Origin of the sequence: Vibrio sp. 2092, from assembly GCF_033339635.1 — a bacterium.
GTDB classification, from domain to species: Bacteria; Pseudomonadota; Gammaproteobacteria; order Enterobacterales; family Vibrionaceae; genus Vibrio; species Vibrio alginolyticus.
Genome location: NZ_JAWOUY010000017.1, coordinates 1 through 57,671, shown reverse-complemented (window position 1 = coordinate 57,671; position 57,671 = coordinate 1). Strand labels below are relative to the sequence as shown.

At 45.6% G+C, this 57,671-nt stretch carries 43 protein-coding genes, 1 other RNA gene and 1 other annotated feature (1 of these 45 running past the window's edge); of the genes, 15 read left to right on the top strand and 29 right to left on the bottom strand.

The window, feature by feature from the left end:
- Window positions 1–1,112, bottom strand: the start of a protein-coding gene (gene thrA / locus R7P80_RS22535; protein ID WP_225491976.1) for a bifunctional aspartate kinase/homoserine dehydrogenase I. It extends 1,348 nt beyond the left edge of the window; the window shows 1,112 of its 2,460 coding nt (coding positions 1–1,112); its start codon is at window positions 1,110–1,112; the stop codon falls past the left edge of the window.
- 53 nt (window positions 1,113–1,165) lie between these two features.
- Window positions 1,166–1,285 (bottom strand) — a sequence feature (Thr leader region).
- Window positions 1,221–1,298 (bottom strand): thr operon leader peptide, encoded by a 78-nt coding sequence (thrL, locus tag R7P80_RS22530; RefSeq protein WP_074192076.1) that lies wholly within the window; start codon window positions 1,296–1,298, stop codon window positions 1,221–1,223. It overlaps the preceding feature by 65 nt.
- A gap of 423 nt (window positions 1,299–1,721) precedes the next feature.
- Between thrL and R7P80_RS22525 the strand changes: the two genes are divergently transcribed.
- Window positions 1,722–2,192 carry a hypothetical protein gene (locus R7P80_RS22525; RefSeq protein ID WP_005381821.1) on the top strand — a complete coding sequence of 157 codons (471 nt, stop codon included), beginning with the start codon at window positions 1,722–1,724 and terminating at the stop codon, window positions 2,190–2,192.
- Here R7P80_RS22525 and R7P80_RS22520 read toward each other — a convergent pair.
- Complete coding sequence (locus tag R7P80_RS22520; RefSeq protein ID WP_005381822.1) at window positions 2,189–2,671, bottom strand: putative 4-hydroxy-4-methyl-2-oxoglutarate aldolase; 483 nt, start codon at window positions 2,669–2,671, stop codon at window positions 2,189–2,191. The genes R7P80_RS22525 and R7P80_RS22520 overlap by 4 nt on opposite strands.
- A 64-nt stretch (window positions 2,672–2,735) precedes the next feature.
- The gene (locus tag R7P80_RS22515) at window positions 2,736–3,143 is read right to left on the bottom strand and encodes a DUF3293 domain-containing protein (RefSeq protein WP_005381823.1); all 408 of its coding nucleotides are present in this window, start codon (window positions 3,141–3,143) and stop codon (window positions 2,736–2,738) included.
- A gap of 361 nt (window positions 3,144–3,504) precedes the next feature.
- On the opposite strand from R7P80_RS22515, the gene arcA reads away from it, so the two are divergent.
- Window positions 3,505–4,221 carry a two-component system response regulator ArcA gene (gene arcA, locus R7P80_RS22510; RefSeq protein ID WP_005381824.1) on the top strand — a complete coding sequence of 239 codons (717 nt, stop codon included), beginning with the start codon at window positions 3,505–3,507 and terminating at the stop codon, window positions 4,219–4,221.
- Between the two features lie 85 nt (window positions 4,222–4,306).
- On the opposite strand, the gene R7P80_RS22505 is transcribed toward arcA, so the two are convergent.
- The 4 genes from R7P80_RS22505 to R7P80_RS22490 form a co-directional block, all read right to left on the bottom strand.
- Window positions 4,307–4,756 carry a hypothetical protein gene (locus R7P80_RS22505; protein ID WP_054574283.1) on the bottom strand — a complete coding sequence of 150 codons (450 nt, stop codon included), beginning with the start codon at window positions 4,754–4,756 and terminating at the stop codon, window positions 4,307–4,309.
- A 1-nt stretch (window position 4,757) separates the two neighbouring features.
- Complete coding sequence (gene arcB / locus R7P80_RS22500) at window positions 4,758–7,112, bottom strand: aerobic respiration two-component sensor histidine kinase ArcB (RefSeq protein WP_005381826.1); 2,355 nt, start codon at window positions 7,110–7,112, stop codon at window positions 4,758–4,760.
- A gap of 237 nt (window positions 7,113–7,349) precedes the next feature.
- Entirely contained in the window at window positions 7,350–9,095 is a 1,746-nt protein-coding gene (locus R7P80_RS22495) for a GGDEF domain-containing protein (RefSeq protein ID WP_222716800.1), read from the bottom strand.
- A gap of 35 nt (window positions 9,096–9,130) precedes the next feature.
- A complete protein-coding gene (locus R7P80_RS22490) occupies window positions 9,131–10,090 on the bottom strand; it encodes a TIGR01212 family radical SAM protein (protein ID WP_017633631.1) in 960 nt (319 codons plus the stop codon).
- Between the two features lie 551 nt (window positions 10,091–10,641).
- Here R7P80_RS22490 and gltB (R7P80_RS22485) point away from each other — a divergent pair.
- The 10 genes from gltB (R7P80_RS22485) (at window position 10,642) to R7P80_RS22440 (ending at window position 27,744) form a co-directional block, all read left to right on the top strand.
- On the top strand, window positions 10,642–15,192 hold the full coding sequence (gene gltB, locus R7P80_RS22485; protein ID WP_158159561.1) for a glutamate synthase large subunit: 4,551 nt from the start codon (window positions 10,642–10,644) through the stop codon (window positions 15,190–15,192).
- Window positions 15,192–16,661, top strand: coding sequence for a glutamate synthase subunit beta (locus R7P80_RS22480; RefSeq protein ID WP_225491977.1), 1,470 nt, complete (start codon window positions 15,192–15,194; stop codon window positions 16,659–16,661). Before gltB (R7P80_RS22485) ends, R7P80_RS22480 begins: the two co-directional genes overlap by 1 nt.
- A gap of 448 nt (window positions 16,662–17,109) precedes the next feature.
- Window positions 17,110–21,573 (top strand): glutamate synthase large subunit, encoded by a 4,464-nt coding sequence (gene gltB / locus R7P80_RS22475; protein WP_225491978.1) that lies wholly within the window; start codon window positions 17,110–17,112, stop codon window positions 21,571–21,573.
- A 20-nt stretch (window positions 21,574–21,593) separates the two neighbouring features.
- Window positions 21,594–23,006, top strand: a complete 1,413-nt coding sequence (locus tag R7P80_RS22470; protein ID WP_225491979.1) for an FAD-dependent oxidoreductase — start codon at window positions 21,594–21,596, stop codon at window positions 23,004–23,006.
- 91 nt (window positions 23,007–23,097) lie between these two features.
- Window positions 23,098–23,526 (top strand): DUF1499 domain-containing protein, encoded by a 429-nt coding sequence (locus tag R7P80_RS22465; protein WP_225491980.1) that lies wholly within the window; start codon window positions 23,098–23,100, stop codon window positions 23,524–23,526.
- Window positions 23,527–23,589: 63 nt separating this feature from the next.
- Window positions 23,590–24,285 carry a 5'-methylthioadenosine/S-adenosylhomocysteine nucleosidase gene (gene mtnN, locus R7P80_RS22460; protein ID WP_005381837.1) on the top strand — a complete coding sequence of 232 codons (696 nt, stop codon included), beginning with the start codon at window positions 23,590–23,592 and terminating at the stop codon, window positions 24,283–24,285.
- Window positions 24,286–24,296: 11 nt separating this feature from the next.
- Window positions 24,297–25,250 (top strand): cobalamin biosynthesis family protein, encoded by a 954-nt coding sequence (locus tag R7P80_RS22455; protein WP_005381839.1) that lies wholly within the window; start codon window positions 24,297–24,299, stop codon window positions 25,248–25,250.
- Window positions 25,250–26,071 carry a vitamin B12 ABC transporter substrate-binding protein BtuF gene (btuF, locus tag R7P80_RS22450; RefSeq protein ID WP_005381841.1) on the top strand — a complete coding sequence of 274 codons (822 nt, stop codon included), beginning with the start codon at window positions 25,250–25,252 and terminating at the stop codon, window positions 26,069–26,071. Before R7P80_RS22455 ends, btuF begins: the two co-directional genes overlap by 1 nt.
- A 69-nt stretch (window positions 26,072–26,140) precedes the next feature.
- Window positions 26,141–26,761: a TRIC cation channel family protein gene (locus tag R7P80_RS22445; RefSeq protein ID WP_225491981.1), complete on the top strand. Its 621-nt coding sequence runs from the start codon at window positions 26,141–26,143 to the stop codon at window positions 26,759–26,761.
- Between the two features lie 128 nt (window positions 26,762–26,889).
- The gene (locus tag R7P80_RS22440) at window positions 26,890–27,744 is read left to right on the top strand and encodes a LysR family transcriptional regulator (protein WP_054576666.1); all 855 of its coding nucleotides are present in this window, start codon (window positions 26,890–26,892) and stop codon (window positions 27,742–27,744) included.
- On the opposite strand, the gene R7P80_RS22435 is transcribed toward R7P80_RS22440, so the two are convergent.
- Window positions 27,686–28,465, bottom strand: coding sequence for a TSUP family transporter (locus R7P80_RS22435; protein ID WP_005381847.1), 780 nt, complete (start codon window positions 28,463–28,465; stop codon window positions 27,686–27,688). The two genes, R7P80_RS22440 and R7P80_RS22435, sit on opposite strands and share 59 nt — an antisense overlap.
- A 249-nt stretch (window positions 28,466–28,714) precedes the next feature.
- Here R7P80_RS22435 and R7P80_RS22430 point away from each other — a divergent pair, with 249 nt between their 5' ends.
- Window positions 28,715–29,629 (top strand): hypothetical protein, encoded by a 915-nt coding sequence (locus R7P80_RS22430; RefSeq protein ID WP_005381852.1) that lies wholly within the window; start codon window positions 28,715–28,717, stop codon window positions 29,627–29,629.
- Window positions 29,619–30,038, top strand: coding sequence for a hypothetical protein (locus tag R7P80_RS22425; RefSeq protein WP_225491982.1), 420 nt, complete (start codon window positions 29,619–29,621; stop codon window positions 30,036–30,038). Before R7P80_RS22430 ends, R7P80_RS22425 begins: the two co-directional genes overlap by 11 nt.
- Window positions 30,039–30,113: 75 nt before the next feature.
- On the opposite strand, the gene carB is transcribed toward R7P80_RS22425, so the two are convergent.
- The 5 genes from carB to secA all read right to left on the bottom strand — a co-directional run bounded on the left by carB (window position 30,114) and on the right by secA (window position 39,188).
- Window positions 30,114–33,347 (bottom strand): carbamoyl-phosphate synthase large subunit, encoded by a 3,234-nt coding sequence (carB, locus tag R7P80_RS22420; protein ID WP_005381854.1) that lies wholly within the window; start codon window positions 33,345–33,347, stop codon window positions 30,114–30,116.
- 16 nt (window positions 33,348–33,363) lie between these two features.
- On the bottom strand, window positions 33,364–34,503 hold the full coding sequence (carA, locus tag R7P80_RS22415; RefSeq protein ID WP_225491983.1) for a glutamine-hydrolyzing carbamoyl-phosphate synthase small subunit: 1,140 nt from the start codon (window positions 34,501–34,503) through the stop codon (window positions 33,364–33,366).
- A gap of 481 nt (window positions 34,504–34,984) precedes the next feature.
- On the bottom strand, window positions 34,985–35,794 hold the full coding sequence (gene dapB / locus R7P80_RS22410) for a 4-hydroxy-tetrahydrodipicolinate reductase (protein WP_005381860.1): 810 nt from the start codon (window positions 35,792–35,794) through the stop codon (window positions 34,985–34,987).
- 110 nt (window positions 35,795–35,904) lie between these two features.
- A complete protein-coding gene (mutT, locus tag R7P80_RS22405) occupies window positions 35,905–36,303 on the bottom strand; it encodes an 8-oxo-dGTP diphosphatase MutT (RefSeq protein WP_005387387.1) in 399 nt (132 codons plus the stop codon).
- Window positions 36,304–36,458: 155 nt separating this feature from the next.
- Window positions 36,459–39,188, bottom strand: coding sequence for a preprotein translocase subunit SecA (gene secA, locus R7P80_RS22400; protein WP_225491984.1), 2,730 nt, complete (start codon window positions 39,186–39,188; stop codon window positions 36,459–36,461).
- A 407-nt stretch (window positions 39,189–39,595) separates the two neighbouring features.
- Between secA and R7P80_RS22395 the strand changes: the two genes are divergently transcribed.
- Window positions 39,596–40,054, top strand: a complete 459-nt coding sequence (locus R7P80_RS22395; protein ID WP_005381869.1) for a DUF721 domain-containing protein — start codon at window positions 39,596–39,598, stop codon at window positions 40,052–40,054.
- A gap of 113 nt (window positions 40,055–40,167) precedes the next feature.
- Here R7P80_RS22395 and lpxC read toward each other — a convergent pair whose 3' ends face one another.
- The 15 genes from lpxC to rnpB form a co-directional block, all read right to left on the bottom strand.
- Window positions 40,168–41,085 carry a UDP-3-O-acyl-N-acetylglucosamine deacetylase gene (gene lpxC / locus R7P80_RS22390; RefSeq protein WP_047102006.1) on the bottom strand — a complete coding sequence of 306 codons (918 nt, stop codon included), beginning with the start codon at window positions 41,083–41,085 and terminating at the stop codon, window positions 40,168–40,170.
- 101 nt (window positions 41,086–41,186) lie between these two features.
- A complete protein-coding gene (gene ftsZ, locus R7P80_RS22385) occupies window positions 41,187–42,425 on the bottom strand; it encodes a cell division protein FtsZ (RefSeq protein WP_005387391.1) in 1,239 nt (412 codons plus the stop codon).
- 30 nt (window positions 42,426–42,455) lie between these two features.
- Complete coding sequence (gene ftsA / locus R7P80_RS22380; protein ID WP_005372946.1) at window positions 42,456–43,718, bottom strand: cell division protein FtsA; 1,263 nt, start codon at window positions 43,716–43,718, stop codon at window positions 42,456–42,458.
- Window positions 43,711–44,493: a cell division protein FtsQ/DivIB gene (locus tag R7P80_RS22375; protein WP_005387393.1), complete on the bottom strand. Its 783-nt coding sequence runs from the start codon at window positions 44,491–44,493 to the stop codon at window positions 43,711–43,713. The genes ftsA and R7P80_RS22375 overlap by 8 nt, the downstream gene beginning before the upstream one ends.
- A gap of 192 nt (window positions 44,494–44,685) precedes the next feature.
- Window positions 44,686–46,143 carry a UDP-N-acetylmuramate--L-alanine ligase gene (gene murC / locus R7P80_RS22370; protein WP_005387395.1) on the bottom strand — a complete coding sequence of 486 codons (1,458 nt, stop codon included), beginning with the start codon at window positions 46,141–46,143 and terminating at the stop codon, window positions 44,686–44,688.
- Window positions 46,144–46,166: 23 nt separating this feature from the next.
- Window positions 46,167–47,234 (bottom strand): undecaprenyldiphospho-muramoylpentapeptide beta-N-acetylglucosaminyltransferase, encoded by a 1,068-nt coding sequence (murG, locus tag R7P80_RS22365; RefSeq protein WP_225491985.1) that lies wholly within the window; start codon window positions 47,232–47,234, stop codon window positions 46,167–46,169.
- A complete protein-coding gene (gene ftsW, locus R7P80_RS22360; protein WP_005372933.1) occupies window positions 47,221–48,417 on the bottom strand; it encodes a cell division protein FtsW in 1,197 nt (398 codons plus the stop codon). Before ftsW ends, murG begins: the two co-directional genes overlap by 14 nt.
- An 18-nt stretch (window positions 48,418–48,435) precedes the next feature.
- Window positions 48,436–49,749, bottom strand: a complete 1,314-nt coding sequence (gene murD, locus R7P80_RS22355; RefSeq protein ID WP_225491986.1) for a UDP-N-acetylmuramoyl-L-alanine--D-glutamate ligase — start codon at window positions 49,747–49,749, stop codon at window positions 48,436–48,438.
- A 39-nt stretch (window positions 49,750–49,788) separates the two neighbouring features.
- Window positions 49,789–50,871 carry a phospho-N-acetylmuramoyl-pentapeptide-transferase gene (gene mraY, locus R7P80_RS22350; RefSeq protein ID WP_005372931.1) on the bottom strand — a complete coding sequence of 361 codons (1,083 nt, stop codon included), beginning with the start codon at window positions 50,869–50,871 and terminating at the stop codon, window positions 49,789–49,791.
- Window positions 50,871–52,235: a UDP-N-acetylmuramoyl-tripeptide--D-alanyl-D-alanine ligase gene (locus R7P80_RS22345; protein ID WP_054574276.1), complete on the bottom strand. Its 1,365-nt coding sequence runs from the start codon at window positions 52,233–52,235 to the stop codon at window positions 50,871–50,873. The genes mraY and R7P80_RS22345 overlap by 1 nt, the downstream gene beginning before the upstream one ends.
- Entirely contained in the window at window positions 52,232–53,713 is a 1,482-nt protein-coding gene (gene murE, locus R7P80_RS22340; RefSeq protein ID WP_213917034.1) for a UDP-N-acetylmuramoyl-L-alanyl-D-glutamate--2,6-diaminopimelate ligase, read from the bottom strand. Before murE ends, R7P80_RS22345 begins: the two co-directional genes overlap by 4 nt.
- A gap of 62 nt (window positions 53,714–53,775) precedes the next feature.
- Window positions 53,776–55,569, bottom strand: a complete 1,794-nt coding sequence (locus R7P80_RS22335; protein ID WP_086046525.1) for a penicillin-binding transpeptidase domain-containing protein — start codon at window positions 55,567–55,569, stop codon at window positions 53,776–53,778.
- Window positions 55,566–55,883: a cell division protein FtsL gene (ftsL, locus tag R7P80_RS22330; protein ID WP_005387405.1), complete on the bottom strand. Its 318-nt coding sequence runs from the start codon at window positions 55,881–55,883 to the stop codon at window positions 55,566–55,568. The genes R7P80_RS22335 and ftsL overlap by 4 nt, the downstream gene beginning before the upstream one ends.
- A gap of 5 nt (window positions 55,884–55,888) precedes the next feature.
- The gene (gene rsmH / locus R7P80_RS22325; protein ID WP_005372918.1) at window positions 55,889–56,839 is read right to left on the bottom strand and encodes a 16S rRNA (cytosine(1402)-N(4))-methyltransferase RsmH; all 951 of its coding nucleotides are present in this window, start codon (window positions 56,837–56,839) and stop codon (window positions 55,889–55,891) included.
- 175 nt (window positions 56,840–57,014) lie between these two features.
- Window positions 57,015–57,443: RNase P RNA component class A (gene rnpB / locus R7P80_RS22320), an RNA gene on the bottom strand.
- Window positions 57,444–57,671: the final 228 nt, after the last annotated feature.

Genomic DNA, 57,671 nt, shown 5'->3' with positions numbered 1-57,671 from the left:
TGCGCTTTTGCTTTATCTTCTGCCTCAATACAGAAGCTAATGCTGTACTCAGAAGAAGACTGAGTAATAAGAACAATAGACACACCAGCGGAAGACATTGCGCCGAACACGCGGCTTGCCATGCCAACCATACCCTTCATACCTGGGCCGGAGACGTTAACCATAGTTAGGTCGTTTAGCTTCGTGATACCTTTGATCGCCAGATTGTCTTCACCAGTGTCTTGCCCAATCAGAGTTCCTGCACCTTGTGGGTTAAAGCTGTTTTTGATCAGACATGGGATGTGGAACTGCGCGATAGGAGCAATGGTCTTCGGATGCAAAACGGAAGCACCGAAGTAAGAAAGCTCCATTGCTTCTTGGTAGCTAAGAGATTTAAGTAAGCGAGCATCTTCCACTAAACGAGGGTCGCAGTTGTATACACCGTCTACGTCAGTCCAGATCTCACAACAATCTGCGCGCAGACACGCCGCAAGAACCGCCGCCGAATAATCAGAGCCATTGCGACCAAGTGTTACCAATTCACCTTTCTCGTTACCTGCGGTAAAGCCAGGCATGATGTTCACATGACCTTGAGGAAGAGGATTCTGGCGGAAGTTCTGAGTCGAAACTTCAACATCGACCATGGCTTCAAGGTGATCACCTTTTGCGTATAGGTATTCAACTGGGTCGATAAGATGCGCAGGTTGGCCTTTCGCTTCAAGCACTGCCTTCATCAATTGAATCGAAACGCGTTCGCCTTTGCTAATAATACGTGCATTAACATTGTTTGGGCACATGCCAAGAAGATTGATGCCATGAACGAATTGGCGTAATTGAGAGAGAGAAGTTTTCACTTGGTTATCGAAAGCTGAACCATCGATATTGGGTAGTACTGCTTGGACTTGAGTGAAGAGCGTTTTAAACGACTCCTCCAACTCTTTGATTTGTAGTTCTGCTTCACCATTGCGCAATGCGCCTTCAATGACCGCAACCAATTTGTTTGTTGTTTTACCAGGAGCGGAAAGAACAACCGCCACTTCTTCTTGTTGAGCGTTATTGGCAATAATGTCTGCCGCTCTCAAAAAGCGATCTGCATCAGCTAGTGATGATCCGCCAAACTTCAATACTCGCATCCCTTCCTCCGGTATATCTTCTTAAATTTGTCTAAATTCTGGATAAAAAAGCATAAAAAAAGGCCTGTATCTTGTTGGATACAGGCCTTTTTTGTGAATTTCTTTCGCTCAGCAGCCTGCCCCAACATGTGTCGTGTCGGTAATAATAATGGTCGTGGTCATTACTACTAGGCTGTTAGATGGCATAAATAAATATTCAACGTTAATTGTGTTTGCTTAACTCTACGTTTACCGAGTTTCTGATACATAGTCAACAAAAAATTGTTTGTTTTTCCATCTTTCAGAGAATTCTGCTAAGCAATGTCATTGATATTTATAGTTAATTACACATTATTGATCATTTAAAAATCTACAGTTAGTTTTTGTAAAGGACTTAACCATCATCACCAGTTCGGTTTTTTATCTAATAACTAGTCTGATCTTTGCCATAAAACGTACGATCAAATAATTCGAGAGGGTTGTGACACATAACAACAACTTAACTGTGACTTATGTTCATAGGATCGAATTATTTAGAAAATAGGTGAGCTAGCTTTCATATTCTATGCTTTAATAGTGAGAAGCTTTGGGCGCATACTAATAAAAAAGTTGACACAAGGAGTGGTGAACATGAAAAGAGGGCTTTTTCTGTTGCTGTTTTTTGTGCCTGGTGTTTGTCTAGCAAACGAGCTTCCGCCGCTTCCAGGTAAAACATCCCCTTCTCCTCATAAACTATTCATTTCCAGCGACAGTTATCAGTCTGACAGTTTTGATGTTTGGAATATCGATACGGGTTACGCTTACGAACTTTTTGATTCGGTAGACGTTTATGTCGGTGCGCGAGTCAATAACTCTCCTACCAAAAATCAAAGTGGTTTTTTGAGTGGGATCAGCTATCACTTTAATGATCGTGTCACGCTGAAAAGTACAGTTCGCTCTTACAAGAACGAAACAGCGGAAGGTATTCGCCAAGACGACAGTAGCCTCGCGGCTGAAGTATCAAGTCGCGTAAAAATTACCGATAAACTGGATCTTCACGCGACTCTTGATTACCAAGATTGGCAACAAGGCTTTGAGGTTGGTTTAGGCTTTCGTTTTTAGAAGTCCAGCTTTTGCTTAGAAATCAACACACCGTTCCAGTCCGCGTAAACGTAGTGCTTAGGTTGAACGATTTGGTTTTGCATCGTTAAGGTTACGTTTACCTCTCCTATCCCGCGTTTCTCTGTTTTAAACGGGTTAGTTCCAAGAGCTTGAACGCCAATGTCCATTTGAGATATTTGTGCTACGTCGCGTATTGCACCATAGACAATGATACCTTCCCACCCATTTTCTATTCCGAGTATCGCTAATTGATCGCCGAGTAATGCTCTCTGACACGATCCATGTCCGTCAACAATCAATACTTTACCCGTTCCATCTTCGCCCAGTACTTCACGCACTTTCGAGTTATCGTGATAGCAGCGCACCGTAACGATTTCACCGTAAAAAGCGCTACGTTGACCAAAGTTCTGCAATGGTAAAGTAAGCAAGCTCACTTGGTCTTCAAATTGGTCACAAATATCGGGTGTAATGTCTCTCATATTTCCTCCGTGAATTTTCTCACCCAAGCGGTGCTTCAGTGAGCAGTATCCTTTTCTATACCTTCTATACGAGCCGAGGTTTAATGGAGCCTAACGTATGAAAAACTTTCGGCTGCGAGCACGCAATAAGATAAAGTTGGTCATTAATGACGTAATAAATCGCGTTTTGTTGAAAGTCACTCGCCAATTCAACGGCTACCTCTGGCGACAACTCGACGGCAAAGCTTTCCTCATACCATGTAAAAGCGCTATCACCTACCGTGACAGGCGCGTAATTAACGTGCTGTAGCTGTTTTTCTAACGCGTGATTGTTTATGCTGTTCTCTTCTTTGGACCTCAAGTTACTGTATGGGTTCCAAGCGGTTATCACAGCATAGTTTGAAACACGCCACTCGGCTTCGAATCTGAAAAAAGATTCTGAATAAGCATTCCATAACGATGCGTCTATGTTCTTATTACTTTTTTCTATCATAAGTCTTAAACGATTAATAACAGTTACATTTCATCAATTGATATAAATCAACAAACTGAATGGAATTAACATTTGAGCATTGTTAGCATGCTGTTAACAATATAAAATCCGCTCAATATCTTAGGGTGTTTACGTTTCAGGCCCCACTGAAAGCAGGAAATGAAAGGTAAACAAGCCCTTTAGAATAAACGTCGCCATTGGATACTGGTGAGTTGGCAAAATTCCATGGAGGGCGGATAACTGAAAGAAGTGTTTTTTTGATCAACTTGATTTATTATCAAAATCACATTACCTGTATGTTATATTTTTGCCTAGAATTTATTCTATTAGCACAATTTTGTCACAAATTTAGGTACCGCCAATGCAAACCCCGCAGATTCTTATCGTTGAAGATGAGCAAGTAACTCGTAACACTCTTAAGAGTATTTTTGAAGCAGAGGGATACGCTGTTTTTGAAGCCAGTGACGGTGAAGAGATGCACCAAGTGTTGTCTGATAACTCAGTCAACTTGGTTATTATGGACATTAATCTTCCAGGCAAGAATGGCCTTCTACTAGCGCGTGAATTACGCGAGCAAGCGAACATTGCTTTAATGTTCCTGACAGGCCGTGACAATGAAGTAGACAAGATCCTAGGTCTTGAGATTGGTGCAGATGACTACATCACTAAACCATTCAATCCACGTGAGCTAACTATTCGTGCACGTAACCTACTTAGTCGCTCAATGAGCTCTAACGCGGTGCAAGAAGAGAAGCGCTCGGTAGAAAAGTATGAATTCAACGGTTGGGTACTAGACATCAACAGCCGCTCTCTAGTAAGCCCTGCTGGTGATAGCTACAAGCTACCTCGCTCTGAGTTCCGCGCACTACTGCACTTCTGTGAGAACCCGGGTAAGATTCAAACTCGTGCAGATCTTCTTAAGAAGATGACTGGTCGTGAACTTAAGCCACACGACCGTACTGTAGACGTAACGATTCGTCGTATCCGTAAGCACTTTGAGTCTGTTTCAGGCACGCCAGAAATCATCGCCACTATCCACGGCGAAGGTTACCGCTTCTGTGGCGATCTAGAAGACTAGATTTAACCGCTAATATCCGAAGGGCTTGCTCATTGAGCAAGCCCTTTTTGTTTTAGGTCTAACGACTAATGCAACATCATTGCGGTTAATAAACCTTGTTAATCTTCACGTACTTTTCGACTAACCAACGCTGTTTACCCGCATCGTCTAGAAGCACTGCGATATCAACCGATTTTTCTGTGTTCACATCAATGTGAGACGAGAACGCCACCTCCCATCGGCTTTCACTGTGCGTTCGAGTATCTAAAGACGCACTGTCCACCAACCACTCTTTTTGCCCCTGTTTAATAATAAGAGCTTCTGCCGTTAGATTTGCAGGAAGTAACTGATCTCCTTCGAGGTAAAGTGCACCTTGAATACTTTGCTCTTCCACGTCCCCAATATTCGGCATGAGGTTCACCCATAAATTACTTTTGAGCTCAACATTAACCTCATTAATCGTAATCTGACTGTTTTGTTGCCAATTCACATTTGGAACGGAACTACAGCCTGCCATCAATGCCATGACTAACGCCAATGGTGCGATTCTTTTCATGTTATTTCCTTTGTTCCAACCAACTTTTGAGGACTTGAATATCGTTTTGGTATTCATTTTTGATCTCTTCAACCCAGTCTGAAATGTTTTCCCACCATGCAGGCATATCGGGCGATTGCGCTTTTTGCGCCACACTTTGGATACGTTTCAGGCCAATTGAACCTGCAGCACCTTTGATTTTATGCGCTTCAGAAACAATCCCATCTTGATCTTTCGCTGTCATGTTCGAATCTAAGACATCGATATAGTCTGGCATCATATCTTCAAACATTTTTATGCTGTCGTAGACAGGTTTTGCACCAACAATGTCGACGTAAGACTCTAACATATCCATATCGAGCAAATGTGTCTCAATCACAGGAGAAGGCACTGGCTCTTCCACTGTTTCGGGACCGCTCACCACTTCCTTAGGTTGTTCTAACTGGTGAGCGAAGAATTTATCAATCACTGACTGAATAGCATTCACTGCCAGCGGCTTACTGATCGCATCATCCATGCCGTTATCTAAGTATTCACGACGATCTTTCATTACATTAGCAGTTAAGGCGACCAATGGAGGAAGATTGTTATAATGCTTGCGGTAATAATTGGCGACATCAAAGCCCGTCATATCAGGCAGTTGGATATCCAACAACGCTAAGTCGTATTTTTCTGGCACAAAGTTCACTAACGCTTCTTGGCCCGTCATTGCCACGGTGACAGAGTGCCCTAGGCTCTCAAGTAACGATTTAGCCACAGTTACGTTAAGCTCGATGTCTTCGACCATAAATATGTTGAGGCGCACATTGTCGCGTTTCGCATCAATGACTGGCTCAGCTAGTTCAACAATCGGAACGTGGATCGATACAGTAAAAGTGCTACCAAAGCCTTCCTCACTGGTAACCGTAATGTCACCATCCATCATATTGATCAGTTGCTTAGATACCGCCAAACCAATACCTGTACCGACCGCATGCAGGTTGTCCTTGCCTGATTTCACTTGGTAGTACATCGCAAAGATCTTATCTAGCTCTTCGTCTGGGATACCAATACCAGTGTCTTCCACTTCCATAATAATGGTCGCAAAATCGTCTTCGACATCCGCGCTCACTGTCATCACAACGCCACCTTCTTTGGTGAACTTCATTGCGTTGCTGACCAAGTTCCAAATCACCTGACGTAGACGGGTTGCATCCACTTCAATTGCTTTTGGCAAGTCGCTTAAACGTTCTAAGTCAAAGCGTAACCCTTTTTGTTCCGCCATCAGAGCAGAGATACTCTCAATCTCTGCGACGAAGTCTTCGAAGTTAAGTGGCGCAGGTAATAGTTCTAACTTACGGCGATCAAATTTATCCATATCGATAATATCGTTGAAGATGTTACCTAGCGTAATCGCACTCACATTGATGGTCTGCATGTGTTTACGCTGCTCTTCTGTCAACGGACTATCTAGAAGCATACGACTTAAGCCTACAATGCCATTCAGCGGCGTTCGCAGCTCATGACTGATGGTTGAGATGAAGGTAGTTTTGTCGCGGCTTGCTTTCTCTAACGACTCTTCATGGCGCTTACGTTCAGTGATATCACGACCGAACCCAACGAGACCAAGGTGGCGGCCATCTTTGCTGTAAAATGGCACTTTACGAAGCTCAAAGTAATGCTTGCGACCATCTGGGTATTCGAGCCATTGCTCGTAAGTAATCGCTTGATTATCGGCAAAAACCTTTTGGTCAGTATCAACGATATGCTCGGCGATTTCTTTGCTATACACATCCCAAGGGCTTAATCCGACTAACTGGTGCTCTTTCTTGCCCGTTAGCTCTTCCATCGCGCGGTTACAGCCAGAGAAAACACCATCCGCATTGCGGTAGTAAATTAAGTCTGGTGAGGCATCAATAAATGAACGCAGTAATGCGGTACGTTCTGCCAACTCTAATTGAGTACGTTCGCGTTGGAACACCTCATTTTCGAGGTCTTGCATCGCCTCTTCACGTGCTTCTTCCGCTTTAATACGCTCTTCAATTTCTTGGTTAAGCTTTTCAATGTTTTGTTGAAGTTGGTAATTCAGCTCTTGATCTCGCGAACGCATGTCCTTCAGTTTGGACACCAGCTTAGTTAAACGCTGGCGAGACTCTTCTAGTTGATCGACAACCACAGAGAGGAAGTAAACCGCCCAAGGGGTGATCAATAGACCAAAAAACACCGAACGGACAATGTCGATATCATCTACTCGCCCTTTGAGAGCTAAAGTAATCCCTACCTGCACCACAACAGCTAATGCCACCAGCGCAAGGGCTAGCAAAATAGAGAAGCGAACAATCCCCAGTTTGACTAGCAAGTCGACATAATACTGGGCGAGATTTTTCATGGGTTTCATTAACTACTCCATGGTGGTGGCTAGATAGCGCCATTCGATGATGAAAAACAGGTAAATGCACTCGACCTAACGCAATTTAGGTCTGTTTGATTAGTGAAAAACACACGGTGCGATCTACTCTTGTAATACGAGATAAAAAGATAAACCAACGAGCGCACAGGCTTGTGTAAGTTTAACGTGTTTAATACGGTGATTTAAACAATCAGCTATCAACTTAGAGCAAGCGGTCACAAAGCGTTAGCAAGAACTGGGGTGAATACAGGTGCGATTACGTCCATCAGCTTTAGCTTGATATAACGCACTGTCAGCCATAGCGATGCCCATTTCGGGTTCATCACCATGCTGAGGAATGTAAGAGACCAGACCGATACTGACGGTAAGGCGTTCAGATGCTTCTGAACTGTCGTGTTCCATATCAAGCTGTAGAATTTTCTCATGAATACGCTGCGCTACGTTGCGCGCACCTTCCGTGGTGGTATTCGGCAATATAAAACCAAACTCCTCGCCACCATAACGCGCAACACAATCCGAAGAACGATTGATGACTTGTGTAAACACGGTAGCGACACTGACTAACGCTTCATCACCTTGTTGGTGACCGTAGCAGTCGTTGTAATCTTTGAAAAAGTCGATGTCACATAACATGATGGTGAGCGGCAGCTTTTCTCTAGCATGGTGGTACCACAATACCTGCAGTTGTTCGTCGAAACGGCGTCGGTTCGATACTTGAGTTAAGCTATCCATAAAGCTCAATTTTTCTAACTCTAGGTTGGCTTTTTCCAACTTTTGTTCTGCAAGATAACGCTCAGAAATATCACGCGCCATGATCAGCACACCATTCGTTCCTGATGCTTTATCTTTAAAAGGCGATTTCACCACATCAAACCACGTACTTTTACCATCACTACTCACGACTTTATCTATGTATCGAACTGGCTCTAACTGGCGTAATGCTTCTAAGTCACTGTCTGCTAAGCGCGCGTACATCTCTTTAGGAATCACGTCTTGGAGGCGCTTACCTATCAAATCAGAAGTTTTTGAAATGCCTAACGCCTTAACAAAAGGCTGATTACACGCTTGATAGACCATGTTCTCATTGAAAATACCAATAGAGTCCGGACTGGCATCCAGAATCGTTTGTAAGATAGTATCTCTTTGCGCTAGCGCCACCTCTGTATCTTTGCGACGCTCCATTTCATCTCGCAGATTCTGTTGCATCTTGTGCCATTCAGTCACGTCATGACTAATAGACAGCGTACCGATAAGCTCACCACTCGGCGAAACAAGAGAGTTTTGATTGACTTCCAGTAAGCAACTTCGACCTTGTGGATCCGTTGTCCATTTACGTTCGCTTTTTCTGGTCATCTCACCCAAGGTCTTGGATGCGCAAGCTTCTTCCCTTCGCCCTTGCCAGAATTGATCAAATGCTCGATTGGTCGTTAATAGATTGCCTTGGCGGTCTTGGGTACAAATCAGCTCTGAAAGTGAGTCTAATGCCGAACGTGCGATGATTAACTGCTCAAGTTCTTGTTGCTGCTCTTGGTGAGTGGCTTGATATGGCTGAGCATAAAGAATCCAAACTTGATGATTGCGCAATAAACTCTTTCTGCCTGACAGCTCCACCTTGATAGATTCACTATCAGATAGTCGCCAGTCAAAAGCCTGCTGACGAAAATGACGACTAGAGAAGCGATCGAGAAACTGCTCAAGCTCATGAATATCGAATAAAGCAGGATACAAATATCCCGTTCCCAAAGAGCGAATGCCTAATAACTGCATCGCAGCCCGGTTAGATAGCAAGAGCTGAGCATGGCTAGTGTCCACCACTATGACTGGATAGGGAGAATCCGTTACTAGTTGCTTAAGTGACGTCTGAAAGTGCAAATAGATCAGTGCTAACGCGCACACGCCTGCGATTAACAACAAGACGACATAGCCATAACCGCCTTGACCACCCCAAAGCCAATTGAGTAACTGATCCATCGTTTAAACCTTCAAAGAACACTGGTTAAAATATATCAGTTATTTATTGAGCGATCTGCTATTAATTCCGGTTTAGTATAGATAAAGGTATTCCCCGTAAGACTCCCTTGAGCACCATGAGCACTGAGATCTCGACCAATTTCCGTCATCGCTAGCCAACGGTTTTCACACCACAGAGGCGATAATAACGTGGGCCTCCTGGCTGCTGATGAAACGCGATGATAAATCACATCTGGTGGTGTCATACGAATCATTTCACTGGCGATCGCAACATATTCTTCTAATTCAGGGGCTTCTAGCTTTCCAGCACGCCAAGCTTTCGCCATGGTGCTACCTTCGACAATATGCAAGCCATGTAACTTGATGCCATCCGTTCCCACGGCCAACACTTTTTGCAGCGTTTCAATATTTTCGGCGCGGGTTTCTTTGGGTAAACCCACAATTAAGTGAGTACAAACCTTGATTCCGAGTGTTCGCGCACGCTTAGTGATTTCGGCATAACACTCAAAGTCATGACCACGATTGATACGTTTTAGGGTGTCATTGTTGGCGGTTTGAAGACCTAGTTCTAGCCAAATTTCATAACCTTGCTGTACATAGCCCGACAGTAAATCCAATACCGCATCAGGGACGCAATCAGGACGCGTCCCCACACAAAGACCAACCATGTCTGCAGCCTTTAGTGCTTCCTCATACATGTTTTTGAGAACTTGTACTTCGGCATAGGTACTGGTGTAGGCCTGAAAATAAGCGAGATACTTCTTCGCTCTGTGAATTTCACCTGCGCGATCTTTTAACTGTTCGTGAATGCTTTTTATCTGGACTTCTTCATCTGCAAACGAAGCAACATTGCAAAATGTACATCCTCCCCGACCAATCGTGCCATCGCGGTTAGGGCAACTAAATCCACCGTGCAATGTTAACTTATGAACCTTTTCACCGTATCGACGCTGAAGATCTTGGCCGATTGTATTGACCAACTCATGTAACTGCATAAATTCTCACCAACAATAAATCGTAATCAATCTCACTACGATCTGTGTAAATAAATTACATCCCTGCAAGAAAAAACACACAATATTAATCAATTCAAACACCCATCATGCGGGTCAAAATCAATAAACTTGCATAATTAAAGACAAAAATCGTTCATGTTGCGTAAATGTTAAACTAAAAATGCATAATTAAACGAAAAAATTGGGTCACAACGCCGAGTTTTTCATTGCATTCTGAAGTGACAAAATTGTAGGATACTTACACAACCCCGTTATTTTTGTGACTTTTATTACAAAGCACACTGCGGGATTTGTCGGTGTTATCCCACTCCTACCTATATAAATCACTAGATAGTGATAATAAATAAAGGGATACCACCAAGGATTGTTTTTCTCGCAAAACTTTTCCTGCGAGATACGGAAAGGAATCAAGACCGGTCAACCTAGATCGGTGGCGATAATAAATATAAAGGACAAGACGTAATCAATAGTCTAGGTAGTATTTGCTGCCCGGTACTTTTGCGTCGACATTGAACTGGAAGGATGTATCTATGGTAGATAGAGAGCAAAATCCACAGGGTCTGTACACTCCGGAACTGGAGCATGACGCTTGTGGTATCGGTTTTGTTGCTCACCTTAAAAACCGTAAATCTCATGAAGTAGTGACTCAAGCATTGGATATGCTGGCTCGCATGGAACACCGTGGTGGTCAAGGTTGTGACCCATGCAGCGGTGATGGTGCGGGTATCTTGCTACAAAAACCTCATGAATTCCTATTAGAAGAAGCCGTTAAGCTAGGCATTAAACTGCCTTCGTTTGAAAAGTATGGTGTTGGTGTCGTTCTTTTCCCGAAAGACGAATACAAACGCGAGCAATGCCGTGACATTCTAGAACGTAACGCACAACGTCTAGATCTTGAAGTTATCGGCTACCGCGTATTGCCAACCGATAACTCAATGATCGGTGCAGACCCACTAAGCACAGAGCCTCAGTTTGAGCATGTGTTTATCTCTGGTGGCCCGGGCATCACACCTGAAGAGCTAGAGCGCAAACTGTACGTACTTCGTAACTATACTGTACGTGTTTGCCTAGAAAGCGTTTCGAACATTGGTGACGACTTCTACATTAACTCCATGTCTTACAAGACATTGGTGTACAAAGGTCAGTTAACTACCGAGCAAGTACCTCAGTACTTCCTTGATCTACAAAACCCGACCATGGTGACTGCACTGGCACTGGTACACTCTCGTTTCTCTACCAATACCTTCCCGAAATGGCGTCTTGCACAGCCTTTCCGTTACATTGCCCACAACGGTGAAATCAATACAGTTCGCGGTAACTTGAACTGGATGAAAGCCCGTGAAGCAATCCTAGAATCAGACCTGTTTACTCAGGCTGAAATCGACATGCTTCTTCCCATCTGTCAGGAAGGCAGCTCGGATTCATCTAACTTCGATATGGCACTTGAGCTCCTAGTTCTTTCTGGTCGCAGCCTGCCACACGCATTGATGATGATGATCCCGGAAGCATGGCAAGAAAACAAAAACATGGATCCTAAACGTCGCGCGTTCTATCAGTACCACGCGAACATCATGGAACCATGGGATGGTCCTGCTTCAGTATGTTTTACTGATGGTGTTCAAGTTGGTGCGACACTAGACCGTAACGGTTTGCGCCCTTCTCGCTACACAGTGACCAAAGACAACTTCCTAGTGATGGCATCTGAATCTGGTGTTGTGGATATAGAACCAGAAAACGTTGAGTTCCGTGGTCGCCTACAGCCAGGTCGTATCTTCGTTGCAGACCTAGAACAAGGTCGAATCATCTCTGATGAAGAAGTGAAAGACACCATCGCAACGGCACAGCCTTACGAGAAGTGGGTAGAAGAAAACCTACTGAGCTTGAAGAAGCTGCCAGATGCGAGCAACCAGTTCAGCCAACCTAAGCCAGAACACCTTCTACACCGCCAACAAGCGTTTGGCGTAAGCACTGAAGAAGTGAACGAAATCATCGTTCCAATGGCGAATGACGCGAAAGAACCATTATCAGCAATGGGTGCCGACTGGCCTCTTGCGGTTCTATCTCATCAATCTCAGCACCTTTCAAACTACTTCAAGCAGCTGTTCGCACAGGTAACCAACCCACCGATCGACCCGATCCGTGAGCGTATGGTTATGTCGCTGAACACTTACTTGGGTAAAGACCAAAACCTTCTGACTGAAACACCACTTCACTGTCAGAAAGTCGAATTAGAATCGCCGGTTCTGGCGAACTCAGAGCTTGAAAAACTACGTGCGATCGATAACGAGCACCTACAAGCGAAAACGTTGGATATCGTATTCCAAGCTAGTGAAGATCAAGGCAAACTTGAGCGTGCATTAAAACGTATCTGCCAATACGCAGAAGACGCGGTTATCGATGGTTACTCAATCATCCTACTCACTGACCGCGCAGTGAATTCAAACCACGCGGCGATCCCAGCAATGCTGGCAGTTGGCGCAGTGCACCACCACTTGATCCGTAAAGGTCTACGTGCGAAGTGTGACATCGTGGTTGAAACTGGTGACGCGCGTGAAACGCACCACTTTGCAACGCTACTTGGTTACGGTGCGAATGCGGTTAACCCTTACCTAGTGATTGAAACCATCATTGAACTTCAACGTACGAAGAAGTTGGATCCAGAAGCGAACCCTCGTGATCTGTTCAACAACTACCGTAAAGCGATCAATGGCGGTCTTCTGAAGATCTTCTCGAAGATGGGTATCTCAACGCTACAGTCGTACCATGGTGCGCAAATCTTCGAAGCATTGGGTATCCACAAATCCGTGGTCGACAAATACTTCACAGGGACGGTTTCTCGTATCCAAGGTCTAACCCTTGATGATATCGCCAAAGAAGTACTTATCCGTCACCGCATCGGTTACCCACAACGCGAAATCCCAATTCAAATGCTGGATGTTGGTGGTGTTTACCAATGGAAACAGCGTGGTGAGAAGCACCTATTCAACCCAGAAACCATTTCTCTACTGCAAGAGTCTACGCGCAACAAGAACTACGATCAGTTCAAGCAATACGCGACTGCTGTAGATAAGCAAGGTGACAACGCGGTAACCCTACGTAGCCAACTTGAGTTCATTAAGAACCCAGCTGGTTCTATCTCTATCGACGAAGTCGAGCCAATTGAAAGCATCGTGAAACGCTTCGCGACCGGTGCAATGTCATTCGGTTCTATTTCTTACGAAGCACACTCCACACTAGCTGTTGCGATGAACCGTCTTGGCGCGAAATCGAACTCTGGTGAAGGTGGTGAAGACCCAATGCGTTTCGAGCGCAAAGAGAACGGCGATTGGGAACGCTCTGCAATCAAGCAGGTGGCTTCAGGTCGTTTCGGCGTAACCTCTTACTACCTAACTAACGCTGAAGAGCTGCAAATCAAAATGGCTCAAGGTGCGAAGCCAGGTGAAGGTGGTCAGCTACCAGGCGATAAAGTAGATGACTGGATCGGTGCAACGCGTCACTCGACTCCGGGCGTTGGCCTTATCTCTCCACCACCACACCACGATATCTACTCAATCGAAGATTTGGCTCAGCTTATCTACGACTTGAAGAACGCGAACCGCGCAGGCCGTGTAAACGTGAAGCTGGTATCAGAAGCAGGCGTAGGTACGATCGCTTCTGGTGTAGCGAAAGCGAAAGCGGACGTTGTACTAATCGCAGGTTTCGACGGCGGTACAGGTGCATCACCAATGTCTTCAATCCGCCATACCGGTCTTCCTTGGGAACTTGGCTTGGCAGAAACGCACCAAACGCTACTGAAGAACGGTCTACGTAACCGTATCGTGGTTCAAGCAGATGGTCAGATGAAGACACCTCGCGACCTTGCAGTGGCAACACTACTTGGTGCAGAAGAATGGGGCGTAGCAACCGCAGCATTAGTGGTTGAAGGTTGTATCATGATGCGTAAGTGTCATAAGAACACTTGTCCTGTTGGTATCGCGACTCAGAACAAGACGCTTCGCGAGCGCTTTGATGGCCGCGTAGAAGACGTCGTTACCTTCTTCCAATACATGGCACAAGGTCTACGTGAAATCATGGCTGAGCTTGGCTTCCGCACTATCGATGAAATGGTCGGTCAAGGTCAGAAACTGAAGATCCGCCAAGACATTTCTCACTGGAAATACAAGAACCTAGATCTGTCTCCTGTTCTCCACGTTGAGCAACCACGTGAAGCTGATGGTGTATTCAACCAAGCTCAACAGAACCACAACCTAGAAGAAGTGCTAGACCGTAAGCTGATTCAAGCAGCGATTCCTGCACTAGAGAAAGGCGAAGCGGTGAATGCCGAGTTCCCTATCGTCAACACGGACCGCTCTGCAGGTACCATGTTGTCGAACGAAATCTCGAAAGTGTACAAAGATGCGGGTCTACCTCAGCCAATGAACGTGAAGTTCAAAGGTTCTGCGGGTCAGTCATTCGGTGCATTCCTAGCTAAGGGCGTGAAGTTCGAAGTGGAAGGCGACGCGAACGACTACTGGGGTAAAGGCTTATCTGGCGGTACCTTAGTACTTTACCCAGATGCAAAATCAAGTATTGTCGCGGAAGACAACATCGTGGTTGGTAACGTGTGTTTCTACGGTGCAACTTCGGGTGAGTCTTTCATTCGCGGTATGGCTGGTGAACGTTTCTGTGTTCGTAACTCAGGCGCGAAAGTAGTAGTAGAAGGCGTCGGTGACCACGGTTGTGAATACATGACGGGCGGTGCAGCAATTATCCTAGGTTCAACAGGTCGTAACTTTGCCGCAGGTATGAGTGGCGGCGTGGCATACGTATGGGATAAATCAGGTGACTTTGAGTCGAAACTGAACCCAGAGCTAGTAGACCTAGATCCAATCGAGCAAGAAGACAGAGATCTATTACTCGACATGCTAACTAAGCATGTTCAATTCACAGGAAGTGAAGTCGCTCAGTCTTTCCTAGACAATTTTGAAGCTAGCCTAGCCTCTATGGCTAAGGTAATGCCGCGTGACTATAAAGCGGTTCTTCAAAAACGCAAAGCTGAAGCACTGTCTCAAGGAAACGAAACTCAAGTGGAGGCCGTATAATGGGTAAGCCTACTGGATTTTTAGAGCATGGTCGTGAACTACCACAGAAGATTGACCCAGCTGAACGCATCAAGAACAACAAAGAGTTCGTTCTGAACGAGGAGTTTGGTGACAAGATCAATACTCAAGCTTCTCGTTGTATGGATTGTGGCGTGCCGTTTTGTCATAACGGCTGCCCTATCGGTAACATCATCCCAGAATTTAACGACGCGGTTTATCGTGATAGCTGGGAAGAAGCTTGGAACATCCTAAGCTCGACGAACAACTTCCCAGAGTTTACTGGTCGTGTTTGCCCTGCTCCATGTGAAAGTGCTTGTGTTCTTGGTATCAACCAAGATCCAATCACTATCTGTAATATCGAGAAAACCATCGTGGAAACGGCGTATCGTGAAGGGTACGCCAAACCAAAAACACCACGCTCTCGAACTGGCAAAACCGTTGCGATCATCGGTTCGGGCCCTGCTGGCCTTGCGGCAGCAGAGCAGCTAAACAGCGCTGGTCATACTGTGACGGTATTCGAGCGAGACGAGAAAGTAGGCGGTCTGCTACGTTTTGGTATCCCAGATTTCAAACTGGGTATGGATGTGATTGATCGTAAGATCAACCTAATGGCAGAAGCGGGTATTGAATTCAAAGTTAACCAACATGTTGGTGTTGATGTGAATGCTCAGCAGCTGCGTCAAGAGTTCGATGTGGTTCTACTAACCGGTGGCTCAACGGTTCCACGTGATTTGCCCGTTCCGGGTCGTGAGCTCAAAGGCGTTCACTTCGCAATGGAATTCCTAGGTCAAAACAACCGCCGTGCAAATAACATGGACCTGAAAACGGAAGAGATTCACGCAAAAGGTAAACATGTAGTTGTCATCGGTGGTGGTGATACCGGTTCAGACTGTGTAGGTACGTCAAACCGTCACGGCGCAGCAAGCGTAACTCAAGTGGAAATCATGCCGATTCCACCAGAGAAGCGCCCAGCCAATATGCCTTGGCCTCAATACCCAATGATCCTACGTACTTCGACCTCTCATGAAGAAGGTGTCGATCGTCACTGGAACATCCTGACCAAAGAGTTCATCGGAAATGACAAAGGTGAAGTCACAGGCCTTCGTCTTGCTGATATCGTTTGGCAAGATGCAAAACCAGGCGAGCGCCCAAGCTTCAAAGAAGTAGAAGGCAGCGAGCGTGTGATTCCATGTGATATGGCATTTCTAGCGATGGGATTCCTACACCCTGAACCAACAGGCGTACTTGCTCAACTGGATATCGCGCTAGATGATCGTGGTAACGTAGCAACTCAAGGTTTTGCTACAAACCAAGAAGGTGTATTTGCTGCTGGTGATATGCGAACAGGCCAATCTTTGGTGGTTCGTTGTATCAACGAAGGCCGTGAATGTGCCCGTGCTATCGATGATTACTTAATGGGTGGCACAAACCTAGAAGCAAAAGCAGATTCACTGATGCTTTCTGCTTAACGAAGCAGTCATGCTTCTCTCTTTCAATTGCCTAATAGCCATCAGCAATATCGATGGCTATCGGTGAAGAAAGAAAACAATTCCTTCCAATCTTTCTATTTTGACCAGCATTTTATGCTGGTCTTTTTTATCTCCCACAGAATCAAATGTTACTTTTTTGTAACAATCAATTTTCTATCTATTTGAAATTATTAAACTATTTTAGCTTATTAAATGGTAAATCGCATATTCACGTGATGATCCACTAATAACTTGACCTTTTTTACAATAAGCTATAGCTTGTGAAGTTGATGAAAATAAAACACTCAAAAAATGTTAAATATTTCACAACTTTTACTGAATAATTATACATAAAGCTATAAAGATGACGCATAGTTAGTCATCGATATCAACGTAAGCAGTGTTGATATATCTGTCGGGATGACGGATAAGCAAAGGGAGAATTGCAATGGCTCTTTATGATCCAAGTCTTGAGAAAGACAACTGTGGATTTGGCTTGATCGCGCATATGGAAGGCGAACAAAGCCACAAGCTGGTACGTACAGCAATTTCTGCACTTGACCGCATGACTCACCGTGGTGGTATCGCCGCCGATGGTAAAACTGGTGATGGTTGTGGTCTTCTATTACAAAAGCCCGATTCCTATTTACGTCTTATTGCCGAAGAAAATGGTTTCAACCTTGGCAAGCAATACGCCGTAGGGATGATTTTCTTCAACCAAGATCCAGTCAAAGCTCAACTCGCTAAAGACATCGTCAACAAAGAACTGGCACAAGAGACGCTAACTGTGGCTGGTTGGCGTGAAGTACCAACTAATTCAGAAGTACTCGGTCCAATTGCGGCCAACTCGCTTCCAAATATTCAGCAAGTCTTTATCTCTGCACCGGCAGGTTGGCGCGAGCGTGACATTGAACGTCGTCTCTACATCGCACGCCGTCGCATCGAGAAACAAATCACCGAAGATCCGGATTTCTACATCTGTAGCTTGTCGACTCAAGTTTTGGTGTACAAAGGCCTATGCATGCCTGCGGACTTACCGCGCTTTTATCTTGATCTTGCCGATCTACGTATGGAATCTGCTATCTGTCTGTTCCACCAGCGTTTTTCTACCAACACTCAACCGCGTTGGCCATTAGCTCAACCGTTCCGCTACCTTGCTCATAATGGTGAGATCAATACCATTGAAGGTAACCGACAATGGGCACGCGCTCGTGCTTACAAGTTCTCGTCACCACTGCTGCCTGACCTACAAACTGCAGCACCGTTTGTGAACGAGACAGGCTCAGACTCGTCTAGCCTAGATAATATGCTAGATCTCTTTTTAGCTGGCGGCATGGATATCTTCCGTGCCATGCGTATGCTTGTGCCGCCAGCATGGCAAAACCACCCTGACATGGATCCGGATTTGCGTGCGTTTTACGATTTCAACTCCAAACACATGGAACCATGGGATGGCCCAGCAGGTATCGTACTGTCCGATGGTCGTTATGCTGCTTGTAACCTAGACCGAAACGGTCTACGTCCTGCGCGTTATGTAATTACCAAAGACAAGTTGATCACTCTGGCGTCTGAGGTAGGGATTTGGAATTACGCCCCAGATGAAGTTGCCAAAAAAGGTCGTGTAGGTCCGGGGGAATTGCTCGTCATCGACACTCGTAAAGGTAAGCTTTGGCAATCTAGCGAGATCGATAATGACCTGAAATGTCGTCACCCTTATCGCGAATGGATGGAGAACAACGTTCGCAAACTAACACCGTTCTCTCAGCTGCCTGAAGATCAAGTAGGTGAGCGCAGCTTTGATGAAGACTTGCTAAAGACTTATCAAAAGCAGTTTGCTATGAGCAATGAAGAAGTCGATCAAGTATTGCGTGTCCTCGGTGATATGGGGCAAGAAGCCGTCGGTTCGATGGGTGATGACACCCCGATGGCGGTTCTTTCTTCGAAAGAGCGCTTGGTGACTGATTACTTCCGTCAGAAGTTCGCGCAGGTCACCAACCCACCAATCGATCCACTGCGTGAGAAACACGTCATGTCGCTGGCGACCAGCATCGGCCAGGAGATGAACGTCTTCTGTGAAACCGATGGCCACGCGCATCGTGTAACCTTTGATTCTCCAGTACTGCTCTATTCAGACATGCAGCAACTACTAGAGCTGAGTGACGATCATTACCGTAATACCATTCTCGATATCAACTACGATCCACAACAGAAAGATCTCAAACAAGCCATTGATGATCTGTGTGAGCAAGCAGAACAAGTGGTGCGTGAAGGCACGGTTCTAGTCGTGCTTTCAGATCGCGCTTTAGTCAAAGGCAAGCTGCCAATTCCTGCAGCAATGGCAGTCGGCGCCGTTCAAACTCGTCTGATTGACGCGAACTTACGTTGCGATGCCAACATTGTTGTCGAAACCGCAACAGCCCGTGATCCACACCAATTTGCCGTCTTACTTGGTTTTGGTGCCACTGCGGTTTACCCATACCTTGCTTATGAAGCGTTAGGTAAACTGATTGATGATAAAGCACTAGAGAAAGACTACCGCGATGTGATGCAAAACTACCAATACGGCATCAACAAAGGCCTGTACAAGATCATGTCGAAAATGGGGATCTCAACCATCGCCTCTTACCGCTGCTCACAACTGTTTGAAGCAGTTGGCTTGAGCCAAAATGTGGTCGATCTGTGTTTTAAAGGCGTCACAACTCGAATTGAAGGCGCGAATTTTGACGACTTCCAGCAAGATCTTACAAACTTATCTCGTAAAGCATGGGCGAAACGCAAATCGATTGATCATGGCGGCTTGTTAAAGTACGTCCATGGAGGTGAGTATCATGCTTACAACCCGGATGTCGTCGGCACGCTGCAACAGGCCGTTAAATCTGGCGAAAGTAACGACTATCAGAGCTTTGCTAAGCAGGTAAACCAACGCCCTGTTGCCATGCTGCGTGACTTAATGTCGCTGAAAAAATCAGACTCACCGCTGCCACTTGAGCAAATAGAACCACGCACTGAACTGTTCAAACGCTTTGACTCAGCGGCAATGTCCATTGGCGCACTTAGCCCAGAAGCGCATGAAGCACTTGCAACGGCGATGAACCGTCTTGGTGGTTACTCTAACTCGGGTGAAGGCGGTGAAGATCCTCGCCGTTTCGGTACTGAGCGTAACTCACGTATCAAACAGATTGCTTCTGGCCGATTTGGTGTAACGCCGCATTACCTGACTAATGCGGATGTACTGCAAATCAAGGTGGCACAAGGTGCGAAACCGGGTGAAGGTGGACAGCTACCAGGACACAAAGTCACCGCAGAAATCGCAAAACTGCGTTATTCGGTACAAGGCGTGACTCTGATCTCCCCTCCTCCGCATCACGATATCTATTCGATTGAAGATTTGGCCCAACTGATCTTCGACCTTAAACAAGTCAACCCGAATGCGCTGGTTTCGGTAAAACTCGTCTCCGAGCCAGGTGTCGGCACCATCGCAACGGGTGTAGCCAAGGCTTACGCTGATCTTATTACCATTTCGGGTTACGACGGTGGTACCGCAGCAAGCCCATTAACTTCGGTAAAATACGCTGGTAGCCCTTGGGAGTTGGGGTTGGCAGAGACACAACAAGCTCTGGTTGCTAATGGTCTGCGTCATAAGATCCGCCTACAGGTAGACGGTGGTCTAAAGACTGGTTTAGACGTAGTTAAAGCCGCAATTTTAGGTGCAGAAAGCTTCGGTTTTGGTACTGCGCCAATGGTCGCTATGGGTTGTAAGTTCCTACGAATTTGTCACCTCAACAACTGTGCAACTGGGGTTGCGACTCAAGACGAGACACTGCGTAAAGAATACTTCAAAGGTCTACCAGAAATGGTGATGAATTACTTCATCGGCTTGGCAGACGAAGTGCGCGGATTACTCGCCGAACTTGGCGTTGAAAAGCTGACAGACTTGATTGGTCGTACCGATTTACTTGAGGCAGTAGAGGGATTTACAGCGAAACAGACCAAGCTGGATCTATCCAATATTCTAGAAGCTCCAGTATCACCTGAGGGTCATCCGCTATTTTGGACAGAGCCAAACAAACCGTTTGATAAAGCTGAGCTCAACCAAAAGATCATTGATGATGCCATGCATGCGGTCGAAAACGGTCAATCGGCAAGTTTCTTCTACAATGTCATCAACACTGATCGTTCTGTTGGTGCACGCTTATCTGGCGAAATAGCAAAACGCTATGGCAACCAAGGATTGGCGGCTTCCCCTATCAAAATCTATCTTGACGGCACCGCAGGTCAGTCCTTTGGTGTTTGGAACGCAGGTGGTGTAGAGCTTTACCTCACGGGCGATGCGAACGACTACGTGGGCAAAGGCATGGCGGGTGGTAAAGTGGTTATCAAACCTCACCTTGGTACCGCATTTAAATGCAATGAAGCAACTATCATTGGTAACACCTGCCTGTACGGCGCGACTGGCGGCAAGCTGTTTGCGGCGGGTAAAGCAGGTGAACGTTTCGGCGTACGAAACTCAGGTACGATAGCCGTCATTGAAGGTGCTGGCGATAACGCTTGTGAGTACATGACCGGCGGTATTGTTGCTATTCTTGGTGCGACAGGTGTGAACTTTGGCGCAGGTATGACCGGGGGCTTTGCCTATGTTCTGGATGAGAACCAAAGCTTTGAAGGTCGAGTCAATACTGAGTCTGTCGAAGCCATCTCATTGTCCGATCTTTACATCCACCAAGAACATTTGCGTGGCCTAATTGCGGAACACCTTGAAGAAACAGGGTCGAGTCATGCTGAAAATATTTTGGCGAACTTTGATGAATGGATTCCAAAGTTCTATTTGGTGAAACCACAAGCGGCAGATCTTCGCACGCTACTTGGTCACCAGAGCCGCAGTGCCGCAGAGCTGCGTGTTCAAGCACAGTAATCATGGAGGATGTTTGAATCATGAGCCAGAACGTTTATCAATTTATCGATGTGCAGCGTGTAGATCCTGCGAAAAAGCCTATCAAAGTTCGTAAGATCGAGTTCGTTGAAATCTATGAACCGTTCACTAAACAACAGGCGACTGCACAAGCGGATCGCTGCTTAGATTGTGGCAACCCATATTGTGAATGGAAATGCCCAGTCCACAACTACATCCCTCAATGGTTAAAACTTGCCAATGAAGGCCGTATTCTTGAAGCGGTTGAACTATCGCATCAAACCAATAGCCTACCGGAAGTATGTGGGCGCGTTTGTCCTCAAGACCGCCTATGTGAAGGTTCATGCACGCTTAATGATGACTTTGGTGCCGTCACCATCGGTAACATAGAAAAGTACATTACCGACAAAGCGTTTGAAATGGGCTGGAAGCCAGATATGTCCAAGGTGGAGTGGACCGATAAAAAGGTCGCAATCATTGGAGCAGGCCCAGCTGGCTTGGCTGCCGCGGATATCCTAGTGCGCAATGGCGTTAAGCCAGTCGTGTTTGACCGCTACCCTGAAATTGGAGGCCTTCTGACCTTCGGTATTCCTTCCTTCAAGCTTGAAAAAGGCGTGATGAAAAACCGCCGCCGTGTGTTCACTGAAATGGGCGTCGAGTTCCGCATGAACATGGAAGTAGGCAAAGATGTCCAAATGCAAGAGCTGCTTGATGAATACGATGCTGTTTTCTTGGGCGTTGGCACCTATAAATACATGCGTGCAGGTCTAGATAATGAAGATGCGCCGGGTGTGTATGACGCGCTGCCATTTTTAGTTTCGAACACCTACAAAGTCATGGATCTTGAGAGTAACCAACCCTTTATCGATATGGCAGGAAAGAAAGTCGTCGTACTGGGTGGTGGTGATACCGCAATGGACTGCGTTCGTACCTCAATTCGCCAAGGTGCCTCCAACGTAGTTTGTGCTTATCGTCGTGATGAGGCCAACATGCCAGGCTCTCGTCGCGAGGTAAAAAACGCAAAGGAAGAAGGCGTGAAGTTCATGTTCAACCTTCAGCCTTTGGGAGTGGAAGTGGATGCGTCAGGCAAAGTCTCGGGGGTCAAAGTGGTGAAAACCGCACTTGGTGAACCTGATGAAGCAGGTCGCCGACGCCCAGAGCCCGTTGAAGGCAGCGAGCACGTTCTACCAGCAGACGTTGTTATCATGGCGTTTGGTTTCCAGCCGCACAAAATGGACTGGTTAGCACCGTTTGATGTCGATTTGGATCAATGGGGCCGTATCAAAGCCCCAGCGAAGCAAGAGTTCCAGTTCCAGACCAGCAATGAAAAGATCTTCGCGGGTGGCGATGCGGTACGAGGTTCTGATCTTGTCGTAACCGCAATTGATGAAGGACGAAAAGCGGCAGAAGGCATTCTCGATTACCTCGAAGTTTAATCTCAGTTAACCTCACAAAAAGGGTCCTATTATTGGATCCTTTTTCTTTTGTATCCATATAATTAGAAGCAAAATTATAAGAGTAAATACAATGAAAAAAGCCGCTCTCCTTTCCATTACTTTGCTCGGCTTAACCGCTTGTAGCCAAGGAGCCACAACCATGACGGATCGTTCTCAATCACCTTGTGGTGACAAACCAAACTGCGTCTCCACCCAAGACTCGCGAGAAAAATACAACCTAACGCCATTTATCTTAGTTGATTCAGCGAACATCGACGCTATTGAGCAAGTTGCGCTTGAACTGCCAGGCGCGAAAACCGCGGTGAAAGAAAGCAACTACCTTCGTATCGAGTGCACATCTAAAATCATGCGCTTCGTGGATGACCTCGAACTAAAAATAGCAGGAGACCAACTGATTGTGCGCTCGGAATCTCGTGTGGGCTACTCTGACTTTGGCGTAAACAGAAAGCGCGCCGATCAATTACGAGAAAAGCTCACTCAAGCTAAGCTCATCAAATAGAAAACTGCCAACGGGGAGTGCTATACTCTCGGCCAACTAAAATATTTACCTAAAGAGAGTGTTATGAAAGTTGGTATCATCGGTGCGATGGAACAAGAAGTGACCATCCTGAAGCAAGCAATTACAAACTGCAAAACTGTAAATAAAGCAGGTTGTACGTTTTTCTCTGGTCAAATTAACGATGTCGAAGTCGTCGTACTACAATCGGGCATCGGTAAAGTTGCAGCGGCAGTGGGCACGACAATCCTTCTTGATGAATACCAACCAGACGTTGTGATTAACACAGGCTCTGCTGGCGGTTTCGATTCAAGCTTAAACCTTGGCGATGTAGTTATCTCTACAGAAGTTCGTCATCACGATGCAGACGTAACCGCTTTTGGTTATGAAATTGGCCAAATGGCCGGTCAACCAGCTGCATTCAAAGCGGATGACAAGCTAATGGACTTAGCAGAAAAAGCCCTAGCACAAATGGAAAACACTCATGCGGTTCGCGGCCTAATTTGTACTGGCGATGCGTTTGTTTGTACTGCTGAGCGTCAAGAGTTTATTCGTAAACACTTTCCGTCTGTTATCGCTGTAGAAATGGAAGCATCTGCTATCGCTCAAACTTGTCACCAATTCAACACACCGTTTGTTGTTGTGCGTGCAATCTCTGATGTCGCTGATAAAGAATCACCAATGAGCTTTGATGAGTTCCTGCCTCTAGCAGCAAAAAGCTCTTCCGAAATGGTATTCAAAATGCTGGAACTCATTAAGTAAACGACTCATTCATGGAAGAAGTTTTTCAGTCATTTTATGCCAACGGTGCGCTCCTCATTATGTGGGGTGCACTGATCTTGCACCTTTTAGTGCCAATCCCCCATTCAGCGCACCCCATCACTTTATGGCGAAAGCTAGCAGAGCAGCTAGCTAACAAAGTGAACAATAATCACAATTACTCACAGAGTGTAATCTCAGGCAGTCTTGCACTAGGCTTGATGCTGTTTCCTTGCTTGATATTACTGATTGCAGTAAAGCCATTTGTTTGGCAAATCCCTTTATATGAACTGGTTCTATTGATCATTGCGCTAGACTGGCGCAACAGCGAAACGTTAACGAAACAGCTCGTCACAAGTATCTCTTCGGAAGACAAAGCTCAGTGTCGAGCATTACTGAGACCATATCTTAATCGCGATACTGGTAGCCTCTCGATCGTTGGCATAGGTAAAGCTGGCTCAGAAACCCTGATTATGGGATACAGCCGCAACGTGATCGGCGTGCTATTTTGGTACGCACTAACAGGTGGTATTGGTGCGTTAATGTATCGACTCACAACAGAATTAGCGCGAGTGTGGTCCCCTAGCCGACGCCAATATTTGCCCTTTGGTAAACCTGTGATTCAACTGGTTGCTACTCTGGATATTATTCCACTTCGTCTCTTTGCCATACTTTTAGCTGCCGGAAAGAATACAAGTAATGTGCTCTCTGGAATACAACAGCAAGCGAAGTCTTGGCCCTTACCAGGACCTAGCTGGGTGTTATGTACTATCGGACACAAACTACAACTGTCTTTATGCGGCCCTGCTATCTATCAAGGTGTGCGTGCAGAGCGCGCAAAAATCGGTGGGCGCATTGCGCCATCGGCTATTCACCTTTCACAAATACATACGCTGCTCGTTTGGCGCGTCCTGGCTTGGATCGCAATCCAAAGTTTGCTTTTAGGAATAATTTATCAAGGATTATGATGAATAAATTATGCTTCGCATTAACGCTGTTTGTTTCGACAGCGACCTTCGCTCAACCCGCTCAACGCATTATAAGTTTAGCTCCACATGCCACCGAAATTGCCTTTGCAGCAGGGCTAGGAGAGCAGCTTGTTGCTGTCAGCGAAATGAGCGATTATCCAGAACAGGCAAAGCAGCTAGAAAGAGTCTCAAATTATCAAGGAATTAAATTAGAGCGCATTATTGCTCTTCAGCCGGACTTAGTGATTGCTTGGCCAGCCGGAAACCCCGCTAAAGAGTTGGAGAAAATTAAACAGTTCGGTATTCCTATCTATTACTCCACTACAGGTTCATTAGAAGATATCGCCAATAATATCGAGCAACTCAGCCAATACAGCGAAACTCCACAAGTAGGAAAAAAAGCCGCTGAAGATTTTAGAACGCAGCTGAGTACACTAAAAGAACAGTACAACTCGAACGAGAAAGTTAGTTACTTTTATCAGTTGAGTGAAAAGCCTATCATCACTGTCGCCGGAAAGAACTGGCCAAGTGAAGTCTTTACTTTTTGCGGTGGTGAGAACATTTTCGCCGCATCTAGCGCGCCTTATCCTCAAGTTAGCATCGAGCAAGTCATTACTCGCCAGCCAGAGGTTATTTTTACTTCTCGTCACGCAATGAGTAACGATGGTATGTGGGCTGAGTGGAGTAATGAGCTTCTTGCTCTTAAAAACAAACACATCTGGTCCCTAAACTCTGATTGGATTAACCGTCCGACACCACGCACATTGAACGCGATCAAGGAAGTGTGTGAGCACTTTAAAAGCGTTCGTCAAAAACGCTAACGATTTCGTGGCAAATACCGTACAATTTCCGCCCATTTTTTCTCACACTATTTAAAGGTACTAAGTAACATGGACTCCATGCTGCTTTATATGATCGATTTGTTCGGTACCGCTGTTTTCGCTATCTCTGGCGTATTACTGGCGGGCCGTTTAAAAATGGATCCATTCGGCGTTGTCGTGCTCGGCAGTGTGACTGCTATAGGTGGCGGAACAATCCGAGACATGGCGCTTGGTGCCACTCCCGTATTTTGGATAACAGATACGACTTACTTATGGGTGATATTTGTTACGTGTCTACTAACCATGCTTGTTATTCGAAGACCCAAGCGACTCTCATGGTGGGTATTACCCGTTTGTGATGCCATCGGTCTCGCTGTGTTTGTGGGAATAGGAGTAGAAAAGGCACTCGCCTACAATGCATCTGGGATGGTCGCGGTGATAATGGGGGTTATTACTGGCTGTGGCGGTGGCATTATGCGAGACGTGCTGGCTCGCGAAGTTCCTATGGTATTAAGAAGTGAAGTCTATGCTACGGCATGTATTATTGGCGGCATCTTCCATACGATGGCGGTAAACATGGGTTATGACCACTCAACGGCTTTACTCGCTGGTGTAATCTCAACGCTCATTATACGTCTCGGTGCGATTCGTTGGCATCTATCCCTGCCAACTTTCGCCATTAACCGTTAAACACCAACAACATCACTCACCATGGAGTCGACCAAGTGTCGGCTCCTCTCATTTATGCTCATTTGATTCGCCAATTCTTGGGCAATTCGCTAAATTATCTCAACCATTCCTAACTTTCATTAATCATTATGTTGCTTGAAGGTATTGAAACGTTACTTGTCCTCAGTAAAGAAAAAACCATGAGCCGCACAGGCAGTCAACTCTATATTAGTCAATCTGCCGTGAGTAAACGTATTTCAAATCTAGAGAAGAAGTTAGGAAAAAAATTGATAGAGCCGAATGGTCGGCACATAAAGCTGACCTCCGATGGCCTTGCCCTCATAAACACAATAGAACCCACGTTCAATGAGTTAAGAGGAAAAATCCACGATCAACAACAAATAGAAGATACTTCTTTAATCAAAATGGACTGCTCTGAAACCTTAGTGGCGGGATACCTCAGCATGATCATGGCAGAACACTTTGCCCATGATCAGTACATACGAATATCGACCAATCATACGCCACGCATTATTGAGAATGTGAAATCAGGCAAAGCAACATTGGGATTTTGCGCTGGCTATCTACCACCTCATCATGGATTAATGAGCCTTCACCTCGCCGATGAACCTTTCTCAATTGTCAGTCGACATTCACTTTCACAACTACCTAAAGCTATTTTGACCAATGACTTAACTAACCCTGCCAACACATATCAACAAGCTATTTTATCCAAACACGGAATCGAACCTTTGATGGAAATGGATTCGTATACTGCGGCAGCACAACTGGCTTTGGGAGGTATGGCTCCCGCTTTAATCCCTAAATCTATCCTAACGACACTTAATATCACATCTAAGTTCTGCTATGACTTTGAAGAGCTAGATCAGTTAGTTCGACCAATACATATCTGCTTACGTCACAGCACATATCGTAGCGAACGAGTTAAAGCACTGACAGAATCCATTGCTGGTGTTGTTGCCAAAGAAGTTTCGTTGCCATAAGCATCGACATCACTATAACTAGAGGACGAATCCATTTTTGTCCTTTACTTACCACGACCTTCGCTCCTAACTGAGCACCAAGAAAACCGCCAACAGCCATGGTTAAGCCAAGCTTCCACACGGGCAACCCAGCGAAGATAAAAAAGAGTAGTGCCGCAATGTTTGACGTGAAATTGAGAATTTTGGTTCTAGCAGTGGCTTCGACCAAAGAAAAGTGACCTAGTGCAACAAAACAAACAGTAAAAATAGATCCAGTCCCAGGGCCAAAAAAGCCATCATAGAAACCGATTCCGCCACCAATGCATAGCGCAAACATCGCTTCAGATAACTTTGGTTCTCCATCGATTTTTCGCGTACTTGGCGCGAGTAAAAAATAGAGGGAAATGGCTATCAAAAGAACAGGGATCAAACTGGTGAGTACGCTAGCATCAATAAACTGCACAGCCTCGGCACCGATTGCAGCGCCTATAAAAGTGCAGAGTATCGCAAAACGCATTTCCTTTAAGCTGACAATACCGTTACGCACGAAATACCAGCTAGCAGAGAAACTGCCAAACGAACTTTGTAACTTATTGGTTGCTAGAGCTTGAGTCGGACTCAACCCCGCAGCCAAAAGCGCAGGGAGCGTAATGAGCCCCCCCCCACCAGCCATCGCATCAATAAAGCCTGCGGCAGTCGCAACCAAAAATAAGGCCAACAAAATCTCAACCGTGATTTCCACTACACTTCCTTTTTGAAGAGGTATCAAAGAGGAAGAAACGGTAGCACTTATTCACAAAACTACCAATGGAAAGTCAAGATACCAATCTATTCCTAATTTTCATCAGTCAATAAATCTAGAGAATGATACATTAAAAATATCAATTACATCCAAATATAGAGCCTCACCTCAAGAGCCTCTTAATATTTTGATAGAAAAAGAAAATGCTGTCTTAATAGGAAATATTTAATCTGATAAAAAACGAAAATAATGGAAGCCTTACTGACTCGACCATCAATAAAAGAACAGCAATTACGCTTAAAAATCGAACAGATAGTGAATGTTAATCAGCTATTCAACGTTATTGACGCTAAACCAGAGACTAGCGGTGCGGGTGTAATTTATATTGATAACAAATTCACCGTTGTACGCTTAAGAGACTTTAAATCCACATGCCATATCAATCCTACCTTTATCATTCTACGAGAACCGATAAAATTACAATCATCTCAAGAATTTGCAAAAAAAATAAAACAGGAAGAATCAAAATCAAGATTCAATCAAGAGCTTCTATCAGCGAGCATTAGCTGTATTGGTGCAGCAATTGGCTGGATTGGAGTAGTTGGTTCGGGGCTAACAATACCAGTAAGTGGTCCTGTGGGCGTAACTATGTCCTATATCTCACACGCCGCTACTGTTGCTGCCACAGCCCAATGTGCTATTGGAGTAGCAAGAACCCGTATGGTATCTAAATCACCAGATAAATTATCGGATATAGACAGTAATGAGTGGTATCAAAATACAACTAAAGCTTTAGATTACATATCCTTAGCTGGAGCGGGTGCTAGCGGATATCAAACGATAAAAATGGTTCAATCTCTTAAGCAAACCACTAAGAAAGGCGTTCCCGAGATTCTAAAAGGCTTAAACAGACAAGAGAGAACAAGATTAACTAAAGAAATCATCCGTAAAAACCTTCCGAGTATTTCGAATAAAGCTCGTAAACAGCTAATGTTGTCAGGAGAAATTCCTAAGAGGTATTCGCAAGCAACAATATCCGCATCCATTTCTCATCAGCTTCTAGATGCAATTGGAGGCTCAATTAGCATAGTAGGAAGTGGTTATTCGGGAGAGTTAAGAAATCTTGCAATTGGAATCTATGAGGAATTGAAAGTTGAATACTAAATCAATTAGCATAGCAAACATCTCACTAAGTATATGTTTATACTTGGCATTGACTATTGGTCTGGCTATTAGCTTGAGCATTTGGAGTGACTGGTTTTCTTTCACTCAACACATTGCTCTAGATACTTACCTTCTTACATTGGGAGCTATTACGGTTGTTGTTGTATGCATTCCAAACATTCTGACAATAAGCAAAGGATTAAGTATTGCTGCAAAAATAAACTTACTTACTATCTCTTTTATCATTCTCACTTGCAGCATTAATTTTGTTGTAGCAAGTGGTAGTACTATTTCTTCCTCTTTGGGCACATTGCTTGCCATCATTAGCTTGATGATCTTCAAAAGCGAAGCATACCAATCGTTCCTAGCACACTTTAATGCTCTTCATTTTAGAAAAACCTCGATATAAAAAAGCCCGCTCAAATGAGCGGGCAATGAGGTTGTCATGTAAGCCCTGATTAATGAGCTTACTGATTTTTATCTGTTACGCGTCTAGACTCGCTTTCACTTTAGCGTGTAACTCTTGAACCGAAGTTACTGACGCTTTTGCGTCTGCAGTATGAGACATACATGTAGCGAACGCTGCATTCAGTGTCGTTGTGTAGTTCACTTTTTCTGCCAGTGCACCACGGCGTAGAACTTTCGAATCTTCAATCGCTTGACGACCAGCAGCCGTGTTTACGATGTAGGTGTATTCGTTGTTCTTGATGCGGTCAAGAATGTGTGGACGACCTTCGTGTACTTTGTTTACCAAACGTGGGTTAATACCCGCTTCGCCCAGAATTACAGCAGTACCGTGTGTCGCATCCAACTGGTAACCCAGTTTCACTAACTTAGAAGCTAGGTCAACAACACGCTCTTTATCACCTTCACGTACAGACAGTAGCGCACGACCACCTTCAGGATAAACCGCACCACAACCTAGCTCTGCTTTCGCGTAAGCTTCTGCGAACGTTGCACCCACACCCATTACTTCACCTGTTGAGCGCATTTCAGGGCCCAATAGAGGGTCAACACCAGGGAATTTGTTGAACGGCAGAACCACTTCTTTCACTGAGTAGTAAGGAGGGATAATCTCTTTAGTAAAGCCTTGTGACTCTAGAGATTGACCCGCCATTACACGTGCAGCGATTTTCGCTAGAGGAGCGCCTGTCGCTTTCGATACGAATGGTACCGTACGAGCAGCACGAGGGTTCACTTCAATTAGATAAACGTCGTTGTCTTTCACAGCAAACTGCGTGTTCATCAAACCGCGTACACCGAGTTCGAATGCTAACTTCTCAACTTGCTCACGCATCTTGTCTTGAATTTCCTGACTTAGCGTGTATGCAGGCAGTGAACATGCAGAGTCACCAGAGTGAACACCCGCTTGTTCGATGTGCTCCATGATACCGCCGATAACGACGCGTTCACCGTCACAGATAGCATCAATATCAACTTCGGTTGCATCATCCAAGAAACGGTCTAGCAGAACTGGAGACTCGTTCGATACGCTTACTGCTTCGTTGAAGTAGCGACGCAGGTCTTGCTCGTCGTATACGATTTCCATCGCACGACCACCGAGTACATAAGATGGACGAACAACTAATGGGAAGCCAATTTCTTTCGATTTCTCAACCGCTTGCTCCATCGTTGTTACTGTCGCGTTTTCTGGCTGAAGTAGACCTAAACGGTCAACAGCGGCTTGGAAGCGTTCGCGGTCTTCCGCACGGTCGATAGCATCTGGGCTAGTACCAATGATTGGCACACCAGCCGCTTCTAGAGCACGAGCCAGTTTAAGTGGCGTTTGACCACCGTACTGAACAATCACACCTTTTGGTTTTTCAACGCGAGCGATAGACAGTACATCTTCCAGAGTTACTGGCTCGAAGTACAGACGATCAGACGTATCGTAGTCAGTAGATACCGTTTCTGGGTTACAGTTAACCATAATGGTTTCGTAACCGTCTTCACGCAGCGCAAGTGATGCATGAACACAACAGTAATCGAATTCGATACCTTGGCCGATACGGTTTGGACCGCCACCAAGAACCATGATCTTATCTTTGTCTGTTGGGTTTGCTTCACATTCTTCATCGTAAGATGAGTACATGTAAGCCGTGTCAGAAGAAAACTCTGCTGCACATGTATCCACACGTTTGTAAACCGGATGAATATCAAACTGCTCACGAGCACGGCGAATTTCACTTTCAGCGACACCAAGCAATTTAGACAAGCGAGCATCAGAGAAGCCTTTGCGTTTCATCTGACGAAGCACTTCTTTGGTCAAACCTGCGTAGCCGCCCGCCTTGACTTGTTCTTCGAGTTTTACAATTTCTTCGATTTGAACTAGGAACCAGCGGTCGATTTGAGTCAAGTTGAACACACCGTCGACTGACATACCCGCTCGGAATGCATCGGCGATGTACCAGATACGCTCTGCACCTGCTTCTTTAAGTTCGTGACGAATCTTAGTCAGTGCATCTGGCGCTTCCAGATCGACCATCTCATCAAAACCAGTTGCGCCAACTTCTAGGCCACGCAGTGCTTTGTGAAGAGATTCTTGTTGGTTACGACCAATCGCCATTACCTCACCAACCGATTTCATCTGAGTTGTCAGACGATCGTTTGCACCAGCAAATTTCTCGAAGTTAAAGCGAGGGATCTTAGTTACGACGTAGTCGATAGTTGGTTCAAATGACGCAGGTGTTGCACCACCTGTGATGTCGTTTTGTAGTTCGTCTAGCGTAAAGCCAACAGCCAGTTTCGCGGCAATTTTCGCAATTGGGAAGCCTGTTGCTTTTGATGCTAGCGCAGAAGAGCGAGATACACGCGGGTTCATCTCGATGATGACCATACGACCATCTTTCGGGTTGATACCAAACTGTACGTTTGAACCACCTGTTTCAACACCGATTTCACGCAGAACAGCTAGCGATGCATTACGCATAAGCTGGTATTCTTTGTCAGTCAGTGTTTGTGCTGGAGCAACCGTGATTGAGTCACCCGTATGGATGCCCATTGGGTCAAAGTTCTCGATTGAACATACGATGATACAGTTGTCCGCTTTGTCACGAACGACTTCCATTTCGTACTCTTTCCAACCGATTAGCGACTCATCGATAAGAAGTTCGTTGGTCGGAGATAAGTCCAGACCACGACGACAGATTTCTTCGAACTCTTCTTTGTTGTACGCGATACCACCACCAGTGCCACCCATGGTGAACGATGGACGGATGATACAAGGGAAGCCAACCATATCTAAAACTTTGTAAGCTTCTTCCATGCTCTTCGCTGTATCTGCGCGAGGACACTCAAGGCCGATAGACTTCATCGCTTTATCAAAACGAGAACGGTCTTCCGCTTTGTCGATTGCATCAGCCGTTGCACCAATCATCTCTACGCCAAACTCTGCGAGAACGCCGTGCTTCTCTAAATCTAACGCACAGTTAAGTGCTGTCTGACCACCCATAGTTGGCAGAACTGCATCAGGACGTTCTTTCTCGATGATCTTGCGTACAACTTCCCACTGAATCGGCTCGATGTAAGTCGCATCTGCCATCTCTGGGTCAGTCATAATCGTTGCTGGATTAGAGTTAACTAGGATAACTCGGTAGCCTTCTTCGCGAAGAGCTTTACACGCTTGTGCGCCAGAGTAGTCAAACTCACATGCCTGACCGATAACAATCGGACCAGCACCAAGAATTAGAATACTTTGAATGTCAGTACGTTTTGGCATTATCTACTACTCCGAATTAAGCGCTGTGTTTTTTGATTAGTTCGATAAAGTGGTCAAATAGCGGTGCCGCGTCATGTGGACCAGGGCTCGCTTCTGGGTGACCTTGGAAGCTAAATGCTGGCTTGTCTGTGCGGTGGATACCTTGCAAAGAGCCATCAAATAGCGATACGTGAGTAGCACGTAAGTTTTCCGGTAATGTTGCTTCATCTGCCGCAAAGCCGTGGTTTTGCGAGGTAATCATCACAACGTTACGCTCTAAATCTTTTACTGGGTGGTTTGCACCGTGGTGACCAAACTTCATTTTCACCGTTTGCGCACCTGATGCTAGCGCCAGAATTTGGTGACCTAGACAAATACCAAAAATTGGCAGGCCTTTTTCTAGGAACACTTTGGTTGCTTCAATCGCGTAAGTACATGGTTCTGGGTCACCAGGGCCGTTTGATAAGAATACGCCATCTGGATTTAGTGCCAGAACTTCTTCCGCTGACGTTTCTGCAGGTACAACCGTTAAGCGGCAGCCACGGTCAACCAACATTCGTAAGATGTTGCGTTTTGCGCCGAAGTCGTAAGCGACAACGTGGTATGGCAGCTCGCTGTCATCTTTCGCCTCTGGAAGTCCACCTTCAAGCGTCCACGAACCTTGCTTCCATTGATACGCTTCTTTTGTTGTAACTTCTTTCGCAAGGTCCATTCCTTTTAAGCCTGGGAATTCTTTTGCTTTCGCTAGTGCCAAAGCTTCGTCTAGGTTGTTGCCCGCAACAATACAGCCGTTTTGAGCACCTTTTTCACGCAGGATACGAGTGAGCTTACGAGTATCGATATCAGCGATGCCAACGATATTTCGAGACTTAAGATAATCAGAGAGGGATTGTTCGTTACGGAAGTTAGAAGCGATTAGAGGAAGATCGCGAATCACAAGGCCTTGTGCATGAATGGAAGAGGATTCTTCATCTTCGGAAGTGGTTCCGGTATTGCCAATGTGAGGATAAGTGAGAGTGACGATTTGCTGAGAATAGGAAGGATCAGTGAGGATTTCTTGATACCCCGTCATCGAGGTATTAAAAACGACTTCACCAACGGAAAGACCATCTGCCCCTATGGACACTCCGCGGAACACTGTCCCATCTTCTAGGACCAACAGTGCTAATTTACCCAAGACAACCTCCAGAATAAAAATGCAAAAAAAATAAATCAAACTGCAAACATGCCTTCCTTTACCTATAAAATCTACATAAATAGGTATTTCAGACAAATTGGCGGTATTCTAAAGTTGGACTCGAAACCTGTCAACCTACAATCAAAAATAAATGATTAATTTCTAGCGAGTAAGGTCATTTTGAATCAGTAAGGCCCAAAAAGATAACTTTTACATGCTATTACATAGAGAGGCATAGAGGTTTAATGAATTTTACAAATTTGAACTTTTTAGAGATCACAAAAAAGTATGAATTTTTCACGCAAACGTTCACTCGACAAAAAAGACATTAGTTTTTAGACATCAAAACCCAAAACACCCACAAAACAACCAAAACAACGACAAAAGTAAGCACCAAAATACTTTCTGTTAGAATCATTTCATTTACAAATAATTCTATAGATATAAAAAAGCCGGCTACCGCCGGCGAATAATTATGTATTTAGAGTTCATTCAATCCCAAAACATCTGTCATGGTATAAAAGCCCGCTGGTTTGGCACTCAACCAAACAGCGGCCTTGACGGCGCCATTAGCAAACGTCATACGATCGGTCGCTTTGTGCGTTATCTCCACTCGTTCCCCGATATCAGCAAACATGGCTGTGTGCTCACCGACGATATCGCCAGCGCGAATTGTAGCAAAGCCGATCTCATCTTTAGTACGTTCACCTGTGATACCTTCTCGCGCATAGACAGCTACATCATTCAGCTTGTTGCCCATCGCACCAGCAATGGCTTCGCCCATCCCGATAGCGGTACCAGAAGGAGCATCAACTTTATGACGATGATGTGCTTCGACAATCTCAACATCACAGTAGTCGCCCATCACTTTGGCTGCTTTCTCAAGAAGCTTAAATACTAGGTTCACACCAACAGAGTAGTTAGGAGCCATGACAACAGGCACTTGCTTAGCGGCTTCGTCAATCAGTTCACGCTCTGCATCACTGAAACCAGTCGTCCCAATCACAATACTCTTTCCATGCTTCTTACACAGTTCAAGATTCGCCAACGTACTTACTGGGGCAGTAAAATCGATGATTACATCAAAATTATCGACGTCTTTAGCAAGATCATCCGTTAAGAACACATCGAATTTGCCTTCACCACAAAGTTCACCGATATCGACACCGACAAGTGAGGACTCAGGTCGTTCTGATCCCGCGCTCACTGTCGCCTCTGGGTTAAGGTGTGAAGCTTTAACCAAATTACGGCCCATTCGGCCTGCTGCTCCTGCGATTGCAATACGAACCATTGCGCTTTCTCTCCTTCTCTGGATAACGAGGTTTGCTCTCGTTCTCTCGTTTCGCTTAATCTGTTTAAACTAACAACATACCGTGGTTACCACAAGCAAGTTCATCAGGCTTAAGCGAACTCTTTTACGACACGCTCCAAGATAGGCACGTTCGCTTCAGGAAAGGCATAGTTACCCAATTCTCTTATCTCAACCCAGCGACCTTCTTGACCTTCTCGGCCGTAAGGCTCATTACTGAACTTAGATACCGTAATAAAATCAAACTTAAGTGATTTGTCTGGATAGTCATATTCCAAATGCTCGAAAAGGGCTTGCTCAGTAACTTCAATTCCTACCTCTTCTTCAAGTTCTCTTGCTAGAGCATGTTCAATACTTTCTCCTGACTCGACTTTCCCGCCGGGAAACTCCCAAAACCCGCCTTTATGCTTGTCGTCTGGACGCTTTGTAATAAAAATTTTTGATTTGTCTTGGTTAAAAATAATAGCCGCGACTATGTGAATTCTTTTCATAGGGGTTCCTAACTCTCAAGCCGTTACACTTTAACGGTCTTTGCATCTCTAAAACTATCCGATGCTATCAAAACTTATGAAATTCGACAGCCACAGAATTTGCTTAAAAAAAGAGCCGCCTAGGCGACTCTTTAAAAAATTATCTGACTAATACGTTAGTCGATTTTGCCGTGGCACTGTTTATACTTCTTACCACTACCACAAGGGCAAGGCTCATTGCGACCTACTTTACGTTCATCACGTACCATTGGCTGACTTGAACCTTCTTCAGATTCTTCACCTTCAGAAAGAGGGTTTTGTGCTGCTGCGTGTTGCGCTTGAGCACGACGAGCGGCCTCTTCAGCTTGCGCACGACGTTGCTCTTCCATACGTTCAACTTCTTCTTGTTGCTGAACTCGAACGCGAGATAGAACAGTAATCACATCAGTTTTCAGCGCTTCTAGTAGGCCTTCAAACAGTTCAAACGATTCACGCTTGTATTCCTGTTTCGGGTTCTTCTGCGCATAGCCGCGTAAGTGAATACCCTGACGCAAGTGATCCATTGCTGCCAAGTGCTCTTTCCAAAGCGTATCCAGAGTTTGAAGCATAACCGATTTCTCGAAGTTACGAAGCACTTGCGCACCCACCACTTCCTCTTTCTCTTTGTACACTTCAACGGCTAGATTGATGATCTTCTCGCGTAGCGCCTCTTCGTAAAGCTTATCGTCTTCTTCAAGCCATTGCTTCACTGGCGCATCAAGATCGAAGTCTGCTTTCAAGCGCTCTTGCAGACCTTCAACGTCCCACATATCTTCTAGTGATTGTGGCGGGATGTACTCATCAATAACCGCGATTAGCACATCTTCACGGTTTTGCTCGATCATACCGCTGATGTCTTCAACGTTCATCAATTCGTCGCGCAGCTCGTAGACAACCTTACGCTGATCGTTCGCCACATCATCGTATTCTAGTAGCTGCTTACGGATATCAAAGTTACGGCCTTCCACTTTGCGCTGTGCTTTTTCAATTGAGCGAGAAAGCATTTTCGATTCAATAGCTTCACCTTCTTCCATACCACTTTGAATAAGGCTCGCCATACGATCAGAAGTGAAAATACGTAACAAAGAGTCTTCCATAGATAGGTAGAAGCGCGATGAACCCGCATCACCTTGACGACCAGAACGACCACGTAGCTGGTTATCAATACGGCGAGATTCGTGGCGCTCAGTACCAATGATGTGTAGACCACCAGCATCTAGTACTTGATCATGTACCACTTTCCACTCTGCTTTAATCGCATCGATTTGTTCTTGAGTTGGGTTCTCCAAAGCTTCCACTTTTGATTGCCAACTACCGCCAAGCACAATATCCGTACCACGACCGGCCATGTTGGTCGCGATAGTTACCGCACCCGGCATACCCGCTTCAGCAACAATTTCCGCTTCCTTCTCATGGAATTTCGCATTCAATACGTTGTGTTTGATCTTCGCTTTCTTCAAGGCGTTGGAGAGTAGTTCTGATTTTTCAATCGATACGGTACCAACCAATGTTGGCTGACCTTTCGCAACGCGCTCTTTGATATCTTCAATGATTGCAGCAAACTTCTCAGCTTCGGTACGGTACACCACATCCGGCATATCGTTACGAATCATTGGTTTGTTGGTTGGGATAACCACCGTTTCCAAGCCATAAATAGATTGGAACTCAAACGCTTCAGTATCCGCAGTACCTGTCATACCAGACAGTTTTTCGTATAAGCGGAAGTAGTTCTGGAAGGTAATCGAAGCCAAAGTTTGGTTTTCGTTTTGAATCTTAACGCCTTCTTTCGCTTCTACTGCTTGGTGAAGACCTTCAGACCAACGACGACCTGGCATTGTACGACCAGTATGTTCATCAACAATTACTACTTCACCTTCGTCAGTAACGATGTAATCAACGTTGCGCTCAAACAACACATGAGCACGCAAAGCGGCATTCACGTGATGTAACATGCTGATGTTAGTCGGAGAGTAAAGTGTGTCACCCTCTTCCATAAGACCATTTTTCACCAACAGTTCTTCAACGTACTCTTGGCCCGTTTCTGTGAGGTATACTTGCTTTGATTTCTCATCAACAGTGTAGTGACCATCACCACGATATTCTTCAGAGTCTTCTTTGTCTTGCTTTTTAAGATGCGGGATCAAAAGGTTGATTCGGGTGTATAGCTCAGAGCTATCTTCAGCAGGACCAGAAATGATTAAAGGGGTACGAGCTTCATCAATTAGGATTGAGTCCACCTCATCGACAACTGCAAAGAAGCGTTCACGTTGTACGCGATCTTCGCTACGGAAAGCCATATTGTCACGAAGGTAGTCAAAACCAAATTCATTGTTCGTTCCGTACAAGATGTCAGCTTGGTACGCTTCTTTTTTCTCTTGAGGAGGCATGTTTGGCACGTTTACGCCAACAGTCATACCTAAAAATTCAAATAGAGGGCGGTTTGTCTCTGCATCACGTTTAGCTAGATAATCGTTCACTGTTACAATGTGAACGCCTTTACCAGCCAGGGCATTTAGGTAAGCAGGAAGCGTTGCCGTCAGCGTTTTACCTTCACCCGTACGCATTTCAGCGATTTGACCCGCATTTAGAACCATACCGCCGATAAGCTGGACGTCGAAGTGGCGCATACCGTAGACACGCTTAGATGCTTCACGAACCGTAGCAAAAGCTTCTGGAAGTAGTTTATCAAGAGTTTCACCTTTCTCTAGGCGCTCACGGAATTCAACCGTCTTTGCTTTTAACTCTTCATCACTTAGAGCCTCGAATGTTGGCTCATAGTTATTAATTTCTTTTACAATTTTTCTAAGGCGGCGCAGTGTTCGGTCGTTGCGACTGCCAATCACTTTTGTCAGTAGCTTAGTTATCATTTTTCGTGAATCTCTCTTTATTCAGACCGTTCCCGATCTACTCATAATGCCTTCAGTCTCTGCCAGTTTGGAACTAAGAATACTGAGATAAATCATTTATCAAAGATATTGAGTTCAAACATCCATATTTCAAGGCTAAGTTTTGAAACAATGTGGCTTAGTGTAAGGATTTTTAATCGATACAACCATAAATAGACGTATTTGTTTGAAGCACTCTGAAGTTTTTACTTAAAGTGGTGACTGATTAGCCGATATTGCATACCGCAATATGTGTAATCCATCCAGAGCAAACTTTGCTTTTTACCTTGCTACATTGTAAAACTGAAGCTAAAGACGTTAATGTAAACTATACCTTGATAGAAAGCTGCTCTAGAATAGCTATATCTCAACAAAATTAGATTTTACCTATGCGTGATCACCGTCCAACCTCGACTGAAGATGTTATTGCTGAGTCACAGTTCAAGCAGATTCAAGAACATGCTGGAGAAATCTTACAGCTTAACCAAGCTTTGCAAGAGGTCTTACCCATGGGGACGGCCGATCATTGCCGAGTAGCGAATGTTCGTAACGGCCATCTATTGATCGATGTCTCTAGTGCCGCGATCAAAATGAAGATCGATTACGATCGCCTCATGATCCTAAATAAACTTCGTACTCAAGGCTTTGCCAAGCTGATGAGCGTTGAAGTGAGGATCAATCCTTCACTATATAGAAACCGCTTTCAACAAGACGACAGACCTAAGCGTCCACCACTAACAGAATCTGCAGCAAAGTCATTAATGACGATTGCCGACATGGCGCCACCTAAAATTCAAGAGCGTTTAAAACGATTAGCCGATATGGCAGAAAAGGAAGATCGTAAGTGAACGTTATTTCAATATGCTGAAAGCTTGAATGTTATTGATAAGTCGAAGATTAAAGCCAAATAGCAAAAAACCAGGCATAAGCCTGGTTTTTTATTAATTCTAATGCCAAGTATTTACGCAAGCACCATATTTGGTTCTGCGAATGCTACTGGTGAGCCGACTTCTTCTTCGAATGTAGTCCACTCCCACGCTTCCTGATCTGCAAGAACAGCACGTAACAGTTGGTTATTTAAACCGTGGCCAGATTTAAAGGCACGGAATTCACCAATGATTGGGTGGCCACACATGTAAAGGTCACCAATCGCATCCAACACTTTGTGAGTCACAAACTCATTTTCAAAGCGTAGACCTTCTTCATTAAGAATACGGTAATCATCCAAAACGATAGCATTGTCAAAACTACCACCCAAAACTAGGTTTTGAGATTGTAGATATTCGATATCACGCATAAAGCCAAACGTACGTGCTCGAGAAATCTCACGAACAAAGCCTTTTGACGAGAAATCAAACAGCAAACGTTGCTCGTCTGATTCAATCGCTGGGTGATTAAACTCAATTTCGAAGTCCATACGGAAGCCGTTAAATGGTACAAATTCTGCCCATTTATCACCATCGTCAAAACGAACTGGCTTTTTGATACGGATGAAGCGTTTTGGCGCATTTTGCGTTTCGATACCTGCTTGTTGTAGCAAGTATACAAATGGGCTTGCACTACCATCCATGATCGGAATTTCAGGTGCGTCTACTTCGACAACAATGTTATCGATGCCCATACCAGCAAGTGCCGCATTCAAGTGCTCAACAGTTGAAATACGCACACCTTCATCGTTTACCAATGCAGTACAAAGCATGGTGTCACGAACCGAAGCTGGATCAGCTGGAAAATCTACAGGTGGATTTACATCTGTACGACGGTAAATGATACCTGTATTTGCAGCAGCCGGGCGCAGAGTAAGTGTGACTTTACGACCAGAGTGGAGACCCACACCAGTTGTTTTCACTATTTCTTTCAGAGTACGTTGTCTGATCATCTGCTTGCCTCTCAAAAATTTGCTACAAAACACGGCCGTCTGTAACGTCGACCGTGAATGCTACCATAATTTTGAGCCATGTCAAATTTATGGGTTAAAGATTAATCAGCCTGACGACGCAAAAATGCCGGTATATCTAAATAACCACTTTCCTTTTCTTGCTTTGGAGCCGCAGAACTTTGACTCGACGAAGCTGGAGAAGAAGAAGCAGTGTTTGTCGGCTGAGGAGTTACCTGTGGCTTCTCTTGCACTTGATTATTTTGCAAGGTCTGTGCCGGTTTTTCTTCAGCTTGCGTTGCCGCTGCTTGTTGCTGTGGTTGAGCTTGCGGCGTCGGTGCCACTTTCGCTTTACCACCCGCAACTAGCGTGATATCTGGCTTTTTCTCATTACCAATACCTGTCGCTACAACTGTTACGCGGATTTCGTCAGTCATATCAGGGTCTAGAGAAGTACCGATAACAACAGTCGCATTGTCAGAAGCGAATGCCTTCACTGTATTACCAACCGTCTCAAACTCGTCAAGACGCATATCCAGACCAGCAGTAATATTGACAAGAACACCACGAGCGCCCGCTAGATCGATGTCTTCCAGAAGTGGGCTAGAAATTGCCATTTCAGCCGCTTCTTCAGCTCGGTCTTCACCTTTGGCGATGCCGCTACCCATCATTGCGTGACCCATTTCAGACATTACAGTTCTTACGTCCGCAAAGTCGACGTTGATCATGCCAGGGCGAGTAATTAGCTCAGCAATACCTTGAACGGCATTCTTAAGAACATCGTTAGCGCTTGCAAAAGCTTCTAGTAGTGTTACACCACGACCAAGTACTTTAAGTAGCTTTTCGTTTGGAATCGTGATCAAAGAGTCAACATGCTTAGAGAGCTCATCGATACCTTGCTCAGCAAATGCCAAACGCTTTTTACCTTCAAAACTAAACGGTTTAGTTACTACCGCTACTGTTAGAATGCCAAGCTCTTTAGCCACTTCAGCAATAACAGGCGCTGCACCAGTACCGGTACCGCCACCCATACCAGCTGCGATAAACACCATATCGGCGCCAGTCAGGGAATCTTTAATTCGATCTCTGTCTTCGAGAGCTGCGTCACGGCCAACCTGTGGATTAGCACCTGCACCCAGACCTTTAGTGATATCACCACCGATCTGAATAACATTGCCAACGCTTGTCTTACGAAGTGCTTGCGCATCAGTGTTGACGCTGATGAATTCCACACCTTCGATGGATTCACGCACCATGTGTTCAACGGCGTTACCACCGCCGCCACCAACCCCAACGACCTTGATTACTGCATCGTCAGACATTTCCATCATCGGTTCAAACATGTGTTGTCTCCGTTTATCCTGCAACTCAGGTTAAAACTCTTTTTGTATCCAGTTACGCAATTTATCGAAAAAGCCAGTTACAGATGAGCGTTTAGGTTCATTATAATCGCTATCGTCGCTAGACTGCATGTCTCTTGCGTAATGAAGTAATCCAACTGCCGTAGAATGGTACGGCTCTTTTACATAGTCAGTTAATCCGCTGACTTCGAGCGGTTTGCCGACCCTTACTTGATTGCGGAATACGCGTTCCGCACATTCTACCACTCCGTCCATTTGCGCAGCACCGCCGGTGAGTACAACTCCCGCAGCCAGATGGTGCTTGATACCCTCTTCGCGCAATTTTGCTTGTACAGAGTCGATAGTTTGGTTAACCAGTCCCATAAGCTCAGAGTAGCGTGGCTCAATCACTTCTGACAACGTTTGACGTTGCAGGCTACGTGATGGTCGTCCACCTACGCTTGGTACATTAACCGTGTCATCCTTACTGACCAGTTCACTCAAAGCACAGCCATATTTGACTTTTATTTCTTCAGCATCGCTCACTGGCGTACCAAAAGCAAAAGCAATATCACTGGTTACAGCATTTCCTGCGTACGAAAATACTTCTGTGTGACGTAACGCACCGCCAGTCCAGATGGCCACATCCATCGTGCCGGCGCCAATATCAACCACACAAACTCCAAGCTCTCTTTCATCCTCGGTGATTACTGCATTACTAGCAGCAAGCCCAGAAAATACGAGTTGTTCTACTTTAAGGCCGCAGCGTTCTACCGCCTTAATAATATTGCGTGCCATGTCATTATGGCATGAGATAAGGTGGACACTCACTTCCATTCTTACCCCAGATAAACCAAGCGGATTTTTGATTCCTTCTTGGTAATCAATGGTGAACTCCTGCGGGATCACATGAAGAATTCGCTGTTCATCACCGATTTTAATCGATTTTGCGGTATGGATAGCGCGATCCATGTCTTCTTGAGACACCTCTTCATCAGAAATCGTGCCCATACCTTTTTCAATTCGGCTTGCGATATGCTTACCAGACAACGAAATGAAGACTCGGCTGATCTGGCACTCTGCCATTAATTCAGCTTGATCAATTGCACGTTGTACTGATTTTACAACCGACTCCAAATCATTCACGCCACCTTTATCCATGCCGCGTGAGGGGCTACTACCTGCGCCAATAATATTAATTTGACCGTCTGGTAAAACCTCACCCACTAGAGCCGATACGGTTGCAGTGCCTATATCAAGACCAACAATAATGTTGTCATCAGCGGCCTTAGTCATCTGTACTCTCTTCTAACTCTTGTTCAGGAAACCAACCAACTGCGGCTCCTGTATCGTACCTAAGATCGATATAACTGATTCTTTGCGTGTCACTGCCAAGCTTGTTATAGAGCTTAAAAAAGCGCTCTATACGCTCAAGAAGAGACTCTTTTCCGAGCTCTAATCGAATACCGTTATCAAGGATGATTTGCCAAGCTCGTCGCTCGTTTAATACCAGAGACGATATCGCTAAACCCAATTGCTGAAACTTAGGACTCAAATCACGGTAAGTCTGTAAGACTTCCGGTCCGCTATCTTTGGGTCCGTACAGCTTCACTTTTTCTTCTTGCAACAGAGCAACATCTCCATCAAAAACGAACCCGTTTTTATCTAACAGTTCGTTGCCATTCCAAATGGCTTCTGGTTGATGCTCCGTCAAAAAAACTTTTACTGTATCCGGCCACTGCTTTCGGATTGCGGCATGCGCTACCCATGGCAGAGCTTCGACACTTTGCTGTAATACATCAATATCCTGAGACATAAATGTACCGATGTGATCAATTCGACTAAATGCAGCCTGCACATCGTCAGCTTGGACATACTCCAGTTTCCCCTGAAGTACTATTTTGGAGAGAGGTAACCTTTGGTCATCCCACATCCAACTGATCGCCGCGTACAAAACAGAACTAATTAAAGTCACAACCACAACGAAAAATAACGCACCCAAGATTTTTTCTTGGCGACCACGGTTGTTACCCGTGTTTGGTCGCTCGTCATTCAGTGCAATATTCAACAACGTCTTCGTTTCCTGACTTTTGTCGTGTACTTTTTACCCATATAATTACGCAGAGGTAAAAGTCTTGACTTTAACCTTGGGATTATACTGAGCTCTTGTAAACTATCAAACACTGATAGCAATAAATCACAATGATATTGACGCAAAATCGAGATCTGAGTCTTTATCTGTCCTTCGCATCAACAATATGTGTCAGCCAAGCATCTTGTTTATATTCAATTTAAGACCTGCCAGCTGTTTCGCCACTTTACCAATATCACCCGCACCTTGCGTTAAGATTAGGTCGCCGTCTTGTATAACGTTAGCTAAAACTGAAGGTAATTGCTCGATTTCTGGAACAAAAATCGGATCTACCTTGCCTCGGCTGCGAATTGTGCGACATAAAGCGCGCCCATCAGCACCTGCAATCGGCTTTTCACCCGCTGCGTAAACATCCAGCATGATCAATACATCCACCTGTTCAAGCACATTCGCGAAATCATCGTATAAATCACGAGTACGGCTATAACGGTGCGGTTGGAAAATCATCACCAAACGCTTGTCTTGCCAACCACTGCGTGCTGCATTAATGGTTACATCCACTTCTGTTGGATGATGGCCGTAATCATCAACAAGCATTGCATGGCCGTTGCCAGTATCAAACTCGCCAAGGTGATCAAAACGTCTTCCCGTACCTTGCGTACCAGCCATTGCCTTTAGGATCGCATCGTCTTCAATGTCATCTTCAGTAGCAACCGCAATCGCAGCAGACGCATTCAATGCATTGTGACGACCTGGAATATTCAGCGTGATATCTAAGTTAGCTCGCCCTTTACGTACTACCGTAAATTTGCCTTGCTGCCCCTCTTGACGATAATCTTCAATACGTACGTCGGCATCTTCAGAAAAACCGTAAGTTATCACTTGACGACTAATACGTGGGATTAACTCTCGAACCACAGGATCATCAATGCAAACAATTGCTTGGCCGTAAAACGGTAGATTATGAAGGAAATCGATGAAGGTTTGCTTTAAGGTTTCAAAGTCACCACCATAGGTATCCATATGATCGGCTTCGATATTGGTAACAATGCTCACCATTGGTTGCAAGTGCAGGAATGACGCGTCACTTTCATCTGCCTCTGCAATTAGAATACGACTCGAGCCTAGACGCGCATTTGTACCTGCGCTTTTCACCAAACCGCCATTCACAAACGTTGGATCAAGACCGGCTTCAGAATAGATTTGAGTGACAAGAGCGGTCGTCGTGGTTTTACCGTGTGTACCCGCAACGGCAATACCGTGACGGAATCGCATCAATTCAGCCAACATCTCTGCGCGGCGTACAATAGGGATGCGTAATTCACGTGCCGCCATCACTTCTGGGTTTTCTTCGTTGATCGCCGTTGACACAACAACCACACTTGCTTTTTCTACATTACTGGCTTGATGACCAATAAATACCGTCGCACCTTTTGATACCAAACGCTCTGTCACAGCGTTCTCTGATAGATCAGAACCTGTGATTTGGTAGCCTTCGTTCAACAGCACTTCTGCAATGCCGCTCATGCCCGCACCACCAATACCGATGAAGTGGATGGATTTCACGCGGCGCATCTCTGGCACCATTGCGCGAATCTGAGCTAAGTCTTGTGTATGTTGGATTGTCATCAATTCTATTCTCAATAATTCGGTTAACGCTTTTCGGTCAAAGCGACAATGGCTTGTGCGACAACTCGGTCAGCATTCAATTTTGCAGCGCCACGCGCTTGCTCAGCCATTGTAAGTAAAGCTTGGCGATCCAATTGTTGGATCTGCTGAGTCAGAGACTCAACGGTTAAATCTGGTTGTTCAATCATTTTCGCCGCGCCGCAATCCACCAAGTGGTCTGCATTAAGTGCTTGCTGGCGGTCTTTGTGCATGAATGGAACAAAAATAGCGCCTACACCTGCCGCCGAGACTTCAGAAACGGTTAACGCTCCAGAGCGACAAACTAAAAGGTCAGCCCATGCGTAAGCTTCTGCAACGTCATCAATGAATTCCATTACTTCTGCATTTACCACACCATTAGCTTGGTATGCTGCATTCACTTCTTCGGCGGCACCTTTGCCCGCTTGATGACGAACATAGTAATCTTCGCCCAATTTCGACATCACTTCTGGCAGAGTTTGGTTAAGAATACGTGCGCCTTGGCTGCCACCCATCACCAAAATGCGAATTGGACCTTGGCGCTCTTGCATGCGCTCAGTTGGCGCTGCTAATTGAGTCACGTCCTCACGAACTGGGTTCCCAACCACTTCGGCATTTGGAAAAGCGCCTGGGAAAGCCTGAAAAACCTTCTTAGCGATTTTCGATAACCATTGGTTCGTTAAACCTGCTACTGCATTTTGTTCATGCAGAACAACAGGAATACCACTCATCCAAGCGGCAATACCACCCGGGCCGCTAACATAACCGCCCATACCAAGCACTGCGTCTGGCTGCCAGCGTTTCATGTGAGCACGAGCCTGCATGATGGCATTGATAATTTGAAATGGTGCTGCAAGAAGGCGTTTAACGCCTTGACCTCGTAACCCTTTCACTTTGATAAAGTCGATTTCAATGCCATGTTTTGGCACCAAATCCGCTTCCATTCGATCCGCCGTACCTAACCAACGGATCTCCCAACCTTGCTCTTGAAGCTGTTTTGCTACCGCCAAACCTGGGAATACGTGACCGCCAGTACCACCAGCCATCACCATCAAACGTTTATTTTGTTTCATTAGCTTGTTGTTCTGATTGTTGTTGCTCGCGTTTCAAGCGGCATTCGTAATCGATACGCAGTAATATGGACACTGCGACGGACATAATTATTAGACTAGAACCACCATAACTGATGAGTGGAAGTGTTAAACCTTTTGTTGGAACAATACCGGCGGCAGCTCCAACATTAACCAAGGTTTGAAACGCAAACCAAATACCAATTCCGAAAGCCAGATAACCTCCGAACATTTCGCCTTCTTCAAATGCACGCTTGCCGATGTAAACCGCTTTTAGCACCAAGCTAAAAATCAGCATTAAGACCAGCACTACGCCTACGAAACCAAGCTCTTCAGCAAGTACGGCAAACACAAAGTCGGTATGCGCTTCCGGTAGATATTCCAGTTTTTGAATTGAATTACCGAGACCTTGTCCGAACCATTCACCACGACCAAACGCCATCAAAGACTGAGTCAACTGATAGCCACTACCAAACGGGTCTTCCCACGGGTCAAGGAAGGAGGTTACACGTCGCATACGGTATGGCTCGACGAGAATCAAACCAACGACAGCACCAATACCTGCCACCATCAAGGCGAGAAACTGGGTTAGTTTTGCACCTGCGATAAAAAGCATGCCAAACAGCGTGACCAGCATCACGACGACCGTCCCCAAGTCTGGCTGACCAAGTAGTAATACTGCGAAGAAGGCAAACACCATGATTGGCTTCATAAAGCCACCAAAGAAGGTTTGTCGTACTTCGTCTTGCTTTCGAACTAAGTAACCAGACATGAAGATAAACAGCGATAGCTTCGCGACTTCCGCTGGCTGAAGGTTAAACAGCCCAAGGGGAATCCAACGAGACGCACCATTAACCGACTTACCCGCCAAGAGCACGATGATCAACAGTGCGAAAGAAGCCCAAAGTAAGTAATGGCTCTTCTTAAACCACTCTTGCAAAGGCACTTGCAAAATAACAGCGGAGGTCCCTAACGCCAGCACGAGAAACGTCGCATGACGAAACATAAAGTGGAACGGCTGTTCCGTTAATCGAGAGCTGATTGGAAATGATGCAGAGGTTACCATGACCAAACCAGTCAACATCAAACCCAGTGCAATCCACACTAACTGACGATCAAACATCGCCTCTGGGGCTGGATGCTTGAGCCAATTGCCAATACTGCGTTTAACGTTACCTAAACCCACGAAGTGTGTAACCTTTAATTATGCATATTTCTGAGCAAGAGCAGCGAAAGCATCACCTCTTGCCATAAAGTTGTCGAATTGATCAAAGCTAGCACATGCAGGAGACAGCATCACCATATCACCTGGTTTTAACTGCGAAGATACTTGTTGAATCACATCTTCCATAGTGTCGAAACGTATTGCAGATTCATGCAGTGGCATAAATTCATCGCCATCAGCGCCAAAGCAACACAGTTGCAAGTTAAGCGTCGCGAAGATCGGTTTTAATGGCGAGAAGTCAGCACCTTTGCCAACACCACCAACGAGTAAGTAGAGCTTGCCTGTCGATTCCAAACCAGATAGCGCAGCCATAGTGCTGGCAATATTAGTTGCTTTAGAGTCATTCACCCATTTGACGCCTTGATTATCCGCAACCACCTGGCATCGGTGTGTCAGTCCCGTGTAATTTTTAAGTGCATTCAATGCTTTGTGATAGTTTACGTCCGCAGCTTTTAATAGCGCTAAAGCAACCAGAGCGTTAGATAAGTTGTGCTTACCAACCAACTTAAGCTCATCACTTGCGACAACTCGTTGACCGTGATCGAGCAGCCAAGTACGGTTGCCATCCACCTCGAGACCAAAGTCCTGATTGTCGCTGCCAAATGTCACCAATGGCATCTCTGCGTCTGGGAAGGTTTCTTGATCATCACGGTTCACGACTGCAAGAACAGCATGGTTAAAAATACGCAACTTAGCTTGTCGATAGTCAGACATGCCTTGATAACGATCCATATGATCTTCAGAAAGATTCAGAAACGCAGCGGCTTTGAGCTTTAAGCTTGACGTCGTTTCTAACTGGAAGCTCGAGAGTTCGAGTACATATAGGTCTGCGTCTTGTTCTAACAAATCCAGTGCAGGCACACCGATGTTACCACCAACGCCAACATCCAAACCTGCAGCCTCAGCCATCACACCTGTGAGGTCGGTTACTGTGCTCTTACCGTTTGAGCCCGTAATCGCAATCACCGGTTTCTGCACCGCCCAAGCGAATAACTCGATATCACCTACTACTGCCGTACCTTTTGCTAATACGGCTTGGATCTCTGGTGTCGCTAGCGCAATACCAGGGTTGGTCACGATAAGATCCGCGTCAGAAAGCCAGTCTGTATTCCAACCACCACTATGCAGTTGAACACTTTCCGGCAAGCGCTCTGCACCTGGAGGGTTTACACGAGTATCAATGACTTTGACCACAAGTTGTGGCTGATTTTTTCTTAGGTGTTTAACGACAGAGAGCCCGGTAATACCGAGCCCTACGACGACAACACTATGTATGTTTTGCCAACGTTCCATATTTGATCACACTGTAAATCTTGTTCTTGGAAAGCGCGATTAACGCACTTTCAATGTCGCAAGACCAATCAGAACAAGAACCATAGAAATAATCCAGAAGCGCACGATTACGCGAGGTTCTGGCCAACCTTTCAATTCGTAGTGGTGGTGAATTGGTGCCATACGGAAAATGCGCTGACCACGTAATTTGTAAGAACCTACCTGCAGGATGACTGATAGCGTTTCCATTACAAATACGCCACCCATGATCACCAACACCAACTCTTGACGAACTAGAACAGCAATGGTGCCCAATGCACCGCCAAGCGCTAGTGAGCCCACATCGCCCATGAACACTTGTGCTGGGTACGTGTTAAACCACAAGAAACCAAGGCCTGCACCGACGATTGCTGTACATACGACAACCAACTCAGAAGCATGTGGTAAGTATGGTATATGAAGGTATTCAGAGAAGTTAACGTTACCGGTCGCCCATGCAATAACCGCGAAGCCTGCTGCAACAAGAACCGTTGGCATGATTGCCAAACCGTCTAGACCATCAGTCAGGTTAACCGCGTTACTTGTACCTACAATGACAAAGTAAGTCAGAATGATATACATCAAACCAAGCTGCGGCATGATGTCTTTAAAGAATGGCACCACTAGCTGAGTTGCTGCTGTGTCTTTACCGTAAGCATACAATGCGAAAGCGACGACAAACGCGATCAACGACTGCCAGAAGTACTTCCAACGCGCGATCAAGCCATCGGTATTTTTGCGTACCACTTTACGATAATCATCAACAAATCCGACCGCACCGTAGCCAAGTAAGACTGTCAGTACCGCCCATACGTAAGGGTTGGATAAGTCTGTCCATAGCAAAATCGTGATTGAGATGGCCGCTAAGATCATGATACCGCCCATTGTTGGGGTACCACGCTTACTAAAGTGAGATTCAGGACCTTCGTTACGCACTACCTGACCAATTTGCAGCATTTGCAAACGCTTGATCATGATTGGTCCCATCCATAATGACAGACCTAGAGCGGTTAATACGCTTAGGATTGCTCGAAAAGACAAGTATTCAAACAATCGGAAAAAAGACAGGTATGGCTGTAGCAGCTCGGCAAGCCAAATAATCATTAATAATACTCCTTCAAAGCAGCAGCGACTTCAAACATACGTGCACCGTTCGCTCCTTTCACCAATATCGTATGGTTTTCAGGAACGGCTTGGTCTAGATGCTGCTTGATGTATTCAATCATCTCTTGGTGCGTCTCAAAATGAATGCCTTGGCAAAGATCACTGATCACCTTGGCGTCTGCACCATATGTGAGAACATGTTCAAATTTTTGTGGGGCAGCATGTTCCCCGACTTGACGATGAAGTGCAAGACTTTCCTCGCCCAATTCCGCCATATTACCTAAAATCAGCCAGCGTTGACCTGGGAAAGCGGCCAATAAATCAACTGCCGCTTTCATGGCTGGCACGCTCGCGTTGTAGCTGTCGTCAATCAATTTTATCTTTTCGCTCAGCGCTTCAACCTCGACGCGACCTTTCACTTTGTTCAAATGTTTAAGGCCAGCGCGAACCTCTTCTAATGTGGCGCCCATTTGTAACGCAATAATAGAAGCAGCGATGGCATTCGCAACGTTGTGTTGACCTATAATACCCAGAGACAGTTCAATTTCTTGTGAGCTTGCTGCGATATGTAAGTCAAAGCTTGCTTCACCTGCGGCGTTCAATACGATGTTAGAAGCGAAGAAGTCTGCATCAGTATTACTTTGTGAAAAAGTAATGACTTTCTTATCTGCTAACACTTCATCCCACTTGGCTTCACCATTGCTGTCTAGGTTAACAATCGCAATACCACCAGCTGAAAGGCCTTGGTAGATTTCACCTTTGGCTTGTTTCACGCCATCGATAGAACCAAAGCCTTCAAGGTGAGCGGCTGCTACATTGTTCACTAACGCGATATCTGGTTTTACTAACTGAGTCGTGTAAGCAATTTCACCTATATGGTTAGCACCAAGCTCAATCACGGCATAATCATCATCCTGCTGTGAGCGTAATAATGTCAACGGAACACCAATATCATTATTGAAGTTACCCGCCGTGAATAGCACTTTGCCTTTCAATTGCAGGATACTCGCAACCATTTCTTTTACGGTCGTTTTACCGCAACTTCCGGTGATGGCAACGGTAGGTGTTTGGCATGCTTGATGCACCCAAGAAGCAAACTCACCCAATGCAAGTTTGGTATCCGACACCACAATTTGCGGCACATTCACATCTAAGCGTTTTTCCACGAGTAAAGCACCGGCACCTGCATCTACCGCTTGTTGGCAAAAGTTGTGCGCATCAAAGCGCTCCCCTACTAACGCCACAAATAGAGCCCCACGCTCAATCGCTCGTGTATCAGTAGAAACCGCGTCGATAAGTAGATCGTCGCCGAATCGCTCGCCACGAGTGATGTCTGCAATTTGAGATAACGTTACTTTGATCATGAGGTCAATCCTAAAAGTTGCATTGCGGACTCGCGGTCGGAGTAATGAATCGTTTCGCCATTACGAATCTGATAATCTTCATGACCCTTCCCAGCTAACAAGATAATGTCGTTTGGCGAAGCATTTTCAATGGCATAAGACAGTGCTTTGAAGCGGTCATGCTGAACAATCGCTTCAGCAGGTTTTGACAGCCCAGCTAACATGTCTTTCACAATCTGAACCGGGTCTTCGCTGCGTGGGTTATCGTCAGTCAACACCACTCTGTCGCCTAGACGCTCTGCAATTTCCGCCATCATTGGGCGCTTACCTGCATCGCGATCGCCACCGCAGCCAAAAATAGCCCACAGCTGGCCTTCACAATGAACTCGTAAAGCTTGCAGCGCTTTTTCTAAAGCATCAGGAGTATGGGCATAATCAACCACGACTTTGGCACGATCCTCAGTTTGGAATAACTCCATTCGGCCGAGTACAGGTTGCAGTTGACCTGCGGTTTCGAGTAACGCTTGTTTCTCTTTACCTAAGCTTAATAAGGTCGCAAAAGCGAGCATTAAGTTGGTTGCATTAAACTCACCAATCAATGGCGCGTGCAATTTACCTGAGCCAAATTTACCATCGAACTTAATAGTAATCCCTGACTCTGCGTAACTGACTTCCGTCGCCCAAATTGCGCTTTCAAATTCAGTGTTCGGCTTGAGCGAGACAGCGATCGCATTACTTAACTGCGACGCCCATTGATGACCGACTTCATCATCAACATTGATAATGGCACGTTCACATTGGTGTTGCGTGAACAACCCAAGCTTTGCATTGGCATACTCTTCCATCGTGCCATGATAATCTAAGTGGTCACGACTTAAGTTAGTAAACACGCCCGCCGCAAATGATAATGCTTTGACACGACCTTGCGTCAGGCCATGAGAAGATACTTCTAGCGCGGTGTATGTGGCTTGTTGATTTGCGAGAGAGGAGAGCGTTTTCTGAATTTCAACGGCATTCCCCGTTGTATTCGCAGCTTGTTGCAAGTTATTGAGGAAGCCATTTCCTGTTGTTCCCATTACCGCCGCTTTATGGTCAAGCAGTTCTAGCCATTGCGCTATTAACTGGGTAATGGTGGTTTTGCCGTTGGTGCCGGTGACACCAATCAAATCCATATCAGGGTAAGCATAGATCTTTCCAGCAATTGCGGATAAACGTTGGTCCAACCTATCAATGTAAATGACGGGAACATCATCAATGATTTCCACCGTACCATGTGTTTTGACATCGCAGGCTTGCGCCAGGGCTGCATTTGCACCTTGCTCAATTGCAGAGGCAATGAATTTACGCCCATCCACAACATGGCCAATCACTGCTACAAACGTGGTTCCAGGTTGAACTCTTCGGCTGTCGAGCTCCAATTCAGAAACAAGAACGGACGATAAGCTAGGGCAATCCACCCAAGGGGAAAGCAGCACGTCCATACTGATGGCTTTAGTCATATTTGTTCTCCGAGCTTTGGCTCAGGTTTTCTTAATTTTGTTTGCTCAGTAAACCACAGGGCTTACTGTTGGAATTTGTTTTCGTCAGGTGCAACATTGAGTATTTGTAGCGCGCCTTTCATGATTTCAGAGAAGACAGGAGACGCTACCGAACCACCATAGTAGTCATCACCTTGAGGCTCGTTTACGATCACCACCAAAGCAATTCGCGGATCGCTAACCGGAGCAAGCCCAGCCGTGTAGGTGATGTACTCGTCGCTGTACCCGCCAGCAGAAGCTTTACGTGATGTACCTGTTTTCGCTCCCACTCGATAACCAGGAACTGCCGCTCTGCGAGCCGAGCCCCCTTTTTGAGTTACGGTTTCCAACATGTCTAATACTTGACGCGCATACTTCGCACTCACCACTTGACGTGACATGTCATGATCATTGCTTTCAATAATATGAATAGGCTCGTATTTGCCAAGGTTTCCAAGCGTCGCATAAGCATGGGCTAGCTGGATTGGTGTAATTGATAGACCGTAACCAAACGCAATCGTGGCGCGCTCAATTGGCGACCAACGAGTTCGTGTAGGAAAAATACCCGTCACTTCCCCAACTAGGTTTAGGCCAGAAAGCTCACCAAAACCCACTGAACTGTACAGCCCAAGAAGCGCCTCTACCGGCATTTGCATTGCTAGCTTCGTCACACCGATATTACTCGACTTTTTAAGGATCGTGGTCAAGCTCGCTTTGCCTACGCGAGAGACATCTCTGACTCGACTACCACCTAAACGTAGGACACCATTACCGGTATCTACGATGGTATCTTTATCGGCTATCCCATTTTCTAAGGCGGCTAAAATAACGAAAGGCTTAATGGTCGAACCGGGCTCCATTGAGTCCGTGATCACTCGGTTACGCATTTGATAGCTTTGCCAATCGCTACGATTGTTAGGGTTGTAAGAAGGAGCATTAACCATGGCCAATACGGCGCCCGTTTTTACATCCAACATGACAACGGAACCTGAAGTGGCGCGGTGGTCCGCAACGGCTTGCTTAATCGCACGATACGCAATCGCCTGTAGGCGCTGATCGATGGTTAACTGAAGTGATTTACCTTCTTGCTTGTCTTGCCAAGCAATGTTTTCCACAACACGACCATAACGGTCTTTACGAATAGTTTTCTTACCCGCCGCGCCAGTGAGCCACTCATCGTAGCTACGCTCCACACCTTCTAGGCCATGCCCGTCAATGCCTGTTACACCGACTAAGTGAGCACTAACCTCACCTGCAGGATAATAACGACGAGATTCCGACTTAAGGCCAACACCTGGCAGCTTTAGCTCACGAATATAGTTCGCCATGGCCGGACTGACCTGGCGCTGCAAGTAGATAAAGCGGCGTTTTTCATTGCGCTTGATTTTGTCTATTAACCCTTGTCGGTCAATACCAAGAACATCCGCTAATGCATGCCAACTTTTGGTCTGGCTTAACGCGTTTTCTTTAAATATCGTGGCAGGATCTGCCCAAACCGCCTCAACCGGTACACTGACAGCAAGCGGCTCACCATTTCGATCCGAAATAATACCGCGAGCAGAAGGAATGGATTTAACACGAACCGAACGTAGGTCACCTTGTTTAATCAGGTTATCTGGCTCAATGATTTGGATGTAGGCTACGCGTGCCACCAAAAGGGCAAATGCACAAAAAACAAAAAACAGTAATAGATGGAAGCGCCAACGAATCAAGAAAGATTCTTCGACCGCCACTTTCACTGCTTTGTTATCGGTTTTCTTATCCCCCGTAGCCGCTTTCTCTTTTGCTACAGGTTTACGCTTATTGGCTTGTTTCGTGTTGGATTTTTTTCTAATCATTTGAGCGTGACAACCACTTCTTTATCGCCATCAGGTCGTTTCATTTCAAGTTCTTTTTTGGCAAGGTCTTGAACACGACTGTGTTCCGCGAGGGCAGTTTCTTCCAACATTAAGTTACGCCATTCGCTATCTAATCGTTCTCGTTCAACCAACGTATGGTCTTTCTCGGTAATCGCTTGACGCGCATGGTGGGTAGCAAATACCACTCCCATTGCCGATGCCACGATCAATAGCAACAACAGTAATGGCCAGCGACCAACGGTGAGGAGATCCGTCGCAATCAACTTAGCAAGATTAGGAGTGGGTTTCGTCATAATAATTAAAGCTTTTCCGCAATTCTTAACACAGAGCTGCGCGAGCGAGGGTTCATTTCAATTTCTTGTTTGCTTGGCTTAATCGCTTTGCTCACCGCTTTCATATTCGCACTACCAAGAGCACGAATTTGCTCTTCCGTCATTGGAATACCGTGTGGCACTTCAGGCCCTTTGCTCTCTTTACGGATAAAACGTTTGACCATACGGTCTTCCAGAGAGTGGAAGCTAATCACAGATAAACGGCCTTCAGGAGCCAGAATGCTCGCCGCGCCTTTAAGTGCCGTATCAATTTCTTCTAACTCACTGTTGATGTAAATACGAAAAGCCTGGAAAGCACGAGTCGCAGGGTGTTTTTTCTCTTTAAAACTTTTCGGTGCGGCATCTGAAATCAATTTTGCCAGCTGACCAGTGCGAACCATTGGCTCATTTTCTTCGTCTTCACGGTAGGCAACAATCGCTTTTGCAATACGGCGCGCATGTTTATCTTCCCCAAACTCACGAATGACCCAAGTGATATCATCGAGGTCTGCTTCCATCAACCATTGAGATACTGGAACACCTGATGTCGGGTCCATACGCATATCTAGCGGACCGTCTTTCATAAAGCTAAAGCCACGCTCTGCGTCGTCTAACTGAGGAGAAGAAACGCCTAAATCCAGCAGAACACCATCCACTTTTCCAACTAGCCCATACTCTTCAGCATACTCAGCAATACCAGAAAATGGACCATGAATAATGGTGAAGCGAGGGTCATTGATTTTGCCTGCCTCAGCGATCGCTTGAGGGTCACGGTCGATACTGTACAGTCGGCCATTTTCACCGAGTTTAGATAGAATTGTCCGGCTGTGACCGCCACGGCCAAATGTTCCATCAATATAGACGCCGTCTGGTTTGATAGCTAAGCCATCAATGGATTCATTTAATAACACGGAAATATGTTGGAAGGTTTCGGTCATAGCTTTCTCGTTGAATGATCTTGAAGCGATTCTTTAGTGTACTGATTTCCTACATCATCGCCACCACAAGTCTAAAGTTAGACGTGATTTACGCCAAGTTTATTGGTAATGACATAGTTTGCGTCAATTAAATGCAAAAAACCCATCACTACCGAAGTAGAGATGGGTCTCGAATAGGTGGAGCCGACACATAAGCCGGGTTCTGTTCCGCTTGCGCGGCGGTAGCCATTCGTCTAGGCCAGCAATCACTCACTGGCTCGAGCAACCTACCCGCCTCCTTACGCGAGCAACGCAATGTGGAGGCCTATTTGGTCTTGCTTCAGGTGGAGTTTACCCTGCTACGAACTATTGCTAGTCGTCCGGTGCGCTCTTACCGCACCCTTTCACCCTTACCTGTGCCCTAAGGCCATCGGCGGTCTTCTCTCTGCTGCACTTGTCGTAGGCTTGCGCCCCCCAGGCGTTACCTGGCACCTTGCTCTATGAAGCCCGGACTTTCCTCCCCTTTGTCAGTCTCCCGAAGGACGTCAACGTCAGTCTCCCAAAGGGACTTCGACGTCAGTCTCCCGAAGGACATCAACAAAGCAGCGACTACCCAGTCAGCTCCGAGGGCGGATTGTATAGAGTTCTCACTTCAGAGTCTAGTTAGATCACAGATATGATGAAATGAATGCACTAAGTGATGACTTTTTAGTCAAGGTGCCAAAAATAGATAATAAAAAGGCCGATGCCTAAACATCAGCCCTCATTGACCATTTTGTGCCGTCCTAAATAAGGTTGACACTTTCCCCCCCAAAAAAATTGGAGAGTGTTATGAAATCAACAACTAAAAGAA

Coding starts and splice junctions, on each gene's coding strand:
- thrL (WP_074192076.1), bottom strand. CDS start 1,298: ATGCCATCTAACAGCCTAGTAGTAATGACCACGACCATTATTATTACC.
- R7P80_RS22525 (WP_005381821.1), top strand. CDS start 1,722: ATGAAAAGAGGGCTTTTTCTGTTGCTGTTTTTTGTGCCTGGTGTTTGT.
- R7P80_RS22520 (WP_005381822.1), bottom strand. CDS start 2,671: ATGAGAGACATTACACCCGATATTTGTGACCAATTTGAAGACCAAGTG.
- R7P80_RS22515 (WP_005381823.1), bottom strand. CDS start 3,143: ATGATAGAAAAAAGTAATAAGAACATAGACGCATCGTTATGGAATGCT.
- arcA (WP_005381824.1), top strand. CDS start 3,505: ATGCAAACCCCGCAGATTCTTATCGTTGAAGATGAGCAAGTAACTCGT.
- R7P80_RS22505 (WP_054574283.1), bottom strand. CDS start 4,756: ATGAAAAGAATCGCACCATTGGCGTTAGTCATGGCATTGATGGCAGGC.
- arcB (WP_005381826.1), bottom strand. CDS start 7,112: ATGAAACCCATGAAAAATCTCGCCCAGTATTATGTCGACTTGCTAGTC.
- R7P80_RS22495 (WP_222716800.1), bottom strand. CDS start 9,095: ATGGATCAGTTACTCAATTGGCTTTGGGGTGGTCAAGGCGGTTATGGC.
- R7P80_RS22490 (WP_017633631.1), bottom strand. CDS start 10,090: ATGCAGTTACATGAGTTGGTCAATACAATCGGCCAAGATCTTCAGCGT.
- gltB (WP_158159561.1), top strand. CDS start 10,642: ATGGTAGATAGAGAGCAAAATCCACAGGGTCTGTACACTCCGGAACTG.
- R7P80_RS22480 (WP_225491977.1), top strand. CDS start 15,192: ATGGGTAAGCCTACTGGATTTTTAGAGCATGGTCGTGAACTACCACAG.
- gltB (WP_225491978.1), top strand. CDS start 17,110: ATGGCTCTTTATGATCCAAGTCTTGAGAAAGACAACTGTGGATTTGGC.
- R7P80_RS22470 (WP_225491979.1), top strand. CDS start 21,594: ATGAGCCAGAACGTTTATCAATTTATCGATGTGCAGCGTGTAGATCCT.
- R7P80_RS22465 (WP_225491980.1), top strand. CDS start 23,098: ATGAAAAAAGCCGCTCTCCTTTCCATTACTTTGCTCGGCTTAACCGCT.
- mtnN (WP_005381837.1), top strand. CDS start 23,590: ATGAAAGTTGGTATCATCGGTGCGATGGAACAAGAAGTGACCATCCTG.
- R7P80_RS22455 (WP_005381839.1), top strand. CDS start 24,297: ATGGAAGAAGTTTTTCAGTCATTTTATGCCAACGGTGCGCTCCTCATT.
- btuF (WP_005381841.1), top strand. CDS start 25,250: ATGAATAAATTATGCTTCGCATTAACGCTGTTTGTTTCGACAGCGACC.
- R7P80_RS22445 (WP_225491981.1), top strand. CDS start 26,141: ATGGACTCCATGCTGCTTTATATGATCGATTTGTTCGGTACCGCTGTT.
- R7P80_RS22440 (WP_054576666.1), top strand. CDS start 26,890: ATGTTGCTTGAAGGTATTGAAACGTTACTTGTCCTCAGTAAAGAAAAA.
- R7P80_RS22430 (WP_005381852.1), top strand. CDS start 28,715: ATGGAAGCCTTACTGACTCGACCATCAATAAAAGAACAGCAATTACGC.
- carB (WP_005381854.1), bottom strand. CDS start 33,347: ATGCCAAAACGTACTGACATTCAAAGTATTCTAATTCTTGGTGCTGGT.
- dapB (WP_005381860.1), bottom strand. CDS start 35,794: ATGGTTCGTATTGCAATCGCAGGAGCAGCAGGCCGAATGGGCCGTAAT.
- mutT (WP_005387387.1), bottom strand. CDS start 36,303: ATGAAAAGAATTCACATAGTCGCGGCTATTATTTTTAACCAAGACAAA.
- secA (WP_225491984.1), bottom strand. CDS start 39,188: ATGATAACTAAGCTACTGACAAAAGTGATTGGCAGTCGCAACGACCGA.
- R7P80_RS22395 (WP_005381869.1), top strand. CDS start 39,596: ATGCGTGATCACCGTCCAACCTCGACTGAAGATGTTATTGCTGAGTCA.
- lpxC (WP_047102006.1), bottom strand. CDS start 41,085: ATGATCAGACAACGTACTCTGAAAGAAATAGTGAAAACAACTGGTGTG.
- ftsZ (WP_005387391.1), bottom strand. CDS start 42,425: ATGTTTGAACCGATGATGGAAATGTCTGACGATGCAGTAATCAAGGTC.
- ftsA (WP_005372946.1), bottom strand. CDS start 43,718: ATGACTAAGGCCGCTGATGACAACATTATTGTTGGTCTTGATATAGGC.
- murC (WP_005387395.1), bottom strand. CDS start 46,143: ATGACAATCCAACATACACAAGACTTAGCTCAGATTCGCGCAATGGTG.
- murG (WP_225491985.1), bottom strand. CDS start 47,234: ATGAAACAAAATAAACGTTTGATGGTGATGGCTGGTGGTACTGGCGGT.
- murD (WP_225491986.1), bottom strand. CDS start 49,749: ATGGAACGTTGGCAAAACATACATAGTGTTGTCGTCGTAGGGCTCGGT.
- mraY (WP_005372931.1), bottom strand. CDS start 50,871: ATGATTATTTGGCTTGCCGAGCTGCTACAGCCATACCTGTCTTTTTTC.
- R7P80_RS22345 (WP_054574276.1), bottom strand. CDS start 52,235: ATGATCAAAGTAACGTTATCTCAAATTGCAGACATCACTCGTGGCGAG.
- murE (WP_213917034.1), bottom strand. CDS start 53,713: ATGACTAAAGCCATCAGTATGGACGTGCTGCTTTCCCCTTGGGTGGAT.
- R7P80_RS22335 (WP_086046525.1), bottom strand. CDS start 55,569: ATGATTAGAAAAAAATCCAACACGAAACAAGCCAATAAGCGTAAACCT.
- ftsL (WP_005387405.1), bottom strand. CDS start 55,883: ATGACGAAACCCACTCCTAATCTTGCTAAGTTGATTGCGACGGATCTC.
- rsmH (WP_005372918.1), bottom strand. CDS start 56,839: ATGACCGAAACCTTCCAACATATTTCCGTGTTATTAAATGAATCCATT.